The following is a 55,813-nucleotide window of genomic DNA, read 5'->3' on the forward strand; positions in this document are numbered from 1 at the left end:
TCGACTAGTAATGTCTGGTTCATGGTTCTTTTCTTGTCGTTCAGGCGGCGGCGTCAAGCGACGTCAGGGCCATCGGGAAGCCGAGCTTTTCGCGCGAGTCGTAATAGGCTTGCGCCACGAGGCGCGACAGGGTGCGCACGCGGCCGATATAGGCGGCGCGTTCGGTCACCGAGATGGCGCCGCGCGCGTCCAGCATATTGAAGCTGTGCGACGCCTTCATGATCTGCTCGTAGGCCGGCAGCGTCAGCTGCAGTTCGACCAGGCGTTTGGCTTCGGATTCGTGGTTGGCGAACTGCGCGAACAGCAGTTCGGTGTTCGCGTGCTCGAAGTTGTAGGTCGACTGTTCGACTTCATTCTGGTGGTAGACGTCGCCGTACGACAGCGTCTTTTTAGTGCCGTTCTCTTCCCACTCGGTCCACACCAGGTCGTACACGTTCTCGACGCCCTGCAGGTACATCGCGAGGCGCTCGATGCCGTAGGTGATCTCACCAAGCACCGGCTTGCAGTCAAGGCCGCCGACCTGCTGGAAGTAGGTGAACTGGGTGACTTCCATCCCGTTCAGCCAGACTTCCCAGCCCAGGCCCCAGGCGCCCAGGGTCGGGCTTTCCCAGTCGTCTTCGACGAAGCGCACGTCGTTCTGCTTCAGGTCCAGGCCCAGCGCTTCGAGCGATCCGAGGTACAGGTCGAGGATGTTTTCCGGGGCCGGCTTGAGCACGACCTGGTACTGGTAATAGTGCTGCAGGCGGTTCGGGTTCTCGCCGTAGCGGCCGTCCTTCGGGCGGCGCGACGGCTGCACATAGGCGGCGCGCCAAGGCTCCGGACCGATCGCGCGCAGGAAAGTACCGGTGTGGAAGGTGCCGGCGCCGACTTCCATGTCGTATGGCTGGAGCAGGGCGCAGCCCTGCTTGTCCCAGTAGGACTGCAGGGTCAGGATAATTTGTTGAAATGTGAGCATCGTGTGTGGCCGTCACGCCGCAGCGTGAACGATTGTTGGGTTTGCCAAAAGGCCAATTTTAGCGGGTTTTGCGCGGGGACTGGGGCCGTTGTGGCGACTATGTCACTTTTGCGCGGGTTGGGAAAGGGTTTGGCGGTATTTTCGGCCCATCAGCCAGGCCGCGCCAAGCGCCAATGCCGACAGCAGCAGGAACAGCGCGTTACCGAAGCGGATGTACGGCGTCGAGCCCTGCATGCCCTGCACGGTGGCGGACAGGCTGCCGCGCGTGTGCGACGGCAGTTTGGCGGTGACCCTGCCTTTGGCGTCAATGACGGCGGTGGCCCCGTTGTTCGTCGAGCGCAGCATCGGCCGCCCGGTTTCGAGCGAGCGCATTTGCGAAATCTGCAGGTGCTGCGGGATCGCGACAGACCTGCCGTACCACGCCAGGTTCGACACGTTCAGCAGCATCGTGGCCGGCGTCTTCGATGAACGCAGCTGCAGCGCGATCTCTTCGCCGAACGCGTCTTCGTAGCAGACGTTCGGCAGCACCAACTGGTCCTTCACCGCGAACGGCGCCTGTACTTTGGCCCCGCGCGTGAAATCGCCCAGCGGGATCGAGATCAGGTCGACGAACCAGCGGAAGCCCGACGGCACGAATTCGCCGAACGGCACCAGGTGCTGCTTGTCGTAGCGGAAGCCGCGCCCGTCCGGCGCAACGCCGGCCACGCTGTTGGCGTACTGGGTCGGGCTGTCGGCCAGCGGTATGCCGTACATCAGGTGGCTGCCGGTGTCGCGCGCGAAGCCTGCCAGGCCGTCCAGGTACCCGGGCGGCAGCTGCTGCGGGAACAGCACGATCGCCGTTTCGGGCGTGGCGATCAGGTCGGCCGGAGCGGCCTTGATCATGCCGGCGTACAGTTTGAGCGCGCGGTCGATATGCGCGATGTCGAATTTTTCGTTCTGCGGCACGTCGCCCTGCAGCAGGCGCACGGTGATCGGGGCGCCGGCCGGACGGGTCCAGTCGATGAAGGTCAGGCCGTAGCCGGCGGCCATGACGGCGGCCAGCATCCCGAGCGCCTGCATGCGTGCGCGCTGGGTCAGCATGACGAGGCAGGATGCGCACAGCGCGACCAGCGCGCCGATGCCGAACACGCCGATCAGCGGCGCGTAGCCGGCCAGGGGACTGATGTTATGGGCGTAGCCGGACGAGGCCCAGGGGAAGCCGGTAAACATCCAGCCGCGCACCCATTCCGAGAGGCCCCAGGCGGCTGGCAGTACCAGCAGCAGGAAGGCCGGCACCGGCAGCGACCAGCGCCGGCGCAGCCAGGTGGCGGCGCCGGTGGCCAGGCCGGAGAACACGCCCAGGTAGACGGCCAGCAGGGCGATGGCGATGGCGGCCAGCGGCGCCGGCATGCCGCCGTGGACGGTGATGGCGACATACAGCCAGTGCATGCCGGCGACCGACCAGCCGAAGCCGAAGCCCCAGCCGACCAGCAAGCTGCGCCTGGCCGAGGTGTCCATGCCGACCTGGTAGAACAGCCACGCCAGCGTGACGGCCTGGATTGGCCACCATGCGAACGGCTGGAACGAGAACAGGCTGGCAAAGCCCGCCAGCGCGGCCACCAGCATCGGCAGCGCAGTGGTGCGCGGCTTGCGGGAGGCATGGTCTGGCGGGGTGGCGCGGCGACGCAGCATCAGTCGCGGTCGTCTTCGGCCGAAGGCAGTTTTTCAACCAGGACCACATGGACCTGGCGCGCATCGGCGCGCAGCACTTCGAAGCGCAGGTGGTCGATGTCGACCACGTCGCCCTTGTGCGGCATGCGTCCGAGGTGGCTTGCCACCAGGCCGCCGATGGTGTCGGCGTCGTCCTCGGGCAGCGAGGTTCCCAGCTCTTCGTTGAACTGTTGGATCTCGGTCAGCGCCTTGACCCGCCAGCGCGGGCCAAGCTGGCCTTCCTTGATCGAGAGGATGTTGTCTTCTTCTTCGTCGAAGTCGTATTCGTCCTCGATGTCGCCGACGATCTGTTCGAGCACGTCCTCGATGGTGATCAGGCCGGCCACGCCGCTGTATTCGTCGACCACGATCGCCATGTGATTGTGGTTGGCGCGGAAGTCGCGCAGCAGCACGTTGAGGCGCTTGGACTCGGGGATGAACACGGCCGGGCGCAGCATGTCGCGCACGTCGAACGATTCTTCGGCGTAGTAGCGCAGCAGGTCCTTGGCCAGCAGGATGCCGACCACGCGGTCGCGGTCGCCCTCGACGGCAGGAAAGCGCGAGTGCGCCGTTTCCAGCACGTTGGGCATCCAGTCTTCGATAGGCTTGGAGATATCGATGACGTCCATCTGCGAGCGCGGCACCATGATGTCGCGGGCGGACAGGTCGGAGACCTGGAACACGCCTTCGATCATCGACAGCGCGTCGGCGTCGATCAGGTTGCGTCCGTGGGCGTCGTGCAGCACTTCGAGCAGCTCGACGCGGTTCTCGGGCTCAGGGGAAATCAGTGCGGTCAGGCGTTCAAACAGTGACCGGTGGGGTTTGGCGTCCGTTCGGACGTCACTAGGGTGCTCTGGCATAGTTGGCATGAAGCCGTTGTTACGATGGGGCGTAGGATACACCAAAAGCCCGGCTGCCCGTTTTTTAAGCACGCCTTGGCGTGCCGCGGAGCGGGCGCCGGCGGCTTACTCGGGGTAAGGGTCGGGGTAGCCCAGCACCTCCATGATGTCGCGCTCAAGCTGCTCCATCTCGTCGGCTTCCTCGTCGTGTTCGTGGCCGTAGCCCTGTGCGTGCAGCACGCCGTGCACCACCAGGTGGGCCGCATGCTCCTCGACTGTTTTCTCCTGTTCGGCCGCTTCGCGTTCGAGCACGTCGGTGCACAGGATGATGTCGGCGCGGGTCGGCTGGTCGTCGGCGATGATCTCGCCTTCGTTGTAGGCGAAGGTCAGCACGTTGGTGGCGTAGTCCTTTTCGCGGTAGTCGCGGTTCAGGGTGCGGCCTTCTTCTTCGGCGACGAAACGCACCGTCAGCTCGGCCGGCGCGAACAGCGCGCCCTGCACCCAGCGTTCCACCATCTCGGGCGTGATGGTTTTTTCGAGGCGTTCGTCGGGGTACTGGACCTCGAGGTCGAGTTTATTTTTTTCGGACATTTTTAGCGGCTGCAGGACGTTTCGGGAGGGCGGCCAGGTCGTCGATCGACGCGGCCGATTCATACGCGTCGACGATGCGCGCCACCAGCGGATGGCGCACCACGTCGGCGCTGGAGAAGTGGGTGAAGGCGATGCCGCGCACGTCCCTCAGGACATGGGCCGCGTCGACCAGGCCGCTGCGCTGGGTCTTGTGCAGGTCGACCTGGGTGACGTCGCCGGTGACCACGGCCTTGCTGCCGAAGCCGATCCGGGTCAGGAACATCTTCATCTGTTCGACCGTCGTGTTCTGCGCTTCGTCGAGGATCACGAAGGCGTGGTTCAGGGTGCGGCCGCGCATGTAGGCCAGCGGCGCGATTTCGATCACCTGTTTCTCGAACATCTTCTGGGTGCGGTCGAAGCCGAGCAGGTCGTACAGCGCATCGTAAAGCGGGCGCAGGTAAGGGTCGACCTTCTGGGCCAGGTCGCCCGGCAGGAAGCCGAGGCGCTCGCCCGCTTCGACCGCGGGGCGGGTCAGCACGATGCGCTTGACGGCATCGCGTTCGAGCGCATCGACCGCGCAGGCCACCGCGAGATAGGTCTTGCCGGTGCCGGCCGGGCCGACGCCGAAGCTGATGTCATGTTCGAGGATCGCGCGCAGGTACTGGATCTGGTGCGGGGTGCGCCCGCGCAGGTCGGTGCGGCGCGTTTTCAGCACCGGGCTGTTGATCTCGATCTCGGGCAGTTCCTCGGTCGGCTCGGATTCGGGCGCCGAAGCGCGCAGGCCGCTGCGCTGCTCGACCAGGGCCAGCTGCACTTCCTCGATCGGCACCACCTTGTTGGCGACCGCGTAGAACCGTTCGAGGATATCCACAGCGCGCGAGGCATTGGTGCCGCTGACGATGAATTTTTCACCGCGCCGGAAGATGGTGACGTCGAGGGCCGCCGAGATCTGGCGCAGGTTTTCGTCGAGCGGTCCACACAGGTGGGCCAGCCGGGTGTTGTCGAGCGGCTCGGGAACGAAGTATTCGGGCTGGATGGGGGTCTTGGTTTTCAACGGTGCCTGGCGGATGGTGTTCTCTGCGTAAATAGCTGTTTTGACAATGCGCGGGGGCCAGTTTACCGCAAATCCTTTTTCGCGGCCAAAACGACAATCAACCCGCGTGCGCTATTCCGCGTATTTTCCATCGTGCAATATTTATTTCTTATCAGCTTCAGTTATGCCTTTCCGAATCAAAAGATTAACAAGCATTTGATTGTGTGCGAATTATTTCATTTTGAAAATCAATGAGTTCCGGCAGTATCGTAACGTTGGGAAGCAAAGTAGTTTATTTCTTGCGTGCGACACAAATCTGATTCATGTGTTGAAATAATTATGTGACAAGCTTTCCGTGCGTTAGCTTGATTTCAAACAATGACGCTTGTGCGCTGGTCGGATGTACTGTCGGCGTATGAGTCTGATAATTTGTGTGAAATACAAGTGGTCGGTGGAAGGCGCGTAGCGCAGGGAGCCTACGAACCGGTCACGTGCTTGGACTGATGATCGACTTGTTCTGTTAATCAAGGTGAAGGGCGTTTTCGGGAACTTCTTTGGGCAAATCATGGTCTTTAGCAAAGTTCGTAACTGAATCATTTCAACCACTCTCACGAGGTAAATCATGGCACACCATGCTTTGGCATCACAAGAAAGTTACAACCCCAACCACCTGCTCGATATTCTGCTGGGTAAGATGCAGCTGAAGAACGATGCGGCCTTGTCGCGCATGCTGGAAGTCGCGCCTCCGGTCATCAGCAAGATTCGCCACCACCGCCTGCCGGTCGGCGCCTCGCTGCTGATCCGTATGCACGAAGTCACCGGCATGAGCATCCGCGACCTGCGCGACCTGATGGGCGACCGCAGGACCAAGTATCGCCTGTCCGACGCCCAGGGACGTCCAAAGCCAGAAGACAAAGCGGCAGCAGAAGCAGCACAGCAGCAGACACCTGGTAATTATGCGCACTGACACCGCTGGCGTTACCGCAACAGCAGTCAAGCCTTCGGTGCAAGATGGCAACGGCCCGCCGCACTGTGCGACGGGCCCCGCCACCGCCTGATACAAGCGCAGCGCCGGCAGGTCCCGCGAAGACCTTAGCCCATCAGGACGGAAGAAATCTCTTCAAACTGCAGTTCCGTCTCGCGGAATACATGCAGGTAGGACTCTTCGTTCAGCCCCAGCGCGGTCCATGCGACCGATGAGACTGCGGGTACGAGCTCATCCTCATCGCGCGCGATATCCAGCGCATGGACGATTGCGTTCGCCACGTGAACGATCGTGGCCAGGAAGCCCGCGCCGGGCGCCTCGGGATCATGGTGGTGGGCAATGGCCAGCCGCATGGTGTCGGAAAAGTTCCAGTGTTCGGCCAGGGCAATCCCCGCCGCCACATGATCGACCCCCAATACTTGCTGCTCGGCCTCGAGCAATTCGCAATCGGTTTCTTTGCGCAATGCGGTCGCCTGCGCGTACAGCTCCGGGAAGCTGGTGACCAGCACCAGCCGTCCGATATCGTGCAGCAGACCGGCGGTGAAGGCGTAATCCTGGTTGAACTTCATGCGCCGCGCCAGCACGCGGGCGCAGGCCGCGGTCGCGATCGAATGGCGCCAGAACGCCTTGTAGTCGAAGCCCGCGCATTTGCCCTCGGCGAAGCAGCCGGTCACGGCGGCCGCGATGATCAGGTTGCGGGTGGCCTGGAAACCGAGGAAGGTGATCGCCTGGTTGAGCGTGGTGACCTTGACCTGCAGGCCGTACACCGGCGAGTTGGCCAGGCGCAGCGTCTTCGCCATCAGCGCCTGGTCGTGCGAAACTTTTTTCGCCAGCACCGAAATGTCGACATCCTCGGCGTCGATGCTGCTCAGCAGCTCCATGACGACGGCGGGCAATGAGGGAAGGTCGAGCAGGTTCCTGACGACGTCATCGATGACCAGTGCCGTCATTCCGCGATTCCCCGCTGCATGCGGTAATCCTCGACATAGCGGCGCAGGATGCCGGTCGCCCAGTCGTTCTGGTTGTCGATGTCGTTCTTGCGGAACAGGTGCGCAAGGCGCTGCTGCACGGCGGCCGGATCCGCTACCGGAGCCTGGACCACCGCGCCCGTCGCCAGCACGGCGACCGCCGCGATGCCATGGCGCGGCATCAGGGCGATGGTGGCTGCGGTCAGCACGGCGCCGCGCGGCAGCAGCACATGGCCCTGGTCGTCCAGCAGCTCGTCCGAAAGGATCATTCCCGGCCGGATCTCGGCCAGGGCAAGGTGCTGGTAGGCAGCGCTCATCAATTTCTCCAGGTGAATAATTCGATCTTACCATCGACCGGTGCGGCAACTTGAGGGGGCGTAAATACCACAACTCCTTTTGTTGTATTCTCGGCATTTTGCCCGCCCAACCTCCTCTGCAAAGGACCATCATGAAACTGTACTTCAGCCCCGGCGCCTGCTCGCTCTCGCCACACATCGTGCTGCGCGAAGCGGGCCTCGATTTCACCACCGAGCAGGTCGACCTGCGCGCCAGGCAAGTTGCCGGCGGCGCCGACTTCCGCCAGGTCAACCCGAAGGGTTCGGTGCCCGCGCTGATGCTGAAGGATGGCGCCGTGCTGACCGAAGGCCCGGCCATCGTGCAGTTCCTGGCCGACCTGGTTCCCGAAAAGCAGCTGGTGCCGCTGGCGGGATCGTTCGAACGCTACCGCCTGATGGAATGGCTGAACTACATCGCGACCGAAATGCACAAGGGCTTCGGGCCGCTGTTCAACCGCGGCGCCAGTGCGGAAGCGCGCGACCACGCCATCTCCGGCCTGGCCGCGCGTTTCGGCCATGTGGCGCGTTCGCTGGAAGGGCGCGACTACCTGATGGGCGAGCGCTTCACCGTGGCCGATGCCTACCTGTTCACGGTGCTGAACTGGTGCGGCTTCACCGGCATCGACCTGGCGCCGTGGCCGGCCCTGCAGGCATTCCAGGCCCGCGTCGCGGCCCGTCCGGCGGTCCGGCAGGCGCTGCGCGCCGAAGGCCTCGCCAAAGATTGATAAAACTCCCGCGGCTGCGGGATCTTGTTGGCTGCTATTCGAATTTTTCGCCGCTGTGCCGGCTGGCTCGCCAGCCGATCAGCACCAGGCCGACCAGCATCATGGCAAACACTTCCGGCTCCGGCATTTCCGCCAGGTCGCCAGGCTGGGCGACTGCGCCGCGCGCCACCATCAGGTCGGCGCGCGAGGTCAAGCCGGCAATTGGCGCGGCGTGCACTGTGGCGCGCTCAAATTCAACAAGGGTGGCCTGGGCCGTGCCGGCCAGGCCGGCGGCCAGTACGATGCAAAGGACGAATTGTTTCACGATAATCCCCTCTCCTTATTGATCCCGGCCTGGCGCGCCGATACACTGGTGCAGTGCAGCGAAAAATCGATCCATCGTGTGCTTTTTGTTCATCGTATTAAACCATGGCGTTCCGGGTTTTTCTACGCTGATTCGATTGCGGCGGATGATATGTCGTGAGGCATTGCGAGCGGAATTTATCGCTGTGCGGTGCGGAAAAATTCGTTTTGGTTTATTCTGTTTCCTGCGTCAATAATCCAAGGCAATAGGCAGCGTCCGACAGGTCAATCGGCCCGCCCAGATGGTCTTCCGTCGCGGAAATTGAGGCGCCAAACAGGCGTTGGAAAAACGAAAAGAAGTAGGTCATGGCAGATCGTCCATTAACAGTTCGGACGATGATGTATCGACATTGCAAACTCATCAATCGTTGAAACGAACTGTTACGCATTTCGCCATTTTTAACGCTTCGCCAACGAAGTTTGCCAGCTTCATAACGCATTCGATTGCTGCCTTGACTACAGATGTTGCGACGCAAAATTTTTTTGTGAAAACTGTTTGCGTGCGCCTTTTTAATGAAGGTATAGTCTCCATATCCCTCTTGCCTTCAAGAATTAAATTGATGGCAAATAATCACGTCCGGGCCAGACTTTCCCGGCAAAACGTGACATGTATAGCGACGTTGATGAACCCATATCGAGCGTTGCTGTCGCGACCGCGCCCTGAATGCGTGCGGTGAACAGAACTTTTTACGATGTTGCGGTACCTGCGTCCACTATTCACAAAGTAAATCATGCCTAACCTCGCCAAACTCCAGATCGTCTTTAAGAATTTCTACGTGCGCATCGGCGCCGGACTCCTGCTCGCCACGGTCATTGGCCTTGCCATCTACAAGAACGACGTGCCACAAGACACCAGCCCGGTCGTGTACTCGCAGAACATTTCCGAAATCACGGGCCTGGCTGCGCAGAAAGGTAATCTCGAGTACCTGATGGTGGCCAAGCCGCTGTCGGAAGCGCCGCGCTACATCTACAAGTTCAAGGACGCGCCGCAACTGCACGTGGTCAAGGTGCCCAGCACCTCGCACCTGAGCCTGGAGCGCGAAGTGCTGCTCAAAAACGCGATTCCATACGCGATCGCCAGGGATGACTACCTCGCGTCGCACAAGGCCGTGCTGCTGGACGAAGGCCAGAATGCCGCGACCGAGGAAGCGCTGGCCTTCCTGAAGCGCCACGCGCTCGACATCGCCATCATCCTGCTGCTGATCTACGTGCTGAAGTTCGGCATCCCCGGCATGGGCATGAGCGCCAATGTGCTGACCCCGGACAAGCTCAAGGGCAGCATGGACGACCTGATCGGCATGGACGACATCAAGCAGGAAGTGCTGCACCTGGAAGACATGATCCGCAACCGCGCGGAATACAAGTCGCACAACATCGACAAGCCGTTCAACGTGATGCTGACCGGGCCTGCGGGCACCGGCAAGACCAAGCTGGTCGGCTACCTGGCCAAGCGCCTGAACGTGCCGCTGATCCAGGCATCCGGTTCGGCGCTGGAATCGGGCTATGTCGGCGGCGGCTCCAAGGCGCTCAATGCGCTCTACCGCAAGGCCTGCAAGCAGGGCAGCTGCATCATCTTCCTTGATGAAGCGCAAACGCTGTTCACGCCACGCGGCCGTGGTGAAAAGAAATGGGAGGACGACACCGCCAACACGCTGCTCGGCCTGCTCGACGGCGTCAAGAGCGACAAGGGTGCCGGCGTGATCTGGGTCGTGGCCTCGAACTTCGACGACGCCTCGTCCGACATGGACGAAGCGATGCTGCGCCGCTTCTCGGTCAAGATCAACTTCCGCCTGCCGAACAAGGGTGAGCGCATCGAGCTGCTGCGCAGCTTCCTGAAACGCAAGAAGGACGGCCTGGTCGACTGGAGCAACCTCGACCTGGACCAGGTTGCCGAAATGACCGCCAACCTCAGCCCTGCGCTGCTGGAAACCGTGGTCGAGCGCGCCAGCATGATCTCGATCCAGGAAAAGGCGATCATCGACACCGACCTGATGTTCCGCGCCTTCGAGCGCTCGACGCTTGGGCTGACCGACCGCGCCACCACCGCGGAAAAAGACAAGCAGCGCGAACGCGTGGCGCTGCACGAACTGGGCCACTTCTTCATGCAGATCGACCCGTACCTGCGCGCCGGCATGACGCTGGCCGAAGTAAAGGAAAAATCGCACCTGCTCAAGATCAGCACCGAGTCGGTATCGAAACTGGGCGCGCTCGGCTATGTGCTGCAGTCGGGCGATGACGTTTCGCTGCGCACGCTGGAAGAACTGGAGCGCGACGTGATCCAGCTGTACGGCGGCGTGGCCGCTGAAGAACTGTTCTACGGCGCCCGCGGCATCTCGGTCGGCAGCCAGAACGACATCGAAAAGGCCACCAGGATGCTGAACCTGATGGTCAACCGCCTGTCGATGTACTCGCGTTCGAAGATCGACTACTCGCAGTTGAAGCAGGAAGGCAGCGACAACCCGACGATCCGCCAGGTTGAAGAAAAATCGGACGAGCTCTACAGCTACACGCTGGGTGCGATCCGTGACTACAAGGCGGTGATTGAATCGCTGAAAGACACGCTGCTGGAACAATACGTGCTGTCGAAGGATGTCGTGTTCGCCCTGCTGGAAGAGCGCCGCGAGCTGCTGATGGCGCACATCCACGCCCCGCGCACCGCCGGCCTGAAGCTCTGCACCGAAGGCAGCGCCGCTTAAACCGCATCAACTAAGTTGCTTGCTTCAAAATCGGGGTCTGTCCCCGGGGACGGACCCCGATTTTATTGCACGATGCTTTCCGCCAAATCCGGTAGCGATCAGTGCTCGACTGACGCCGTCCTCAAGCCTTCAAGCACATGGCGCGCCATGCTTGCCGCAAGCTCGTTCTCGCCCAGGAACACCTTGCCCAGGGTTTCTTCGCGCAGCAGCTGCGCTTCTTCTTCGTTATGCGTCCGGATTACGATGCTGATGTCAGGATTGAGCGCGCGCGCCGTCTCGCACATCGCCCGCACGTGGAAAGTATCAGGCGTTGCAATGACCAGCGTGCCGGCACGCGCGATGTGCGCCTGGATCAGCACCGCAGGCTCACCCGCGTTCCCCGCCACCGCCGGAATATTCCGTTTGCGCAGCTGGTCGACCAGCTCTCGGTTCTGCTCGGCCACCACATAGTGCACGCCATGCGCATCGAGCTGCTCGGCAATCTTGCGGCCGACCCGGCCGTAGCCGACCAGCACCACCTGCCCGCTCAGCTTGTGCTGCTCGACCGTCATCGGCAGCTCGGCCAGCGGATCGGTCGAGCGTTCCAGTTTCCGTGCAAGGTGCGACTTGCTGCGCAGCCAGCTTTGCATCGGCGCAATCGCCTTGAACAGCAGCGGATTGAGCGCGATCGAGATGATGGCGCCGGCCAGGATCAGGCTCTGTCCTTCCACCGGCAGCAGCCCGAGCGACAGGCCCAACGCCGCCAGGATGAACGAGAATTCGCCGATCTGCGCGAGGCTGGCGGATACCGTCAGCGCCGTATTGAGCGGATAGCGCAGCGCGAGCACCAGCAGGAACGCGGCCACCGATTTGCCGAACATGATGACGGCCACGACCAGCGCGACCCGGCCCGGACTTTCGACCAGCACCATCGGATCGAACAGCATGCCCACCGACACGAAGAACAGCACGGCGAACGCGTCGCGCAGCGGCAGCGATTCGTGCGCGGCCCGGTGGCTCAACTCGGATTCGCGCAGCACCATGCCGGCGAAGAACGCGCCCAGCGCAAACGAGACGCCGAACAGTTCCGACGACCCGTAAGCAATCCCGACCGCGGTGGCAACCACCGCCAGCGTGAACAGTTCGCGCGAGCCGGTGGCGGCAACGCGCCACAGGAACCACGGAAACAGCTTGCGCCCGATCAGCATCATGAACGCGATGAACGCGGCCACCTGGCCCAGCGTGAGGGCGAGCGCTTTCCAGAAATTGTCGTCGCCGCCTGGCGCCGCAGTCCCGCCGAGCGAGCCGGCGATCGCCGGCAGCAGCACCAGCATCAGCACGGTGACGAGGTCCTCGACCACCAGCCAGCCGACCGCGATGCGCCCGTTGATGGAGTCGAGTATCCCTTTGTCTTCGAGCGCCCTCAACAACACGACTGTGCTGGCCACCGACAACGCCAGCCCGAACACGAGCCCGGCGCCGATGCTCCAGCCCCACAGGTACGCCAGCCCCATGCCCATCCCGGTCGCCGCGGCGATCTGCAGGATCGCCCCCGGCAGCGCGATCTTTTTTACCTCCAGCAGGTCCTTCAGCGAGAAGTGCAGCCCGACCCCGAACATCAGCAGCATCACGCCAATTTCAGCCAGTTGGCCCGCCAGCGCCACGTCGGCAACGATGCCGGGTGTGGCCGGCCCGATCGCAATGCCGGCCGCCAGGTAGCCCACCAGGGCGGGCAATTTGAAGCGCACGGCGATCATGCCGAAGATGAGTCCGAAGCCGAGCGCGGCCGCGATGGTGGTGATCAGGCTGATGTTGTGGTGCATGCAGTCATTCCCTTGTGCGCGTTGCTTGAAGGCCAAGTATAAGCGCCGCCGGGCTGACCGATATTTTTTTGCTACGGAACGGTCGCCAGCGCGGCCAGCGACTTGCGCACCGAGGCCCGCACGAGGTGGAATTCGTCGGCGCGCGCCTGGCGGTCGAGGCGGAACAGCATCAGCCCCTCGACCTGCGCGACGATCAGGATCGCGCGCTGCATGGTCTCGTCGTCGCCAATGCCGGGCGCCAGTCCGCGGATCAGGTGGAAGATGGTCTTGCGTTCGCGCGCCATCATCTTGTCCATCAGCCGCGACGCAAATTCGTTGCGCGAGGCCAGCGCCCAGATTTCGAAGAAGATGGCGTGCGTCACCGGGTCGGTGATCTCGTCGAGGAACATGTCGACCGTCGACAAAAAACGGTCGATGCGCGATTCGCTCTGCATCGCCGCCGAAATCTCGTCGATCTTGGCCTGGAACACGTCCATCGTGTACAGCAGCACCGCTTCGAGCAGCGCATCCTTGCTCTGGTAATAGTGCTGTACATTCGACAGGCTGATGCCGACTTCGCCGGCGACGCGCCGCATCGACATCCCGGCATAGCCCTCGGCGGCCAGCACGATGCGCGCAGCCTGCAGGATTTCGTGCGCGCGCCCCAGCCCCTTGCCTGTCGTGTTCGACGGCTTGTGCTTGAGTGCGGTGGCGAGCGAGGCGGGCATGGGCCGGATTATCTCATGCTGCTTGGAAAAATAGTACGACTGACCTATAATCGTCGCGATAGGTCGCGCGACCTAATCCACTATTCAGGAGACTTCGATGAGCCGCAACGTTTATGTAACCGGTGTGGGCATGATCCCGTTCGCCAAGCCGGGCGCCAGCGCCCCCTACGACGAGATGGGCGCGCTCGCCGCCCGCCAGGCGCTTGAAGACGCCGGCCTGGCCTACGACGACATCGAGCAGGCTTACGCCGGCTACGTCTACGGCGACTCGACCAGCGGCCAGAAGGCCCTGTACAAGGTCGGCATGACCGGCATCCCGGTCGTCAACGTGAACAACAACTGCTCGACTGGATCGACCGCGCTGTTCCTGGCGCGCCAGGCGATCGCCAGCGGCGCGGCCGACTGCGTGCTGGTGCTCGGCTTTGAGCAGATGAGCCCCGGCGCATTGGGCTCGGTGTTCAACGACCGCCCAAGCCCGTTCGATCCGTTCGATGCGGTCACCGATGAACTGGTCGGCATGCCGGACATCCCGCTGGCGCTGCGCTACTTCGGCGGCGCCGGCCTGTCGCACATGAAAAAGTACGGCACCCCGTTCGATGCGTTTGCGAAGATCCGCGCCAAGGCCAGCCGACACGCCGCCAACAATCCGCTGGCGCTGTTTAAGAAAATCGTGACGCCGGAAGAAGTGCTGGAGTCGCCCGCCATCTGGCCGGGAGTGATGACGCGCCTGATGGCATGCCCGCCTACCTGCGGCGCCGCCGCAGCCGTGCTGGTGTCGGAAGACTTCGCGAAAAAGCGCGGCCTGAAAACCGACGTCTACATCGCTGGCCAGGCCATGACCACCGACCGCCCAAGCACCTTCGACTCGCACGACATGATGCGCGTGGTCGGCTACGACATGAGCCGCGAGGCCGCGCAGAAGGTGTACGCGCAAGCCGGCATCGGTCCCGCCGACCTCGACGTCGTCGAACTGCACGACTGCTTCGCCCACAACGAGCTGATTACCTACGAGGCGCTGGGCCTCTGTCCTGAAGGCGGCGCCGACAAGTTCATCACTGAAGGCGACAACACCTACGGCGGCAAGGTCGTCACCAATCCGTCGGGCGGCCTGCTGTCGAAAGGCCATCCGCTCGGCGCAACCGGCCTGGCGCAGTGCTACGAACTGACCCACCAGCTGCGCGGCAGCGCGGGCGCGCGCCAGGTTGACGGTGCGCGCGTCGCGCTCCAGCACAACCTGGGCCTCGGCGGCGCCTGCGTCGTCACCATGTACCGCGCGGCGTGAGCACCATGGAATACACCTCGCCATGGATGAACGCGGAGCTGGAAGGCTTCCGCGATGCCGTACGCCGTTTCGTCGAGACCGAGATCGTGCCGAACCAGGAGCATTGGCGCAAGCAGCAGCACGTCGATCGCGCCGTCTGGCACAAGGGCGGCGAGATGGGCATCCTGCTGGCCGACATCCCGGAACAGTACGGCGGCTCGGGCGGCAGCTTCGCGCACCAGTCGGTGGTGTTCGAGGAACTCGGCTACGCGGGCGACATGGCCTTTGGCATCCACGTGCATGCGATCGTCGCGCACTACATCCTCAACCAGGGCACTGAAGAACAGAAGCTCAGGTACCTGCCGAAGCTGGCCAGCGGCGAGATGGTCGCGGCCATCGCAATGTCCGAACCGGGCGCCGGCTCTGACCTGAAAGGCATCCGTACGACAGCCATCGCGGGCGACAGCGGCTACAAGGTCAATGGATCGAAGACCTTCATCTCGAATGGCTACCTGGCCGACCTGATCCTGGTCGTGGTCAAGACCGATCCGGCAGCGGGCTCCAAGGGCGTGTCGCTGCTGCTGCTCGAGACGAAAAACAATCCGGGCTTCCGCGTCGGCCGCATCCTCGAAAAAGTAGGGCAGAAGGGCCAGGACACCTGCGAGTTGTTCTTCGACGATGCCCATGTGCCGCTCGGGAACGTGCTGGGCGGCGTCGAAGGCAAGGGCTTTGCCCAGCTGATGACGGAGCTGCCGTACGAGCGCACCATCCTTGGCGTGGCCGGCGTGGCCGCCATCGAACGCGCGCTGAAGCTGACGCTCGAACACACCAAAGAGCGCAAGGCCTTCGGCCAGGCGCTGTTCGACATGCAGAACACCCGCTTCGTGCTGGCCGAGATCAAGACCGAGGCGACCATCGCGCGCATCTTCATCGACCGCTGCATCGACGACATGATCACGGGCCGCATGGACACGGTACAGGCGTCGATGGCGAAGTACTGGATCTCCGACCTGCAATGCAAGGTCATCGACCAGTGCGTCCAGCTGTTCGGCGGCTACGGCTACATGCTCGAGTATCCGATCGCGCAGATGTACGTGGACGCGCGCGTCCAGCGCATCTACGGCGGCGCCAATGAGATCATGAAAGAAATCATCGCACGTTCACTGTAGGGAGCACACCGCATGGCTGGACCGCTGGCTGGGGTAAGGGTCGTCGAAATGGTGGGACTGGGGCCGTGCCCCTTTGCCGCCATGATGTTGGCCGACATGGGCGCCGAAGTGATACGCATCGACCGCAAGGCCGCGCCGGCCGCCGCCAACCCGTTCCCCATGCTGGGCACGAAGTACGACGTGATGGCGCGCGGACGGCGTTCGCTCGCACTCGACCTGAAAAATCCGGAAGGCATCGAGGTGCTGCTTGGGCTGATCGACAAGGCCGACGTGCTGCTGGAAGGATTCCGCCCCGGGGTGATGGAGCGACTCGGCGCCGGACCTGAGGTGTGCCACGCGCGCAACCCGAAACTGGTGTATGGGCGTGTCACCGGCTGGGGCCAGGACGGCCCGCTGTCGCAGGCCGCCGGCCATGACCTGAACTACATCGCCCTGACCGGCATGCTGCGTGCGATGGGCCGCGAAGGCGAACCTCCGTCGCCGCCCCTGAACCTGGTAGGCGACTTCGGCGGCGGCGCGATGATGCTGGCCTTCGGTGTTGTCTGCGCGGTGCTTGAATCGCGCAAGTCCGGAAAAGGGCAGGTGGTCGACGCCGCGATGACCGACGGCGCGGCGCTGCTCGGCGCGATGATGTACGGCTTCCGCGCGCATGGTTCGTGGGGGCTGAAGCGCGAAGCCAACCTGCTCGATGGCGGCGCGCCGTTCTACGATACCTATGGCTGCGCCGATGGGAAGTTCATCTCCATCGGATCGATCGAGCCGCAGTTCTACGCGTTGCTGCTGCGTCTTACCGGCGTGACCGACCGCGCATTCAACACGCAGATGAAGCGCTCGGAATGGCCGTCGCTGAAGAAAAAATTCGCCGCCATGTTCGGGACGCGCACGCGAGACGCGTGGTGCGAGCTGATGGAGGGAACCGACGTGTGTTTCGCGCCGGTGCTCGACATGGACGAGGCGCCGCGGCATCCGCACAACCGCGCGCGGCGCACCTTTGTTGAAGTCGATGGCGTGACGCAGCCAGCACCGGCGCCACGTTTCAGCCGCACCGCGCCTGAACTGGACGTGCCGCCGGCGGCCCCCGGCCAGCATGGGGCCGACATCCTGGCAGACTGGGGATGGCCGCAGGAAGCGATCGCCGGTTTGCGGGAACGCGGCGCGATCGGCTAACCAGCGCATCCAAGCGCGTGGCGGCCAGCGGGCAGTTGTGATAAATACTATGTATTACTCAACCAAACCGCGGGGGCTATATGGACGGATTGTTGCGTGCGGGCCCGCTGGGCGCATACGGTGCAGAACAGTTGCTCGACGCCGGGGCGATCCCCGGGCGCGACCTGTTCGTCGTCGCCAAATGCCTGGTGCCGACCGACGCCTATGTGTTGCAGGGCTGCCTGGTCGCCTCCGGCATTCCCGCCGTGGTGGCGGATGCCAACCATGTGCAGGCCGACCTCCTGATGGCGCCCGCGCTGGGCGGCGTGCGCATCCTGGTGCCGGCCGCCCACCTGGAGGATGCCACCCAGGTCCTCGACGCCTTCGAGCGCGGCGTCTATGCGCTGGAGGATGACGCCGACGTCGGCCAGCCCGAATGACCAAGGAAATCGAACTGCGCAGGGCGAAGCAGCTGGCGCTGGCCTTCCTGGCCGGCGCCGTGGCGCTGTTCGTCGTCACGCTGTTCCTGCCGCGCGTGTGGTGGGCCGAGCTGCTGGCCGCGTTTTCCGAGGCGGCGATGGTTGGCGCGCTGGCCGACTGGTTCGCGGTGGTCGCGCTGTTCCGGCGCGTGCCGATCCCGGTGGTCTCGCGCCACACCGCGATCATCCCGAAGAACAAGGAGAAGATCGCCGACAACCTCGCGCTGTTCGTGCGCGAGAAATTCCTCGATACCGAGTCGATCGTCGGGCTGGTGCGGCGCCACGATCCTGCTGCGAAAGTAGCGACCTGGCTGGCGCTGCCCGAGCATACGGAGCAGCTGGGCAGCTACCTGGTCAAGCTGGCGTCCGGCCTGCTCGACTTCATCGACGACGCGCCGGTGCGCAGCTTTATCAGCCGCGCGATCCGCTCGGCGATCGGCACGGTCGACCTGTCGCGCACCGCCGGCGTGGTGCTGGAAGCGCTGACGCGTGACGGCCGCCACCAGGCGCTGCTCGACGCCGGCATCGGCCAGCTCGCCACGGTGATGAGCAGCGAGGAGACCCAGGGCTACATTGCCGACGGCATCGTCAACTGGCTCAAGGATGCGTATCCGTTCACCGAAAAAGTGCTGCCGTCGGAGTGGTTGGGCCGCAAAGGCGCCGAGGTCGCGGTGGCCACCGCCAACCGCATCATCAACGACATCCACAACGACCCGCAGCACCCGGTGCGCGTCAACTTCAACCGCTTCACCGCCGAATTCATCGAACGCCTGCAGGCCGATCCCGAGTTTGTCGCGAAGGGCGAGGAAATCAAGCGCCACCTGCTCGACGACGAGAGCATGAACGCGTATATCGGCGCGCTGTGGGACGACCTGCGCGAATGGATCCGCAAGGACCTGCACAGCGAAGACTCGGTGCTGCATCGCCGCGTGGTGGGCGCCGCCGCCTGGGTCGGCAAGGTGCTGCAGGACGATCCGCGCCTGCGCCAGTCGCTCAACGACCACCTCGAAAACGCGGCGCGCGGGGCCGGCCCGGAGTTCGCCGAATTCCTCACGCGCCATATCGCCGACACCGTCAAGAACTGGGACACCCGCGAGATGTCGGAGCAGGTCGAGCTCAATATCGGCAAGGACCTGCAATTCATCCGCATCAACGGCACCATCGTGGGCGGGATGATCGGCGTGCTGCTCTACCTGGTGTCGCACCTTGCCGCGCTGGCAGGCGCTGCGTCGTGATGCGGCACGCCTGTACCAGGTAGGCGAAAGGGACTACGCCGTCGAGTCCGCTGATATACTCCTGCCATTGAATCTCCGGCAGGCCAACATCGCATCCATGATTTCCGAACAATCCGACACCGACCACCTGCCGCGCCGGCGCCAGGCCATGCGCGCCGCGCTGGCTGCCGCGCTGCCGCTGGCCTTGCCGTCGCTGGCGCATGGGCGCGCGCCGGCGCCACTGGTGGTCGGCGGCCTGCCGGTGACCTGCAACCTGACCTTGCCGGTCACCTGTATGGCGAAGGCCGCTTCGCTCAGGCAGGGCGGCGGCCAGCCGGTCGGCTTCGAGTATTCAAAATACAGCGGCTGGGCGGAGATCAAGGAATCGCTGATGACCGGCCGGATCCAGGCCGCGTACATGCTGGCGCCGCTGGTCATGGACCTGGTCGACCACCGTATTCCGCTCAAGGTCGTCTCGCTCGGCCATCGCTCCGGCGCGGTGATCATGGTGCATACAAATTCGGCCTACCGCAAATTCAGCGACCTGCGCGGCAAGCTGATCGCGATCCCGAGCCGCTTCGCGGTCGACTACCTGTTCCTGCGCAAAATGCTGGCGAGCGCGGGGATGACGGCGAAGGACGTCGAGATCATCGAAATGCCGCCGCCCGACATGCCGGCGGCGCTGTACACCCGCACCATCGACGCGTACTGCACCGGCGAGCCGTTCGGCGCCGCGGCCCAGCGCGCCGGCTACGCGCGGCCGCTGGCGATGACGCGCGACCAGTGGCGCAACTACATCTGCTGCGTGCTGACCGTGCGCGAGGACCTGATCCGCGACCACCGGCCGCTGGTGCAGGACCTGGTGAACCACGTGCAGGCGGCCGGCAGATGGCTCGACGCCGGCGCCGCCAACCGCGAGAAGGCGGTGCAGATCGCCGCCGGGCGCAGTTTCTTCAACCAGAATCCGAAGATTTTGCGTTTCGTGATGGACAATCCGGAAGACCGCGTCACCTACGGCGACCTGCGCATGCTGCGCGCCGAGTTCGACGACCTGATGAAGCTGTCGCTCGAAGCGCGTACGCTGAAGCGCCCGATCGCCTTTGAGCGCTACGTCGACGAGAGCTTCGTGAAAAACCTGAAACCTGTCGCCATTCCGCTCTGAGTCCTGACCATGTTCAAATCCATCCTTGTCCTCGCTGCCTGCCTGCTGTGCGCCGCCGCCGGCGCCGCGCCGATTGCCGGCCTCAAGTCCGGCCTGTTCGAACCGCCCCGCGTGGCACCGGTGATCGGCCTGCAGGGCAGCGACGGCAGCGCGTTCGACCTTGCCAAATACCGCGGCAAGGTGGTCGTGCTGGAGTTTGGCTACACCCACTGCACCGAGGTCTGCCCGGTCTCGCTGTACGCGCTGGCGCAGGCGCGCAAGCTGCTTGGCGCCGACGCGGCCAACTTGCAGGTGGTGTTCATCACGGTCGATACGGAGCGCGACAGCGTCGCCCGCCTGCATGATTACCTGGCCCAGTTCGACCCTGGATTCGTCGGCGTCACTGGCAGCGCCGGCCAGGTCGATGCGGTACTCAAGGCCTACGGTATCGTGGCTGCCAAACGGATGATGGGAGGGAGCAAAACCGACTATATGATGTCCCACTCGTCCTACCTGTATTTCGTCGACACGCGCGGCATGCTGCGCGCGATGATGCCGTTCGGCCGCCCGGCCGCCGAGATCGCGCATGACGTCCAACTGCTGTTGCGTAACTAGATGGCGATGATGCGCAGCTTGCGGCGCCATCCAGCCGCATGGTCATTGGCCGCGTGCCTGGCGCTGGCGCTGGCGTGGGCCGCGCTGGCGCCGCCGCATGCCGCCACGCGCGACCGGCTGTTCGAGATTCCGAAGGGTACCTGGGAGCGCCGCATGGCCGGCGACAAGGTCGAGATCCTGCCGTCGGTGGTGAAGCTGACGCTGGGTGTGCAGGACGTACTATTGCTGCGCAACAGCGACACGGTGCCGCAGCAGTTCGGCCCGGTGCTGATCATGCCCGGCCAGGATTTCCGGCTGCCGTTCGACCAGGTGTCCGAGAACCAGTTCGCCTGCACCGCGCATTCCAGCGGGCAGATGACGGTGTCGGTGTTGGCCTTGCCCGATCGCGGCTGGGATCGGCTGAAGTGGCGGCTTGCCACGCTGCGCCATTTTTTAATAGAGCAGTCACCCGGATAGGCCGCTAGTGGAAAAACTGAAACAGATATTACCCCCGGTCGCGCTGATCGCCACCGTGCTCGCCGCGTGGTGGATCATCGTGGTGCAAAGCGAAAGCGTGATTTTCCCGACGCCGCTGCAAGTGCTCGCCGGCACCATGGAACTGGTTGACGACGGCACGCTGTGGACGCACATCGGCAACTCGCTGTTCCGGGTTGGCTGCGGCTTCCTGGTGGCGGTGATGGTGGCCGTGCCGATGGGTCTGTGGATGGGGCGTATCGACGGCGTGTTCCGCACATTCAACCCGATTTTCCAGATCCTGCGGCCGATCTCGCCGATCGCGTGGATCCCGCTGTCGATCCTGTGGTTCGGCGTCGGCAACGTGTCGCCGATTTTCCTGATCTTCATCGCCTCGGTATTTCCGCTGATCGTGCAGACCGCCGCCGGCGTGCACACGATCGAGCGGCGCTACCTCGATGCGGCCGAGAACTTCGGCGTCTCGCGCGCCATGCTGTTTCGCCGTGTCGTCATGCCGGCGGTGCTGCCGGAGGTGGTGACGGGCATGCGCATCACGCTCGGCGTCGCCTGGCTGGTGGTGGTGGCCGCCGAAATGATCGCGCCGCGCTCCGGCCTCGGTTACCTGATCATCGACTCGCGCAATGCCGGCAACCGCTACGACCTGGTGATCGCCGGCATGATCATCATCGGCCTGATCGGCCTTCTGCTGGACGGCGCCATGCGGCTGCTCGAAGGACTCAACTCGGTAAGGTGGCGTTATGGCCGATAAGATCGCCGTCAACGGCGTCAAGAAAAGTTTCGTATCCGGCAAGCAGTCGCTGCCGGTGGTCGGCGGCGTCTCGTTAAGCGTGGCGGACGGCGAGTTCGTCGCCATCGTCGGGCCGTCCGGCTGCGGCAAGTCGACCTTGATGAAGATTGTGTCGGGCTTCGAGCGGGCCGACCAGGGTGAGGTGCTGATCGACGGCGTGCCGCTGCTGCGGCCGAACGCGAAAGGCATCGTCATCTCGCAGCATGGATCGGTGTTCCCGTGGCTGACCGTGCAGGAAAACCTGATGTTCGGCCTGAACGGCGACGGCCACGGCGACAAGGCGGCGCTGGCCGATCACTACGCCGCGATGGTGGGGTTGAAAGGGTTTGAGAACAGCTATCCGCGCGAACTGTCCGGCGGCATGCTCAAGCGCGTCGAGATCGCCCGCGCGCTGGTGGTCAAGCCCGAGATCCTGTACATGGATGAGCCGTTCTCGGCGCTCGACGCGCTGATGAACCTGCGCATGCGCACCGAGCTGCTGCGCATCCTGCAGGAAGAGCGCCACACCGTGCTGCTGATTACCCACGATGTCGAGGAAGCGCTGTACCTGGCCGACCGCATCATCGTGCTGTCGCCGCGCCCGACCGTTATCCAGGCCAGCTTCGCGGTGCCGCAGCCGCACCCGCGCAAATTGTCCAGCCCGGAGTTGCAGGTGCTCAAGGATGCGATCCTGGCTGAGCTGGGACTGTAACGGTTTCCGGCCTAGAAACAATAAAGGCCCGAGGCGGCCTTTATTGCGTGTTGTTATGCACGGCGAACAGGTCTAACGGCCGGCAGTGCGCTCGCCCGACAAGATCGTCCTTTCGCGATGACTCGACCATGCGCTTTCAAAGCGCAGCAAATCGTGATCGAAATAGCGATTAGGACGATCCAGGAAAGCCGTATGCGCAATTTCGCATTACCGCTGCTCAGGACCTCGCCAACGCTCTCGAGTGTGCAGCACAAGTCAATGCTCGGAATCTCTGACTAGCCCCCGTCGGGCAGCAAATTCGCTAGGAGCAATGAACTCCTATGCGCGCAGCATATGAGTGCCTTAGGCATACAAAATTCACAAAACTATATATTTCCCACGTAATATGTGAAAAACTATTGCGCATGGGCATCGATCGTTATGAAGAAAATTTTAGAAAAACTTGGCGGACGACTAACTGAAGGCAGCTTATGAATCTGGATGATTTTCTTACGGTCAATGAAAAACATTACCGTGAGTGTGTAGACGTTGTGGAAAAAGACTTTGTCGCCAAAAACTTGAACGGCAAGGTCCGTTATCATCATTTGAAGTTCAATGGTAATGGCGTTCCAATGGTTGAGGCACTTGCGGAAGTACTTTATGACTACATAATAGATTATTGTTTGTCCGCGAAAAGTAGAACCTCTCCCCTCACCACCGTTCAGTCAACGCGCTTAACGAAGGAAGCCCGAAAACTATTTAGGCGGCCAATCGTTACCGAAGACGATCCAGATGAAACAGGCGAGGCTGGTGAAGCGTTACTGTTTTTTTTAATTGAATCAGTCTTGAAAGCGCCGCAAATGGTCGCAAAGATGGAATTGAAAACCAATCATAAAGATGAAGTGAAAGGGTCCGACGGCATACATGCTGGATGGAGCGAAAGCGAAAAAATAGTAGACTTCTATTTCGGAGAATCAAAATTATACAAAGATGTAAATTCTGCAATTTCTGCTGTCATAAAAAGTGTAAATAGTTTTCATGATAACGAAATGTACAAGCACGAATTAATTATGGTGACGAAGTATTTTAAATACGCAAATGAGAAAATTCAAGAAGAAATTTCTGAATTGATCCAACGTGGGGAGCCCGGTCCAAACGCCAGACTTAACCATGCTTGTCTCGTGGGATACGACTGGAAAAAATACGGCGACCTCAGCAAAGAAAAGCTACATGAGGACTTCATCTCGTGCTTGATGTTGGACGCTGAGAAGATTGTCTCAAGCTTGGACAGCAAATTTGAGAAATTCGAAAAGAAACATCTCCGCTTTGAATTCTTCTTTCTGCCCTTCCCCTCAGTTACTGATTTCCGAAATTCTTTCAACGCGGCTCTAAGTTAAAATGGAAAATTTGTCACATGGGTTTGCAGCCGCTTATGAGAAGCTTTTACGGGCAAGCGCAACTATCTACTTGCGTACCGATCAGTATGATTCTTGCAGACTTTCAAAGTCTGAACTCTCAACTCTAATCAGTTCTGCTTCTATCGCATCATTATCTAGCGCGCCAAAGCTACAATCTTTATCGTATGAGATATGTAGTCGGATTATCGAGCTTCATGGGGAAAATGATCCTGCGATAGTTATGAGCGCCGATATGATCTTGTCGAGAATTGGAAATTTTCCAGGGCGACAGCTGCTTCGTGAAAAATTCCACGCATCAAGCGATTCGATTATTCCGATTCCTTTAGCCATGGAGCGATTGGTCCGTGAAATAGAGAACAGTATCAGTGTAAACGTAACACTTACAGATTTTCAATATAAGCTTTACGAAGATCTAAAAACTAATAAGTCGCTAAGTGTCTCTGCGCCGACCTCAGCAGGGAAATCGTTTGTCTTGAATCTCGATTTAACGCGGCGACTCCGATCTGCGGCCGGACAATGCATTATATATGTGGTGCCGACGCGTGCCTTGGTTGCTGAGGTCACTGGACGTATTCGTGCCACGTTGCGTAGCGAGAACATGCTTGATGTAATTGTGCGAACTGCGCCTTTTCCTGTTGTGAATATCGAGAAATTCAACGGTGTTGTATTTGTGCTTACACAGGAGAGACTGCTGAGTCTGTTATCTGCATCAAAAGCGAAAACGCCAATTTCGCTTTTGATTGTTGATGAGGCGCATGAGTTGCAAAAAGGGAAACGGGGGATTTTACTGCAAAACTCTATCGATTTGGCACTTGCTCAATCACCACAAGCTGACGTGTTCTTCGCTAGCCCCCTAATTAAAAATCCTGAATATTTTCTTCACGTTTTTGCAAGGGCAAATAGCGGCAATTCGTTTACCGAAGAAATATCTCCAGTTTCTCAGAATATTATATTAGTCTCGCCGGTATCGGGAAAGCCGAAGCAAGTAGAAATTTCGATTTCAGTCCAAGACACGAATGTTCGTGTGGGTAGGGCAGAACTTGAATTTAGGTTTCGCGATTCGGTTTCCCAACAAAAAGCGAAATTTGCGGCGTCGATCTGTAGAGATGGGGAATCTGTAATTATCTTCGCGAGTAGTGCTTCGGATGCCGAAAAATCCGCCGTGTGTCTTGCTGCGAATTTAAATAATTTTGAAGCATCTGACGAAATACTAGATTTTGTGAAATTTTTGAGATCAGAAATTCACCCAGATTATGTTTTGATAGAATCGTTATTGAAAGGTGTTGGATTTCATTACGGAAATATGCCGTCCATTGTTCGAACAGGCGTCGAGAGATTCTTTAAAAACGGTCAGATAAGATACCTTTGCTGTACAAGCACCTTGCTCCAAGGGGTAAATCTACCAGCAAAGCATATTGTTATTCACGACCCGCATCTTGGTCAAGACCCAATGATGCGCCCAGACTTTAGAAATCTCGCAGGGCGTGCCGGTCGCTTGCTGAAAGAATTTCATGGCAACATTTGGTGTATTCGACCGCAGGAGTGGGATGTTAAATCTTTTGCGGGCGAAAATTTACAGGAAATTACAAGCGCTATGAGTAGCGTTATGACCGACGGTGGCACGATCATTCAAGCGATAACAAATGCGGCGACGGAAGATATAGATAAAGATTTAGCGGATGCGGCATATAGTAGGTTGTATCATGAGTTACGCGAAAACAGTGATTCTCATGCAAAGATTATTGAGCTTTATTCAACCCCAGAAAATATTAAGGTTCTTGAAGAAAACATCAAGAGTCTAAAAGCTCTGCCCATTACAATACCGGGTGTTATCTTGGACTCGCATCGATCTTTGCGGCCTGATCTTTTGCAGATTTTATACGAAAAAATCCAAGCTGTGCCTAGAATGGATGAATTGATATTAATAAATCCTCACGAATCCGGTGGAAAGTTGCGTATGACAAAAGCGATTTCTATGATTCATGATGCATTTAATATAAATATGACGGAATTGCAAAATAGGTGGATTTGTAATCTGGCTCATGACTGGGTCTGGGGTAAACCGATCGGCGAAATTATAAAGTTCAGAGTGGACTTTGTTCAATCGCGGGATCGTGACGTCTCAGTTTCACAAGTTATCAGGGATTTACTCCAGGCAATCGAGAAAGAAATTCGCTATAGCTTGGTAAAATATTTTGGTGCATATGAAGATCTATTGAAGCTTGCTTTAGAGAATTTAGGTGACAAGCAAAAGGCTTCTTCCGTTTCACCCTATCACGTCTACTTGGAATTCGGATCTTCAAATTCAGTTACTTTAGGTTTGATGGCACTCGGACTTTCTAGATTTACGGCCATTAAGCTCACGTCCGTGATCAACTGGGGTGAGGCGAAGGAGCCGGAGGAACTTCTCGCCAAAATTCGGCGTTTGCGAACTAGTTCCCTTGGGCTGCCGAAGGTATGTCAATTAGAAGTCAATGAGATACTTGGTATCGATTGAATTTTGTTTGTGCATGCAGAACTATAAAATTATGACAAGAGCAATAGAGTTAAATAATGGCCGTTTCTGGAGAACCTTTGGTGAGGTCGCTAAACACTTCAGTGACATGCTCAGTCGCTACTCGCCTGGTGATGAGGTAACGGATTCCAAAGATCACGAGGACCTTTGTGCGCTTTTGAGCAGATATGATTCGATTTTAGACCGTGATCGGCCGTCAAAAATCGGATGCGGAATAAAATATTTCACAAAAGAACATAATACTGACTTCAGCTGGTCATCAACCGGGTTTTGGGTACATCGGAATGATGGGTCGAGTTGTGACTTCAGTCTCAAAAAAGCATTAGGACCTCTTCCGGAAAAATAGCGCTCGTGTTGCGCCCGTGGAAATTTTTGTGACGCTGGCAGAATCTGTTATTTGAAGTTGTGGAATTCCACCTTATCTAGATAGTCGGCATACTCTTGAATTATGATCATTCGCTTTTGCAAAAACGCTGCGCTGTTGTAGACATCCCGGTAGGTTCTTAGAGCGCCACACCGTGTTGTTGATTACCCACAATGTCGAGTAAGCGCTGTACTTGGCCGACCGCATCATCGTGCTGTCGCCGCGCCCGACTGTCATCCAGGCGAGCTTCGCGGTGCCGCAGCCGCACCCGCGCAAATTGTCCAGTCGGGAGATGCAGGTGCTGTAGGATGCCATTCTGGATGAGCTTGGGCTGTAACGCGAAAAGACTGGCTCAGCATGGATTGACACGGGGCCGCCTGAACTTGCGCGGGAAGTCGTTTCCGACACTGCCGGGAAGGGCGAATCAAGCCTTACGCCAGTGCTCAAGATTTTCTGCTGAGGAAGGGGCCGAATCGCCTTTTCTCTGTTGCCTCGCGTCAAGAACTGGCAGGTTGCATCGTAAAAACTTCGTCGGCGAGGCCAGCCTTGCGCTGCGATTGCACGCAGTATTACAAATGCTTTCGAATGAAACGTTTATCACCTTTCGCGTGCGCGCCTCAGCAAGTAGTCTAATGGACTCGGCACTAGCCAGGACAGCTTGGCGGCGTCCGCGGACCCGTTGCGTCCCTCGCTATCGCTCCGCCCTATTTGTAGGCGTTGAGGCAACTTGCGGGACGGCTCGCCTGGACGAGCACAATTCCATCAAAAGGAGTCTCCCTTGTTCGACCTGAAAAATACCCAACCCGAGACGGTAATCAAAGTAATCGGCGTCGGTGGTGCCGGCGGCAACGCCGTCAACCATATGGCGACCTCCGGACTGGCCGACATCGAATTTATCTGCGCTAATACGGACGCGCAGGCGCTGTCGAATACCCGTACCGACAAGCGAATCCAGCTCGGTGAGAGCGGCCTGGGCGCCGGCAGCGACCCGGTTGTGGGCCGCGAAAGCGCGATTCGCGAACGCAGCGTCATTGCCGACGCGCTCAAGGGCGCGCACATGGTGTTCCTTACCGCGGGCATGGGCGGCGGCACCGGCACCGGCGCCGCTCCCGTGGTCGCCGAAGTGGCGCGCGAGATGGGCATCCTGACGGTCGGCGTAGTGTCGAAGCCCTTCGAATTCGAAGGCGCGCGGCGCATGCGCGTGGCCGAAGAGGGCATCGCGATGCTGGCGAAAAGCGTCGACTCGCTCGTCATCGTCCTCAATAGCCGCCTCGAGGAAGTGCTGGGCGACGATATCACGCAAAAGCAAGCGTTCGCCGCTGCCGACGAGGTGTTGAGCAAGGCGGTTTCCGGCATCGCGGAGATCATCGCCGTGCCCGGTATGATCAACGTCGACTTCGAGGACGTCCGCACGGTGATGCGCCAGACCGGCACGGCGATGATGGGCTCGGCCCAACACTCCGGCGACGACCGCGCCGTCAGGGCGGCCGAAGAGGCAATCTCCTGTCCGCTGCTCGATGGCTCAAACCTGCATGCCGCGCGAGGACTGCTGGTCAACATCGCGGCATCGGAGGAAACGCTGAAACTGCGCGAAACCAAGCTGGTGATGAACGTGATCTGCGCGCAGACCAGCGACGAGGCCATCATCAAATTCGGCGCGGTCTTCGACGATACGCTGGGCGACGCCATGCGTGTGACCGTTGTCGCCACCGGCTTGAACCGGCCCGGCACCGTCTCAACCGGCTCGGCGCAATCGCCGATGTCGCGCTCGGCGCCAGCTGGCTCGCCAAACCAGCTTCGCGGCGGCGGGCTGCGGGAGACGCAAGCGCAGTCCGTCCGGCGCCAGACCGCTTTCCAGGCGGCCGTCCAGGCGGCATCGGCCCAGCAGGCGCTGCGGGCGGGGATGACACCGCGCCAGCCTGCCTCGAACGCCAGCGAGGATGCCCACCGGGTGCTGACGGCGGACACGAGAGGGCAGGGGGCGTGAGGGCTTGTGCCGACGCGCGGAAACGCTCGGCCTGCCAACTGGCAGGCCTGAGTGCCGTGAGCGGCGAATCTGGCGCTGGCGATCGTTAATAGCTAACGAAAGAATCGCCAAACAAAAAAGGCCTGACTCTTGCGAGACAGGCCTTGATTGCGTGTTCTTGGTGGTGATAGGTGGACTTGAACCACCGACCCCAGCATTATGAATGCTGTGCTCTAACCAACTGAGCTATATCACCCGACAGCCGAGCATTATCCAGACTTTCGTCCGGCCTGTCAAGGTTATGCCAAAAATCTGCATTGCGACCTGACTGCTGCGTTCCTGACGAGTGTTCCGTCCGGTCCGTTGGCCAGGTCGTTATTCTAGCAGATTATTACTTGCTCTTGCGGCGGCGTGCGGCGCCCATGCCCAGCATCGCGAGGCCGAGCAGGGCCAGCGAACCCGGTTCCGGTATTGCATTGATGCTCAGGTTATCGACGGTGAGGACCTGGCCTTTGAGGTTGGCGGTACGGAAACCGATCGAGTCGAACGAGTACAGGCCGGACGCGCCTTTGGACAGCAGGTCAGGCGTGGTGAGCGAGTTCATTTCGTAGGCGGTCGGGTTGAGCCAGACGGCGAAGCGGTCATAGCTGCTGCCTTCCTGCGACTTATACAGGTGGCCGTACATGCGATAGCTCTGGCCGGCGACGAGGTCGCTGTCGGTGACGAACGGGCCGCTGGAGCCGGCCGTGCGGGCGAACATATCGTTGGTGCAGGCGCCGCTGGCGTTGTCGCAATTCGACTTCAAGCCCATGTTCGGGCCGCCGATGGACGAACCGAACCACAAGCCGAGGAACACGTTGGTGCCGAGGGTGCCGGTGTACTGGAAAGTGAAGTCGACAATAACATCCGAAGACATTGCTTTATTCAGTTTGCGGGTCGCCGCGACGTTGGCGTCTTTGCGGAACTCAAGCTTGCCATTGTTCACGACCGGCGCGTTGGCGCCAGTGAGACCGGATTGCCATGCGCCGTTCCATCCCTGGCCGCCAGCTTGATTGATGATCGTGCCATTCGTGCCGAACGAATCGGCTGCGGTAACGACAGTGGCGGAAGCGAAGCCGCAGGTGGCGATCAGGGATGCCGCGAGGGCCATTGAAAGAGATTTCATTGGAACTATTTTCCTAAATTAAATAAAATTTATCAATAAGCAATAAGCGTGCCAAAAAGAAAATAGTGTTGATATTCAGGCAGTTGACAATATAGACCCGTGGCGGAGCAGCGCCACTGTAAAGTTTTTCGACATCTGGATGGGAGGCGGACGCGAGCGTGTCCGCCGGGAGAAAACGAAATCAGGCCCGCGGACGGGTTGCCAGGACCGCGTGCAGGATGTCGGTGGCGACGTTCGGGCTGAGGCAATCGATGACGACACGAGCCGGCATCGAACGCAACCAGGTCAGCTGGCGCTTGGCGAGCTGCCGAGTCGCGATAATGCCGGTTTCGCGCAGTTCTGGGCGGCTGATGCGGCCGTCGAGATAATCCCAGGCCTGGCGGTAGCCGACGCAACGCATCGAGGGCAGCGTGGGATCCAGGTCGCCGCGCGCGCGCAGGTGCGCCACTTCGGCCACCAGGCCCTCGTCATCGCGCTGGCCCAGCATCTGGTCGAAACGGGTGGCGATACGCGCGTGCAGGACCGCGCGGTCGGACGGCTCCAGCGCAAACGACAGCAGGTCGAACGGCAGCTCCGTCTTTTCGCGTTTGGCCAGCAGCTCGGACATCGGCCTGCCGCTCAGTTCAATGATCTCCAGCGCGCGGTTGATGCGCTGGGCGTCGTTGGGCGCGAGCCGGTCCGCGGTCGGCGGGTCGAGCGCGCGCAGCTTGTCGTGCATCGCGGGCCAGCCGATGCGGGCCGCTTCCAGCTCGATCCTCGCGCGGACCTCGGCATCGGCAGTCGGAAGGTCGTCGAGGCCGTCGGTGAGGCCTTTAAAGTACATCATCGTGCCGCCAACCAGCAGCGGAAGCTTGCCGCGCGCGCTGATGTCGGCCACCAGCCGGATCGTATCGTCGCGGAACTGGGCGACCGAATAGGCCTCGGTCGGGTCGATGATGTCGATCAGGTGGTGCGGCACGCTCGCCAGTTCGTCGGCCGTTGGCTTGGCGGTGCCGACATCCATCCCGCGATAGACCAGTGCGGAATCGACCGAGATGATCTCGGCTGGTATCTCACGCGCGATCGCCAGCGCCGCCGCCGTCTTGCCGGATGCGGTGGGGCCCATGATGGCGACTGCCAGCGGCTTCATGGCGCCTCCTTGTGCTCGACCAGCCGCACCGACGCGAAGATGCAGACGCCGAGTGCGCACGCGGTTGCGGCCAGCGGGAACAGGGTGCCGTCGAAGGTCGCACCGACGATGGTGCCGACGCCGAACGCGGCCAGCATGACGATCGCTCCCATCAGGCCAGCTGCGGTGCCGGCCTGCTGCGGGAATGGTGTCACGGAGCCCGATTGCGACACAGGGAAGTTAAGTCCGTGCGCGCCCATCGTCAGGAACATCGCAACGACCACCACCGACCAGTGCGCGAACCCGAGCGCGACTGCGCCGAGGAACAGCGCGCCGGCCGCCAGCGACATCGTGCTGCCGATGCGCAGCGTGGCCGATGGGCCGAAGCGCGGCAGCAGGCGGCGGCACACGATGGTGCCGCACAGGTAGCCGGACACGCCGAACGCGAAGCAGTAGCCGAACAACTGGGTCGGCACGCCCAGTACGCGGATCAGCACCAGCGACGAGCCGGAGATGAAGGCGAAGATCGAGCCATACGACAGCGCGCCAGGCAGCACGTGCGCCCAGAATGCGCGCGAGCCGAGCACGTGGCGGTAGTTCGCCATCAGGCCGCGCAGTTCGGTCGCGCGCGGATTCTTGTGCACGTTCGTTTCTGGCAGCCGCATGATGACGGCGCCGAGCACGATGGCCGACAGGATCGACAGTGCGACGAATGCCGCGCGCCAGCCGAACGCCACTTGCAGGTAGGAGCCGAGGATAGGGCCGGTCAGCGGCGCCAGCGACAGCCAGCTGCTGGCGCGCGCGATGACCCTTGCGCTGTCGGCGGGAGCATAGGCGTCGCGCACGATCGCGCGGGCGATGATGATGGCGGAGCAGCAGCCGAGCGCCTGCATGAAGCGCGCTGCCACCAGCACCTGGATGGTCTGCGCAGAAGCGCACAGCAGGCTGGCCGCGACGTAGAGCGCGAGACCCCACATCAGCACCGGACGGCGCCCGTAGCGGTCCGACAGCGGGCCGATGATCAGCTGCGCGCCGCCGAAGCCGATGACGAATACCGACAGCGTCAGCTGCACCGTGGAGGCAGGCACGCCGAAGACGGTGGCCAGGTTTGGCAGCGAGGCGAGGTACAGGTCCGTCGACAGCGGCTGCAGCATCATGAAGCCGATGATCAGCAGCAGGATCGGGGCGTGGCCGTACTCGGCGAGGGGGCGCGGTGCCGCGCTATGGTCCGACATCATTGGCCGCGCAGGAAAAGCTTGTCGAGCGCGGAGATTTCGAGCTGTACCCAGGTCGGACGGCCGTGGTTGCACTGGTCGGCGCGTTCGGTGCTTTCCATCTGGCGCAGCAGCGCGTTCATCTCGGGCACGGTAAGGATGCGGTTGGCGCGCACCGCCGTGTGGCAGGCGAGGGTGCCGAGCAGTTCATTGCGGCGTTCGATCAGCACGCGCGAGCCGCCAAATTCGCGGACGTCGCGCAGCACGTCGCGCGCCAGCGTCTGGGCGTCGGCATTCTTCAGCAGCACAGGCACCGAGCGCACGGCCAGCGTGGTTGGCGACAGCGCGCCGATGTCGAAGCCAAGCTTGCGCAGCGTGTCCTGGTTCTCCTGCGCGGTTCCCACTTCGACCGCATCGGCGAAGAAGGTGACCGGAATCAGCAGCGCCTGCACCTGCATCTCCTGGCCGTCAACCTGTGCGTCGAGCGCGGTCTTGAGTTGTTCGTACAGGATGCGTTCGTGGGCAGCGTGCATATCGATCAGCACGAGGCCTTTGGTGTTCTGCGCCAGGATGTAGATGCCGTGCAGCTGGGCCAGTGCGAAGCCGAGCGGGTATTCGTCGTTCGACATCGCCTGCGCCGACACCACCGGTTGCGGCATCTGGGTGATGGTTTGCGGCGCGGACGATGCGAACAGGGCGCCGTAGCTGTCGGCGGTTTGGGCGACGCCTGGCGTATCCCAGCGGCTGCCGGCGGGGTAGGGCGACGGCGAGAAGGTCGACATCTGCGCGCCGAACGAGGTCTGTTCGTGCTCGCGCCGCCATGTCGACGTGCCGCCGCCGATATCGCCGGCAGTCAGCGGGGCAGGGACGCTGCCGAACGAGGTGGCGGAAGTTTGCGCCAGTGCGCGCTGCACCGCATGGAACACGAACTGGTGCACCGCGCGGCTGTCGCGGAAGCGCACTTCGATCTTGGACGGGTGGACGTTGACATCGACCAGAGCCGGGTCGAGGTCGAGCGCCAGCACGTACGACGGGAAGCGGTCGCCGTGCAGCACGTCCTGGTAGGCCGCGCGTACCGCGTGCACCAGCAGCTTGTCGCGCACGTAGCGGCCGTTCACATAGAAGAACTGGCCGTCGGCGCGCGCTTTCGAGGCGGTCGGCAGGCCCGCGTAGCCGTGAATGCGCAAGGGGCCGGCGGATTCGTCGATCGGCAAGCGCGCTGCGGCGAAGTCGTTGCCGAGGATATGGGCGCTGCGCCTGGCCATCTCGCACACGTTCCACTGGTCGATCGTGCGGCCGTTGTGCGACAGGGTGAACGACACGTCGGGCCGTGCCAGCGCGATGCGGCGCACGACTTCGGCGCAGTGGCCGTACTCGGTCTGCTCCGACTTCAGGAACTTGCGCCGTGCGGGCGTGTTGAAGTACAGGTCCTGCACGTCGATGGTGGTGCCGAGCGCGCCGGACGATGGGGCGACGGCGCCGAGGTGCGAGCCGACGATCTCCCACGCATGCGCGGCGTCGGCCGTGCGCGACGTGACGCTGACGGCGGCGACGGCGGCGATCGACGCCAGCGCCTCGCCGCGGAAGCCCAGCGTGTTGACGTTTTCGAGGTCGTGCAGCGACGAGATCTTGGACGTGGCGTGGCGCGCCAGCGCGAGCGGCAGCTGCTCGGGCGGTATGCCGCGGCCGTTGTCGGTGATGGCGATGCGTTTGACGCCGCCTTCCTCCAGGCGCACGGTGATCTGGGTCGAGCCGGCGTCGAGTGCGTTCTCGAGCAGCTCCTTGACCACCGCGGACGGTCGCTCAACCACCTCGCCGGCGGCGATTTGGGAGATCAACTGGTCGGGGAGGGCCTGGATGGGGCGGTGTGCGGGAATCGGGGCGTTCATCGGGAAGATTATAGCTTGCGCGTGGGGGTCTGCGCGTGGGGGTCAGGTCTGGCATTCGGACACGGGCTGGGCTGTAGCGCACGCGCTACAGCCCAGCCCGTGTCCGAATGCCAGACCTGACCCCCACGCGGACCCCCACGCGATTTACTTCACCTCGCGCACCGGGATCGGCACGTTGCACAGCTCGACGTGGCCGGCTGCGACCTTGGTCCACGGGCCGCCGCGGTTGCGCTGGGCTTCTACCACTGCCTTATAAGTAGCGGTTTCAGTACGCATCACTTCAAACTTGCTGCGCTCCGCCTCCGGCACGTCGGCGGCGACCTTGAACGCGCCGATCGGCACGTTCAGTTCCGGCTTGTCGTAAAACCCCATCGCGCCGGCGCCGCGCGGGAGCGAGGCCAGCAGCGGCATGCCCGACACCACGCGGCCGACCACCGTGATATTCCGGTCGAGGTGGCGCGGCGCGTGCCCGGTGACGGCGTATAGCGACGAGCCGCCGCCGCTGTCGGCATCGGTGTCGCGCCCGACCCCGACCATGCCGTAGCAGTGCGCCAGCCAGGCCTGCCCGGTCTTCGGATCGCGCGCCGAAGGGAAGCCGTTCGAGTGACCGACCTGCGGCGCATAGCCGTCGACGTCCGGCAGGCGCGTGAAGTGTTTGACGTTCTTCATCGGCGCCGTGAATTCGGCCTTCAGGGTCGCCTTGGCGGTCTTGAACGGACGCGGGTTCTTCTCGTCCGGGTCGCCCCACTGCGCCACCCAGTTGTCCTGCGAGCGGATCACGGCCAGGCCGTCGAAGTAATTGTCGCGCGCCAGCGCCTTGATGTTGGCGACGTGGTTGGGCGCGAAATCGGGCGCCAGTTCGATCACGACGCGGCCGCCCGGCAGGTCCATGTAGACCGTGTTGTCCGGTTCGAGCTGGCGCCAGTCCGATGGCTTCGATGCCTTGACCAGGTCGCCAACGGTCGGCTTTTCGGCCAGCGGCTTGGCGGCGTGGGCCGCCGGCAGTGTCAAAAAGGCCACGGCCGCGGCGCCGGCCAGCAGCCGTGCCTTGTTGTTCGGGTCAATCACGTGCATCCCTTGTCTCCTGTCGGATGTTATTTTTTTCGCCGCCCCTTGAGGCCAGCGCGTGCCGATTGTAATCTGGAATATGGACGACTAGGAAACTTCTGAGCCAGCTCAAGATTCTCCCGCAGTTGTTGGCATTTGGCCGGATTACGGGAAGCCGAGTGATGGTATGATGCGGCGCTACCTTTTAGGAAATTTATGGACCTGATGCAGTTTCTCGACATGATCCTCCATGTCGATAAAACCCTCGGCATGCTGCTCGCCGAGTACGGAATTTATGTTTACGCCGTCCTGTTCGCCATCGTCTTTTGCGAAACCGGGCTGGTTGTCCTGTTCTTCTTTCCTGGCGATACCCTGTTGTTCATTGCCGGCGCGTTCTGCGCCACCGGCGAGATGAACTACTGGCTGCTGATGGCGTTGCTGATCACCGCCGCCGTCACGGGCAACACGCTGAACTACTGGATAGGCGAGAAGGTGGGCCAGCGCGTGTTCACCCACGATTACCGGTGGATCAACAAGGATGCGCTGCACAAGACGCACGACTTCTTCGAAAAGCACGGCGGCAAGACGATCATCCTGGCGCGCTTCGTGCCGGTGGTGCGTACCTTCGCGCCTTTCGTCGCCGGAGTGTCGGACATGACGCACACGCGCTTCCAGTTCTACAACTTCACCGGCGCCACGCTGTGGGTGGTCAGCCTGGTCACCGCCGGTTATCTGTTCGGTAACATCCCTGTCATCCGCGACAACCTGACCGCCATCGTGCTGGTCGGCGTCGGTGCTGCCATTGTCCCGCTCGCCCTCGGCGGCCTGTACAAGTTCGGCCGCAAAATGATGAGCCGTTGAGGTATCGAAACGACACCGCGCGATTTTAATCGCGTGGTTGTTGCCCCTCGGACTCAAGTTTCCTGCGGTATGCGCCGATAAACCAGAATGTAAGCCTACTTTCTGGATTCTCATGCGTAACCTGATCATCCTCTCCGCCTGCTGCTTCGTCATTGCGACAGCCGGCGCGAAGGATCCCCCAGCCAGTCCTGCCGGAGCGTCGGCCGCAGCAACGCCTGCGGCGACCAAGCCGGCGGCGGCTGCACCTGCGCCCGCGCCGGCGGCTTCGAAGGCCGTCGCCCCGGCGCCTGCCAAGCCCGCCGCGCGTCCGCTGAGCGCCGCCGAGCAGCGCGTCATCGAAGAGCAGGCCGAGCTCGACCTGCAGGCCCGCATTGCCGCCCGCATCGCCGAGATGCGCGCCAACCAGCAGCAGCGCGCCGCCGCAGCCGCCAAGGCGCGCAAGGTCACCGAAACGAAAAAGAAGAAGGACGTCGTGGCCGTCAAACCGCCGCCTCCTGCCAACAGCACCCATTGGGCGTACGACGGCGAGTTCGGCCCGGCCAACTGGAGCAAGATCAATTCCAAATGGAGCCAGTGCGGCACCGGCGGCCGCCAGTCGCCGATCGACATCCGCGACGGCATGAAGGTCGAGCTGGAAAAGCTCGCCTTCGATTACAAGCCTTCCTCGTTCAGCGTGATCGACAACGGCCACACGATCCAGGTGAACGTCGCCGGCGGTAATTACCTGACCGTGCAGAACCGCTCGTACGAACTGGTGCAGTTCCACTTCCACCGTCCGTCGGAAGAGCGCATCAACGGCAAGAGCTTCGAGATGGTGGTGCACCTGGTGCACCGCGATGTCGAGGGCAAGCTGGCGGTGCTGGCGGTGCTGCTCGAACGCGGCGCGGCGCACAGCATGATCCAGACCGTGTGGAATAACCTTCCGCTGGAAAAGCACGACACCGTGCAGCCGTCGGTGGTGCTCGATGTGGCCGAGGTGCTGCCGGAGCGGGGCGACTACTACACGTATATGGGATCGATGACCACGCCGCCGTGCACCGAAGGCGTGCTGTGGCTGGTGATGAAGCAGCCGATGCAGGCGTCGCCGCAGCAGATGGCCGTCTTCAGCCGCCTGTACCCGTTCAATGCACGTCCGGTGCAGGCGAATTCGGGGCGGGTGATCAAGGAATCGAACTAAGCACGTCGTTCACGCGGGGCCGCCGAGGCCTGCGCGGGAATGACGTTAGCCGGCGATTACTTTGATTTGATGGCGGCCGGTCCAGGCACCGCTGGCTTCCAGGCCCACAGGCTCGATCAACGCAGGCTCGATGCACACGAAGTGCTGGTATTCGTCGCCTTCCATATCCGCCAGCGCCGCCGAGTCGGCAGCGCCCGGGTTCCATACCACGGCATCCCGAAATCCCTGCTGCTCCAGCCGCAGCGCACCCATCCCCGACCTCAGCACGACCGCGTTGGCAATGCCAAAGTGGATATGGTCGTATTTGTCGGAGACCAGCATTTCGCCGTCCTGCACGCCATCGATGCCGACATTCGCCAGCCGGTCGACCATAAAGTAGGTGTGCAGCGCGCTCGCGAAGGGGAATGCTTCGGCGCCGCTGTTACGGACCTCGAGCGAGAACCGCAGTTCATCCGCTAACACTTCCACCCGCAAGGTCAGCGCGAACGCGTACGGCCACTCCGCGGCGTGGGCCGGCGCGAGGTCCGCTTCAGCAAGCCTGAATTCCGCAAAGCCGTCGCCGCTGTCGCCAAGCCGCCACGTGCTGACGCGCGCAAAGCCGTGCCGCATGCCGTTGCCGCGCGCCGCAAACTGGGGGAAGATCACCGGCACGCCGCCGCGGATCGGGCGGCTGCCGTCCAGCGACGACTTCGCGCTGCAGAAGATGCGCTCCTGCCCATCCGCCGTTATCCATGACACAAGGTGCGCGCCGTACAGCGTGACGATCGCCGCCGCGCCGCCGGGGCCTTCGATCCGCACTGCCGGCAGTGCGCCATATTCGATCATCGAAATTGCCGTCATGCGTGCGCTCCCTTTAGGTGATCCGGCTCTTTGCCATCGGCGGATTTTTCGCGAAGTAGTTCTTGATGCCCTTCATGATCGCCGACGCGATCTGGTCCTGGTAGCCGTTGTCGCGCAGCTTGGCTTCTTCTTCAGGATTCGAGATGAATGCGGTTTCGATCAGGATCGATGGAATGTCCGGCGCCTTCAGCACCGCAAAACCGGCCTGTTCGACCGAGGCCTTATGGAGGCGCGCGAAGCCGCCGATTTCGCTCAGCACCGCCTTGGCAAGCTTCATGCTGTCATTGATCTGCGCCGTCGTCGACAGGTCCAGCAGCACGCTCGCCAGCTGGCGGTCGTGGGTCTTCATGTTGATGCCGCCGATCGAGTCGGCCAGGTTTTCCTTGTTGGCCAGCCAGCGCGCGGCGCTCGACGTCGCGCCTTTTTCAGACAGCACGAACACCGACGAGCCGCGCGCGCTCGGCTTCATGAACGCGTCCGCGTGGATCGAGACGAACAGGTCGGCCTGCACCTTGCGCGCCTTTTCCACGCGGGTGCCGAGCGGGACGAAGTAGTCGCCGTCGCGCGTCAGCATCACGCGCATGTTCGGCTGTTCTTCGATTTTGAATTTGAGCCGCTTGGCGATCGCCAGCACGATGTCTTTCTCGCGCGTGCCGGCCGCGCCGATGGCGCCCGGGTCTTCGCCGCCATGTCCCGGGTCGAGTGCGACGGTGACCATGCGCACCACCTGCGGCTTCTCCACTTTGGGCTGTACCGGTTTGACGGGCGCGACGACTTCCGGCGTCACCACCGCCATCGCGGGCATTTCGGATTTCTGTTTCGCCAGTGGATCGGGCGCGGGGCCCGCCAGTTCAGGCCTGCCGGCGGGCGCGAGGTCGTCGCGCATCCATTCGCCTTTTTCGATCATCTGCGCGATCGGGTCGACCGGCGCCACCGGGTACAGGTCGAAGATCAGGCGGTGCTTGTAGGCGCCTACCGGCTCCAGCGTGAATACCTGCGGCTTGACCTGTTCCTTGAGGTCGAACACCAGCCGCACCACGTTGGGCCGGTTCTGGCCAACGCGCACCTGCCGTATGTATGGGTCTTCCGATTCGATTTTCGCGACCAGGCTTTTCAGGGTCGGGTTCAGGTCCAGCCCCTCGATGTCGACCACCAGGCGCTCCGGATCGGGGACGATGAAGTGGGTCGCCTTCAGGTTGCTGTCGTTTTCCAGCGTGACGCGGGTGTAGTCGGCGGCGGGCCATACCCGCACCGCCAGGATCTGCGCGGCCGCGGCGGGAAGCGGCGACAGCACCGACAGCAGCAGGGTGCCGCCGGCCTTGAGGATCGTACGTCGGTTGATCGGTTTGGCGGTCACGGGGAGCGGGGGAGTTCGAGGCGGTCGAGGCATAGCAGGCCCAAGGGGGACAACGCTTGCAATTCTACATCACGACCTTGCCCAGAAACACTAAGTGATACATTCAGGTCGGGCGGCGGCAACACCGGCTCGGCCTTCTCCGGCCACTCGACGATACAGATGTTTTGACCATTGAACTCTTCGCGAAATCCGGCGTCGAGGAATTCTTCCGGACTCGACATGCGGTACAGGTCGAAATGGATCACGTTGACGGTGGCGTCGCCCAGCATGATGCGGTACGGTTCCGACAGCGTGTAGGTCGGGCTGCGCACCGGGCCGACGTGGCCGGCCGCATGCAGCAGGGCGCGCGTCAGTGCGGTCTTGCCGGCGCCGAGGTCGCCATGCAGGTGGATCACCAGGCCGGGCTCGATGGCGCGCGCGAGCGCGGCGCCCAGCGCGGCAGTGGCTGATTCGTCGGGGAGATGGGTCGTCAAATGCTGCATCGAATAGAATGTGAGGTTAAGTCCTGCCTGATTCCGGCAGGCGCTATTTTAATCCTGCCGAGCATGCAACACTCAGAACCCGACCTGCAGCAACTTGCGCGCGCCATCAAAGAGTGGGGCGCGGAACTTGGATTTGCCGATGTACGTATCGCCGACGTCGACCTGTCGCACGCGGAAGCGGGCTTGCAGGCCTGGCTCGACGAGGGCCGCCATGGCGAGATGGATTATATGGCAAGCCATGGCATGAAGCGCGCACGGCCGGCTGAGCTGGTGCCCGGCACGGTGCGGGCGATCTGCGCGCGCATGGATTACCTGCCGCAAGCGACCCCTGATAACTGGCGCGAAGCCGAAACCGCGCGCCTGCGCGACCCGCACACTGCCGTCATCTCGATGTATGCACGGGGACGCGACTATCACAAGGTAATCCGCAGCCGCCTGCAGCAGCTGGCCGACCGGGTCACCGCGGCGATCGGCGACTACGGCTACCGCGTGTTTGCCGACTCGGCGCCGGTGATGGAACTGCCGCTGGCCGAAAAGGCCGGCCTCGGCTGGCGCGGCAAGCACACCCTGATGCTGAACCGCGAGGCCGGGTCGATGTACTTCCTCGGCGAGATACTGGTCGACCTGCCGCTGCCGGTCGATGCGCCCGCCAGCGCCCATTGCGGCCAGTGCCAGGCCTGCATCGACGTGTGCCCGACCGGCGCCATCCTCGCGCCCGGCCGGCTCGATGCGCGGCGCTGCATTTCCTACCTGACCATCGAACTCAAGAGCAGCATTCCGGAAGAGCTCAGGCCGCTGATCGGCAACCGCGTCTACGGCTGCGACGACTGCCAGACGGTGTGCCCGTGGAACAAGTTCGCCCAACGCGCCTCCGTGCCGGACTTCGATGAGCGCAACGGCCTCGGCAGTGCCAGCATGGTCGAGCTGTTCGCCTGGACCGAAGAGGAATTCAAGCGCCGCCTCGAAGGCAGCCCGATCCGGCGCATCGGCCATGAGCGCTGGCTGCGCAACCTCGCGGTCGGGCTGGGCAACGCCGCCGCCGCCGCGCGCGGCGACGCCGCCATCGTGGCCGCCTTGCGGGCACGCGCGGATCATCCGTCGGAAATGGTGCGCGAACATGTGGCGTGGGCGCTGGCGCGCCACGCCTGAGGTCAGATGCGCTTCAGGCGCAGGGCGGACCAGTCGCTGTCCATCGAAATCATCGCGACACCGGTGACGCCGTTTTCGCCGGCGTACGCGTTAATGCTGTCGCGGTTGATGTCGGTGGCTTTCGACGCCGTCTGCTTCAGATAGGCAATCCACAGCGAACCTTTTTCGCCGAGGCGGGCGAGCGCATCGGGCAGGAATTTCTCCAGCTGCTCACGGTTAAGTGCGAACAGCAGCACGACGTCGGCCGGGGCGTCGCCTTCCACAACGAGGGACTGCGGCAGCTGCTCGACGACCCTTGGATGGGCGGCGCCGTTAAGGATCGCCAGCGACTTGGCGTTCTTTAAATACATCTTGTCCGCAATAGTTTTTTCACTCATCTGAATAGCCATTTCTGGTTGTCATGTATCGCGGACACATGGTCCCGAGTCCGCTTCAACGATGGTATCAGCAAACCGGCAGCGCACGATTCGGGGCGTTCTCACGCTGGCTGCAGCAGGTTGGATGGGCCGCCTTTGCGTGCGCGCACCCGCTCCCATGCATGGTCGTGGTAGGGCAGCACAAGGACGTTGATGACGGGCTCGAGCAGTGCGGCCAGGCCGCCCAGTGCGAGCGAGCCGGATGCGGCATACATCACGCCGAATGCGACGCCGGTGTGCAGGGCGGTCTGGCTCAGCTTTTCCGCGAGCCGGGCGAGCATGGCATTGCTTTTGAGCCTGGCGATGCTGCCGCGCAGGCGCTTCCAGGCGCGCTCGTGCAGCGGGAGCAGGGCGACGTTGACTAGCGGTTCGAGCAGCGCCGCAACGCCACCGAGCGCCGCCGAGCCGGTCATTGCCCAGGTGACGCCAAAAGCAATGCTCATGTGCGTGACGACCTGGCTTAACGTTTTCGCTGCTGTGACCATGATGAACCTTCCTCAACCGTTGTTAAGGAAGATGATAATCGTTCGCATTTGCCTCGACCAGTTGAATCATTCTCTTGATGTGATAGCGCTGGACTATTCCTACAGGAAAAAGCAGGTGAACGCAGGCGCGTCATCGGCGCTCTTCACCGACTGATGCCCCGAATCGATCGAGGCGGCTTCGAAGCCGCGCAGCTCGTTCATGGCGGGGTCAGCACCTTCAGAGTCCGGTTGTTTTCAAGCAGACATCCGGGTAGGCCGGGTAACCCTCTACTTCAGTCAGGAAGCCGCGTTGTACATAGTCTGGAATTTTGGAGAATTCACCGACGACGCGGGCGCGAAAGTCGTCATGCTCGTTCCAGCGCGCCGTTGGCATCCCAAAGTAGTTGACCGGGGAAGCGTATACCTTCACCTCGGGCCAGTGCCGTTTCATCGTCATTAAGTAACGCCGGGTCGAGCACACCTTGCCGATGACCAGGACTGTCTTTATCGACGCCAGGTCCATGACCTCGGCGATTCTCTTGCGCCCGAGGATCACGTTTTCGCCAGTATTGGTCGCAACTGTCTCGAGTATCAGGCTGGAGGCGGGCATGCCCATCGCTATCAGCCGTTCAGCGATGACTTCCGCCTCCGACCTTTGTTCGCCAGGCGTTGTTCCGCCGGAGATCAGCAGTTTGCCGAACATTCGCGCTTGCCACAGCGAATAGGCGGTCGAACAGAATTCGTCGACGCCATGCCGGGTGCCAAACATAAATCCAATATCCGATGGCGCCGGCACGACGTCCGGCATCATGTATTCCGAGATCAGGCGCAGCGTATCTAGTGACATAGTGTGAGGTGGGAAAGACAGGGTTTGTCGGTACTACTTGAGCAAGCCCGCCAGCTCTACCGCTGTCTTGACCTGCATCTTCTCGAAGATATTTGCCCGGTGCACTTCGACAGTGCGCATGCTGATGCCGAGCTCGTCAGCGACGACTTTGTTCATTTTTCCAGCGAGAATTTTTTCCAGCACTTCGCGTTCGCGTGCCGACAGCGCCGCCAGCCGCGCCTGTACCTGCGCCGCCGCGCCCGCGTTGCGCGACGCTCCCAGCGCCTCCTGCACGCGGTCCATCAGCTGGTTGTCGTTGAACGGTTTCTCGACGAAATCGAAGGCGCCGCGCTTCAGGCTGTCGACCGCCATCGGCACGTCGCCGTGCCCGGTCAGGAAAATCACCGGCATGCGCGCCGTCAGTCCGCGCGCCCCAAGCTGGTCGAACACCGCCACGCCGTTCATGTCGGGCATGCGCACATCGAGCAGCACGCAGTCGCCTTCCGGCGCAAAGCGCGCGCCCGCGTTGTCGAGAAAGGCCTGCGCCGTCGCATAGCCGCATGCCTCGATGCCGCGCGAGCGGGCAAGCCAGGCGAGCGAGTCGCGGATCACGTCTTCGTCGTCGACGATGTGCAGCATGGAGGTCTCCGTATAGTTTAGTGTGCCACTGGCAGCATCTTAGGCCACGCCCGGCTCGGCCGGCAACGAGAACGTAAATACCGTGCCGCCGCCCGGGTTGGGGCGGTGGTTCAGCGTCCCGCCATGGAATTCGATCGCGCTGCGGCAGATTGACAGTCCCATGCCCATGCCTTCGGCCTTGGTCGAGAAGAACGGCGAGAACAGGCACGCATCGACGTCGTCGTCGATGCCGTGGCCATTGTCGATCACCGATACTTCGACCCGCCCGTTTGCAGCATGAGCTTCGATGCGCAGGATGCGCAGTTCAGGCGCGATGTCCTGCATCGCCTCGACGCCGTTGCGGGTGAGGTTCAGCAGCACCTGCTCGAGCATCATGCGGTCCGCGCGCACCGGCGGCAGCGATGCCTCTGCCTGCACCTGGATCGCCACGTAGAACCGGCGCGCCTGCAGTTCCATCAGGCCGCGCACGCCGTCGATCACGGAGGGTATCTCGATCAGCTGCCGGTCCGGATCGCGCTTCTTGACGAATTGGTGCACGCTGCGGATGATCTGCCCGGCGCGCTGCGCCTGCAGGCCGGCCTGTTCCAGCGCGGGGCGCAGCGTGTCGGCGTCGACCGGCTTGCCGCCTTCGCCGGAGAGCATGTTCAGCGCGCCCGAGGTGTAGCTGGAAATCGCCGCCAGCGGCTGGTTAAGCTCGTGCGCCAGCATCGACGAGATCTCGCCCATGGTTGCCAGGCGCGAGCTGGCCTGCAGCTTTTCCTGCTGCTGGCGATTCAGTTCTTCGGCGTGCTTGCGCTCCGAGATGTCGAGGATCGATCCCATCCAGCCGGTGTGCTGGCCGTCGGTGCCGATCAGCGGCGCTTCGAAAATCAGCACTGGAATGCGCTGCCCGTCAGAACGCTGGAACACCGTTTCGAACTGCGGCGTCACGTGCCCCGACATTACTTCTGCAAGGCGCTGCTGGTACTCGCCCATCGCTTCAGGCGCCCAGTACTGCATCGGCGGTGCACGCCCGATCAGCTCCTCTTCGGGCAGGCCAACCATGCGGCAGAACGCCGGATTCACGTAGGTGATGCGGCCTTCCAGGTCGCGCGCGCGCAGGCCTGTGATCATCGAGTTCTCCATCGCGGTGCGGAACGCCATCTGCTGGCGCAGCGCGCCTTCGGCGGCCATCCTGCGCGTCACGTCGCGCCACAGCGCCGCAAGGCTGGCCAGCAGGCCAAGCGCCAGCACGACCACCGAGCCGACCAGAAGGTTGGGCAGCAGGCGCGGGGCCGCCTTGACGCTGTTCGTGGCCAGCAGCAGTTCGGCGCCGTTCAGGTCGAGCGGGCGGTTGTGGGTGTACACGCCGCGGCCAGGACCGGCCGACTCGCGCCGCGCCACCACCTTGTCGTCGGCGTCGAGCAGCGCGACCGCGTTGTCCTGGGCGAACCACCACGGCACCGTCTCGTCGAGCAGCGCGTCGAGGTCGTAGCTGACCACCAGGCTGCCGGCGTTGAAGCCGTCGCGCATCAGGGGCAAGTGGTAATCCATCTGGGCGCCGCGCCCGCCGATACTTGCGGGCCGGCTGTAACGGCCGTTGCCGGTCTGGCGCGCCAGCAGGGCCGCCTCGCGCGAGTCTTCGGTGGTGGCGCTTGGCGTGCCAGACGATGCGCGCACCTGGCCGGCGTCGTCCAGCCAGACGATCCGTGTCAGTTCGCGCGCCACTTTGCGCATCTGGTCGATGCGCGCCTGGACCGCCGCCGGCTCGATGCTGCCGGCCGCGATTTCCACGGCCAGGTTTTCCGCGCTCTCGGCATTCCGGTCAAGTTCGAAACGGACCGCCTGTTCGACCCACAGCGTGTCGGCAATCAGCTGCTCCTGCCGCTCGTTGCTCTCCATCTGGCGCGCCTGCAACGGAAGCCACAGCAGGACGGCGAGGAACAGCAGCACCAGCGTGACCGGTAGTATCCAGCGCAGCGGACCGGCGAGCTGGATCGGGCGGGGACGGGTATGCGGTGTATTCATGCCGGATGTATGGGGGCGTCAGGTTGCGGGCTATTGTGGTTTTTCATAATAGCAGTGCAGAATGGGGGAAGGGCGGCAGACCCAGGTTAAAAATAGCGGATTTCACATCCTCGAGGAGACAAGATGCAGCTTAAAGCCATTCTGGCGGTGCTGGCCACGGTGGCCAGCTTTGGCGCCTGGGCCCAGGCGCCTATCGTCATCAAGTTCAGCCACGTCGTCGCGCCCGATACGCCGAAAGGGCAGGCCGCCGAACGCTTCCAGGCGCTGGCGGCAAAATACAGCAAGGGCCGCGTGAAGGTCGAGGTGTACCCGGAAAGCCAGCTGTACAAGGACAAGGAAGAACTCGAGGCGCTGCAGCTTGGCGCGGTGCAGATGCTGGCGCCGTCGCTGGCCAAATTCGGCCCGCTCGGCGTCAAGGAGTTCGAAGCGTTCGACCTGCCGTACCTCTTCCCGTCCAAGGCGGCGCTGTACCGGGTGACCGAGGGGCCGATCGGCAAGTCGCTGCTCAAGAAGCTCGAACCGAAAGGGATCACCGGGCTGGCTTACTGGGACAATGGCTTCAAGGTCATGTCGGCCAATAAGCCGCTGCGCGTGCCGGCCGATTTCCGCGGCCTGAAGATGCGCATCCAGTCGTCCAAGGTGCTCGATGCGCAGATGCGCGCGCTGGGCGCCTACCCGCAGGTGCTGGCGTTCTCCGAGGTGTATCAGGCTTTGAAAATCGGCGTGGCGGACGGCACCGAGAACCCGCCGTCCAACATGTTCACCCAGAAGATGCACGAGGTGCAGAAGCACGTGACGCTGTCGAACCACGGCTACCTTGGCTATGCGGTCATCGTGAACAAGAAGTTCTGGGAGGGGCTGCCGGCCGACGTGCGGCGCTCGCTGGAGCTGGCGATGCGCGAAGCGACCGTCTATGAAAAGCAGATCTCGCAGCGCGATAACGACCTGGCGATGGAAGCGATCCGGCGCGCGGGAACGACGGTCGTCTATAGCCTGACCCCGCAGGAACAAGCCGCGTGGCGCAAGGCGCTGTTGCCGGTGCATAAGCAAATGGAAAACCGGATCGGTAAAGAGCTGATCGAGGCCATCACAAAGGCGGCGAAATAGCTTCGTTTACGTCTAAAATAAAGTTTCCGAAAGTGTACAAAAAGCCACAACCTGAAAATCCAGATAGGCTATGATTGCCTCCGACGTTGCCCGTCAGTGGATTGCACGGCACACAAGGATTCGGTTTGGGGAGTAGTAGATAAAAGCACGGTAGTTCATACCGGAGATATATCGAGGAGACGCGCGTTTTACAGAATGCCGTTGGCATGACCGACAGCCGGAAACGTGACCAAATTTGAAACGCACCCTGCGGGGTGCGTTTTTTTTCGCCTGTGCCCTGGCGCTGCGGTAAACTGCGGGCATGAAACCACAGCAAGGCAGTGAAATCTTCAGCGCCATCGTTGCCGCTCCGTTTGGCGCGATCGGCATCCGCACCGACGCGGGCGTGATCCGCGAACTGGTCTACTTGCCGCCGCACTTCCACGAGAAGGACGCGACCGACGCGCTGGCCGACCAGGCCACCGCGCAGGTGCAGCGCTACCTGGCCGATCCCGATTACCAGTTCAGCCTGCCCCTGATCGCGGCCGGCAGCGTGTTCCAGCAAAAGGTATGGGGCGCCATCTCTCAGATTCCGCGCGGCACGGTGCGCACCTACGGGTACATTGCCAAGCACATCGGTTCGGCCCCGCGCGCAGTCGGCCAGGCCTGCGGCGCCAACTGGTTCCCGCTGATTATCCCTTGCCACCGCGTCACCGCGGCTGGCGGCCTGGGCGGCTTCTCCAACCACGACGACGAAAACGGCTTCCACCTGAGCGTCAAGCGCTGGCTGCTCCGCCACGAAGGCGTTACTGATTCTCCATGGCAACAGCAAGCAATCTGGCCCTGATCGACGAGTTCTGCGACAACCTCTGGCTGGAACAGGGGCTGGCGAAGAATTCGCTCGATGCTTACCGGCGCGACATGCGCCTGTTCGCGCGCTGGCTTGAAGTGAAGCGTCCGGGCAACGACTCGCTGTACACAGTCGAGCCGCACGACCTCGCCGCCTACTTCGCCGACCGCCACGCCGAGTCGAAGCCCAGTTCTGCCAACCGGCGCTTGTCCGTGCTCAAACGTTTTTACCAGCTGGCGCTGCGCAACAAGCAGGTGAGCAGCGATCCCTGCCTGCACATGGCCTCGGCGAAGCAGCCGAGCCGCTTCGTCCACACGCTCAGCGAAGCGCAAGTGGAAGCCTTGCTGGCCGCGCCCGATGTCAACACGCCGCTCGGACTGCGCGAGCGCACCATGCTGGAGCTGATGTACGCCAGCGGGCTGCGGGTGTCGGAACTGGTGGCGCTCAGGATGGTCGAACTGAGCCTGAACGACGGCGTGCTGCGTGTCACCGGCAAGGGCAGCAAGACGCGGCTGGTGCCGTTCGGGCAGGAAGCGCGCCGCTGGGTCGAGCGCTATGTCAGCGAGGCGCGCGGCGTGATCCTCGACGGCCAGGTCGACGACGCGCTGTTCGTGACCGCGCGCGGCGGGCCGATGACGCGCCAGATGTTCTGGATACTGATCAAGAAACATGCGGCCCGGGCCGGCATCACGGCGCCGCTGTCGCCGCACACCTTGCGCCACGCCTTCGCCACCCACCTGCTCAATCACGGCGCCGACCTGCGCGTGGTGCAGCTGCTGCTTGGCCACTCGGATATTTCCACAACGCAAATCTATACCCATGTCGCACGGGAACGCCTGAAACACCTTCACGCACAGCATCATCCACGTGGTTAATTCAAATGCCTTTCGCATAACTGCGTCATAATGGTAACGGGGGGCAGGTTTTCTATCCCATTAACCTGAGAGGTGACGCATGGCTAAGACCAATTTCTCGTATGAGAAACGGCAGCGAGAGTTAGAGAAGAAGAAAAAGGCCGAAGAAAAGGCCCGGAAAAAAGCAGAAGCAAAGCTCAGGGGGGAGCCTGAGGTCGCCGAGGAAGGCGACGCGCCCGAGGAAACGCAGGAAGAGCAGGGCCAGGCTTAACAGATTTACGCCGTTCCCGCCAATGGCGGCAACGGCGTTGCGGATCATGCAGCTTCAGCGAGAGCGGTTTCTTCCGCCGCGCGATCCGGCGCACCCTTGAACCAGCGCGCCGCTTTCTTGCCGAGGTTATCCAGGTAGGTGTACGCCACCGGCACCACCACCAGGGTCAACAGCGTCGACGTAATCACCCCGCCAATCACCGCACGCCCCATCGGCGCTTGCGATTCGCCGCCGTCGCCCATGCCGATCGCCATCGGCAGCATCCCGAAAATCATCGCCAGCGTGGTCATCAGGATCGGGCGCAGCCGCACCTGGCCTGCGTCGAGGATCGCGTCATGCTGGCTCTTGCCGTTGCGCTGGCCGTGGTTGGTGAAGTCGACCAGCAAAATCGCGTTCTTCGTCACCAGCCCCATCAGCATCACGATACCGATCACCGAGAAGATGTTCAGCGTGCTGCCCGTGACCAGCAGCGCAATCAGCACGCCGATCATCGACAGCGGCAGCGACGACATGATCGCGATCGGCTGCAGGAAGCTGCCGAACTGCGAGGCCAGCACCAGGTAGATGAAGATGATCGCGATGCCAAGCGCCTTGGCTGCGCCGCCCAGCGTCTCGGCCATCTGCTCGGCTTCGCCGCCGACGTCGAAGCGCACCCCTTCCGGCAGCTCGATGCCGTCCATCGCCTTCTTCACTTCGCTGTTGACGTCGCCGTTAGGGCGGCCTTCAATCGCGGCGTACACCGCCACCCGGCGCTCCAGCGCCTGGCGCTTGAGAACCTGCGGGCTGGTCGAAGGAACGAACTCCACCACCTGGCGCAGCGGCACCATGATCGGGTTGCCGTCCGCGTCCTTCTTGCTCGATGCGAGCGACAGGTCGGCCAGGTCGGAGACCTTCTGGCGGCCCGATTTCGGCAGCTGCACGTTGACGTCGTAGTTCTGGCCGTCCGGCGCGAGCCAGCGGCTGATCTGGTCGCCCGCGACGAACGGACGCAGCGCCGCACCGATCTGCTGGGTCGACAGGCCAAGGTCGCTGGCCAGCTCGTTGTTGATCTTGATGATGGTGGCCGGGTTCGCGCCTTCCTGGCTGTATTCGATATCGACCACGCCTTTAATCTTGCGCATCTTGTCCATCAGGCGCTGGGCCGCCGCATCGAGCTTGGCTTCGTCCTGGCCCAGGATCGCGATGAAGATCGGCTTCTGGCCGACCGACATCGTGATGCCGGCAATCGGCTGCAGGCGGGCGCGGATCAGCTGCTCGAGTTCCTTCTGCGAGCGCCGTTCGGTTTTCTTCACGTCGGTCAGTTTCAGGTTGACCTGGGCGGTGTTGCGGCCGTCCCAGGTGCCGACGGTGGTGATCACCTTGTCGATTTCCTTGAACTCGCCCAGTGCGGTTTCGACCTGCTGGACCTTGGCGTTGGTGTAGTCGAGGCTGGAGCCGACCGGGGTCTTGAAGCGCAGCTGGATGTAGCCGTTGTCGGTTTCCGGGAACATCTCGCCGCCGACCATCGGCATCAGGGCCAGGCTGCCGATGAACAGGGCCAGCGCCAGGGCCAGCGTCGCTTTGCGCCAGCGCAGCGCCAGCTCCAGCACGCGGCCGTACCAGACGTGCACGCGGGTGATGCCTTGTTCGACTTTCTCCATCAGGTGGCCAAGCCACGGCACATACCTGAAGCGGTTCTTGACCGGGTCGCGCCAGACCGACGACAGCATCGGGTCGAGCGTGAACGAGACGAACAGCGACACCAGCACCGCCACCGCGACGGTAATGCCGAACTGGAGGAAGAAGCGGCCGATGATGCCGTCCATGAAGGCGACCGGCACGAATACGGCGACAATCGCGAACGTCGTGGCCATCACGGCCAGGCCGATCTCGTTGGTGCCGTCGTTGGCGGCGTCGACATGGTTTTTGCCCATGTCGTGGTGGCGCACGATGTTTTCGCGCACCACGATGGCGTCGTCGATCAGCAGCCCGATGCACAGCGACAGCGCCATCAGCGTCAGGAAGTTGAGCGTGAAGCCGAAGTATTTCATCGCGATGAAACTGGCCATCACCGAGATCGGCAGGGTCAGGCCGGTGATGACGGTGCTGCGCCACGAGTGCAGGAACAGGAACACGATCAGCATCGTCAGGATCGCGCCTTCCATGATGGTGCGCTTGACGTTATCGAGCTGGCTCTGGACCCGCTGCGACTGGTCTTCGAGGATGCCCAGCTTGATATCGGCCGGCAGGGTCTTCTGCATCTTCTCGACCGCGAGCTTGATGCCGGTGCCGACTTCGACCACGTTGGCATCCTGGATCTTGGTCACTTCGAGCGTGATGGCGCGTACGCCGTTGATGCGCGAGATCGACATCTCTTCCTGCTCGCCGTCGACCACCCCGGCCACCTGTTCGAGGTAGACCGGGCCGCTGGCGCGGCGCGCCACGATGATCTTGTTGAAGCCGCGCGCATCCTTGATCTTGCCTTCGACCCGCACCAGCCGCTCGGCCGCGCCGTAGCTGATGTTACCGGCCGGCAGGTTGGTGTTGGTGGCCTGGATCGCGCGCAGCACCTCGTCGACGCCGACGTTCTGCGCCGCCAGCGCATCCGGCTTGAGGTTGACCAGCACCTGGCGGTTGGTCCGGCCGTTGACGCGTACCTGGCCGACGCCGGCCACGCCCTGCAGGCGCTTGGTGATGACCTGCTCGGTCAGGGTCGACAGGTCGCGCACGCTGCGGGTGTCCGACATCAGGCTGAGCTCGACGACCGCCTGCTCGTTGTCGCCTTCGGCACGCACGATGAACGGCTCCTTGGCCTCCTTCGGGAAGGCGGGGCGCACGCGGCCGATCTTGTCGCGCATGTCGATCATCGCCTTGTCCATGTTGGTGGACAGGTTGAACTCGATCGAGACGCCGGCGCGGCCTTCCCATGAATTGCTGCGGATGGTCTTGACGCCGCTGACGGTGTTGATGGTGTCTTCGAGCTGGCGCGTGATGTCGTTCTCGACCTGCTCGGGCGACGCGCCCGGATAGGCCACTTCGACCCACGCGAACGGCAGCGCCACGTTCGGCATCGCTTCGACGCCGAGGCTGCGGTACGAGAACAGGCCGAGCACGACCAGCGCCACCATCACCATGGTGGCGAAGACAGGATTCCTGATACTGGTTTTAGTGATCCACATGGCTTAGCCCTTCGCGCCGGCAGCGGCGACCAGCGCGGCCTTGGCGGCGGGGGCGTCGACCTTCACTTTGCTGCCCGGCTTGACGCCATCGAGCTTCGCCACCAGCACGCGGGCGCCGGCTGACAGGCCTCCTGTGACTTCGGCCATGCCGTCGTCTTCATTGCGCAGGCCCAGCGTGACAGGCTTCGACACGACCGTGCCGCTTTCAACGACGTAGACGACGTCGCGGTTGTTCTCCTTGCGCAGCGCCGCCAGCGGCAGCAGCGGCGAAGGCGCCGACTTGGTGGTGGTCAGGCTGCCCTTGGCGAACATGCCGCCGCGCAGGGCGGCGTCCGCGTTGGCCACGCTGATATACACCATCATCGAGCGCGACCCTGCCTCGGTGGTCGGGTTGATGCGCGCGACCTTGCCGATGAAGCTGCGGCCTTCGTAGCCGTCGACCTTGAAGGCGACGTCCTGGCCAACCTTGACGCGCGGGATGTCGGACGCGGGCACCTGCGCTTCCAGGGTCAGCTGGCGCAGGTCGACGATCGAGAACACCGGCATGTCGGGCGAAAGCTTCTCGCCCGGCTGCACATGGCGCTTGCTGATCACGCCGGACATCGGGGCGACGATCACGGTGTCGTTGAGCGCGTTGCGGGCGAGGTCAAGCTGGGCCTGGGCCGCCTTGACGCTGGCGCGCGCCAGCGCCACCGCGTTGGAGGTCGAATCGTAGGAGTTCTGCGAGATGAAGCTCTGCTTGAGCAGCGCCTGGCTGTTGGTGCTGTTCTTGGCCGCGAGGTCGAGGCGTGCGCTGGCTTCGTCCAGCATCGCCTGCTGCTGCGCGACGCGGGCGCGCTGGTCGGCCTGGTCGAGCCGCGCCAGCACCTGGCCCTTGGCCACGCTGGTTCCTTCCTCGATGGTGGCGCCGGTCACCACGCCCGACACCTTGGACTTGACGGTCGCCTGCGCCAGCGGCGTCAGCGAGCCTGACAGCGGCAGGTTGATGCGCAGCTCGCCCTGGGCGATGCTGGCCACGTCGCGCGGCGACAGCTCGTAGACGTCCACTTTCGGCTCGCCGTTTCCCTCGGCCTTGGCCGCAGGCGGCGCGGCGGCCGGCTTGGGCGGCTGCATCGCATACCAGCCGGCGCCGCCAATGGCGAGCGCGGCAATGGCGATCGCAGGTGCGCGCCAGCGCTTCCGGCTGACAGTTTTAATCGAGGGGGCGGCCGGAGGCAGGTTTTCGAGTTTCATGTTCGTTCTTCTTGTATGTTCGGTTGAACGGCAGCGGGTCGCGCATGTGCTCCGTCATGGAAACCAGGATGGAGCTCCACGCGCATGTTGACACTCTAGGAAAGCCGGCCCCGTCGCGCCAACGAAATGCGACAGGAAGCGGTTTCGGTCCGCTGAAATGCAAAAAGGCGGGACGAAACGCTGGCGCCCGCCGCTTTAATGGGAACTGGAAAGTGCAAGGGCGGACCCTTTGCGTGTGCGCAAGCGGATGGCGATTACCGTGGCCCAAAATGGCCTTCGACCTGCGCGTCGAGCGCGCTCACCGCTCAATAAAGGATGCACCGTGACTGTCAGCCTGAAGGCATCGTTTCAGCGGTTCGCGCTCACTGGCGAAGCGATGGTACTGCTGGAAAACAATGTCGTCGTGGATGCCAATCCGGCAGCGCTGCAGCTGTTCCATTGCAGGGTGAAGGAACAGCTGGTCGGACGCAGCTTGCCCGACGTCGCACCACCGGCGCTGGCCGGCGTTGCCGGCCATTACGAGTGGCACTGCAAGCTTCCCGACGGCAGCGGATTCTGGGGCGAAGTGCAGCTGACGCCGCTGCTGCTCGACCATGCGCAGATGGCCTACGCCACGATCCGGGATATCACCCGGCGCAAGGCTTCCGAGCGCAACCTGGCGATGGCCGCGCAAGTGTTCGAGAACTGCCGCGACGCCATCGTGGTGCTGGACCGCACTTACAAGGTCATTTCCGTCAACCAGGCGTTTTCCGACCTGTTGGGCTACGAACCCGGGGCCGTGGTGGGGCGCGAGGCGCCAAGCCTGCGTTCCGGGGTGCACGACGAGGAGTTCTACGAAGAAATATGGGAGTATGTGTCGAAGCACGGCCATTGGGAAGGTGAAATCTGGAGCCGCCGCAGCGATGGCCAGGAATTCCCCTGCTGGGTGGCGCTGACGGCGATCCGCAGCGGCGATGACGCGCTGGCGGACTATATGGCGATCCTGTCCGACATTACCGACCGCAAGCGGGTGGAGGAGCAGAACCGCCACCTTGCCGAGCATGACTTCCTGACCGACCTGCCCAACCGGGTGCTGCTGCTGGACCGGCTGCGGCAGGCGCTGGCCGCGGCGCGGCGCCAGCACACCAGGGTGGCGGTCATGTTCATTGACCTCAACCGCTTCAAGGCCATCAACGACGGCTTCGGCCACCAGGCCGGCGACCACGTGCTCAAGGAGATGGCGGCGCGGCTGATGCGCTGCGTGCGCGGCGTCGACACGGTCAGCCGCCACGGCGGCGACGAGTTCGTGGTCATCCTGGCCGACATCGGCGGCGTCGACCAGGCCGCCCACGTGGCCCAGACCGTGATGCATTCGATTGTCCAGCCGCTTACCGTGGCCGGGCACGAGCTGAACGTCAGCGTATCGATCGGCATCAGCATCTATCCGGGCGATGGCGGCGACATCGACACGCTGATGCAGCACGCCGACGTGGCCATGTACCACGCCAAGCAGGACGGACGCAACGCGTTCCGTTTCTTCAGCCCGGAAATGAACGCCCACGTGGTGCAGCGCGTGCAGATGGAGAACAACCTGCGCCAGGCGCTCGCCAACAATGAGTTCGTCATTGAATACCAGCCCGAAGTCAGCGTCCAAACGGGACTGGTGGTCGGCGCGGAAGCGCTGCTGCGCTGGCGCCACCCCGACCGCGGGCTGCTCGGCCCCGGCGAGTTCCTGCCGGTCGCCGAAGGCAGCGGGCTGATCGTGCCGATCGGCGAATGGGTGCTGCAAAAGGCCTGCGAACAGGCCAGGCGCTGGCGCGACGCGGGCCGCCCGGTATTCGTCGCGGTCAACCTGTCGAGCGCCCAGTTCTTCCACGACAACCTGGTGGCCTGTGTCGACGAGTCGCTGGCGCGCACCGGGCTCGACGCGCGCTACCTCGACCTCGAGATCACCGAAGACGTCATCATGAGCGCCGACGACGCCACGATGGACGCCGTCATCGCGCTGGGCCAGCGCGGCGTGCAGCTGACCATCGACGATTTCGGCACCGGCTGCTCCAACCTGTCATTCCTGCGCCGGGTGCCGCTGTCGAAACTGAAGATCGACGGGACCCTGGTCGGCGAGATCCTGCGCGACCCGCACGATGGCGGCATCATCCCGGCCATCATCGCGGTGGCGCGCGGGCTGAAGCTGCGCGTGATCGCCGAAGGAGTCGAGAGCGCGGAACAGCTGCGCTTTTTGCGCGAGCATGGATGCGACGACTACCAGGGCTACTACGCCGGCGCGGCCTCAACCGATCCGGACCTCACACGCCAGCATCGATAAGCCCGTGGGTCTCGTCGAACAGGCGAATCCGCGCCAGCACCTGGCCATGGTCGGAGGCTTCGGGCAAGGCCAGCACCAGGTGGTCGTTCAGGTAGTTCACTTCGAGCACTTCGCCGATCGCATTGGGCAGCGCGCCGTTGAAGTCTTCCGACAGCAGGATGTGGTCGATGGTGCTGTAGTGGCCTTCATGCATGCAGCTGAAACCGACATGGCGCATGCGGTCCTGGCTGCGCTGCAGGTCGTAGGCGTCGAACATGCGGTCGCCCAGCGGGCCGCCGATGCCCTGCACAATCCCGGTGGTGACCGAATCGGTCACATCGTTGAAGTCGCCGAGCACGATGCGCGGGCGCTTGTTGGCTTTCGCCAGGTTACTCAGCATGACGCGCAGGCCGACCGCCTCGGTGCCGCGCCGCACCAGCGAGCGCAGGCAGGCCATGGCATACACCTGGGCGTCCTCGCCGGTGTCGCCGTTGCGGTAGTCCGGCCGGCGCGACTTGAGATGGACCACGACGACATCCACGATGCAGTCCGGCGACACGGCGACCGGGAC

Annotated in this window: 53 protein-coding genes and 1 tRNA gene (2 of these 54 only partly in view); 25 read left to right on the forward strand and 29 right to left on the reverse strand. The window is 62.4% G+C overall.

What is annotated here, in order from left to right; genetic code table 11:
* From glyS to HHL21_RS08285, 6 genes are all read right to left on the reverse strand, one after another.
* Positions 1 to 23: the 5' portion of a glycine--tRNA ligase subunit beta gene (gene glyS, locus HHL21_RS08260; RefSeq protein WP_169464784.1), read on the reverse strand. The gene continues 2,065 nt to the left of window position 1, outside the view; the window shows 23 of its 2,088 coding nt (coding positions 1-23); the start codon lies at positions 21 to 23; its stop codon lies beyond the left edge, outside the window.
* A gap of 17 nt (positions 24 to 40) precedes the next feature.
* Positions 41 to 955 (reverse strand): glycine--tRNA ligase subunit alpha, encoded by a 915-nt coding sequence (glyQ, locus tag HHL21_RS08265; RefSeq protein ID WP_169464785.1) that lies wholly within the window; start codon positions 953 to 955, stop codon positions 41 to 43.
* A gap of 102 nt (positions 956 to 1,057) precedes the next feature.
* On the reverse strand, positions 1,058 to 2,626 hold the full coding sequence (gene lnt / locus HHL21_RS08270) for an apolipoprotein N-acyltransferase (RefSeq protein ID WP_169464786.1): 1,569 nt from the start codon (positions 2,624 to 2,626) through the stop codon (positions 1,058 to 1,060).
* Positions 2,626 to 3,504, reverse strand: coding sequence for a CorC family transporter (locus HHL21_RS08275; RefSeq protein ID WP_169465149.1), 879 nt, complete (start codon positions 3,502 to 3,504; stop codon positions 2,626 to 2,628). Before HHL21_RS08275 ends, lnt begins: the two co-directional genes overlap by 1 nt.
* A 105-nt stretch (positions 3,505 to 3,609) precedes the next feature.
* Positions 3,610 to 4,074 carry an rRNA maturation RNase YbeY gene (gene ybeY / locus HHL21_RS08280; protein WP_169464787.1) on the reverse strand — a complete coding sequence of 155 codons (465 nt, stop codon included), beginning with the start codon at positions 4,072 to 4,074 and terminating at the stop codon, positions 3,610 to 3,612.
* Positions 4,058 to 5,107 (reverse strand): PhoH family protein, encoded by a 1,050-nt coding sequence (locus HHL21_RS08285; protein WP_169464788.1) that lies wholly within the window; start codon positions 5,105 to 5,107, stop codon positions 4,058 to 4,060. The genes ybeY and HHL21_RS08285 overlap by 17 nt, the downstream gene beginning before the upstream one ends.
* A gap of 601 nt (positions 5,108 to 5,708) precedes the next feature.
* Here HHL21_RS08285 and HHL21_RS08290 point away from each other — a divergent pair.
* The gene (locus HHL21_RS08290; protein WP_169464789.1) at positions 5,709 to 6,053 is read left to right on the forward strand and encodes a hypothetical protein; all 345 of its coding nucleotides are present in this window, start codon (positions 5,709 to 5,711) and stop codon (positions 6,051 to 6,053) included.
* A 125-nt stretch (positions 6,054 to 6,178) separates the two neighbouring features.
* Here HHL21_RS08290 and HHL21_RS08295 read toward each other — a convergent pair whose 3' ends face one another.
* Both HHL21_RS08295 and HHL21_RS08300 read right to left on the reverse strand, forming a co-directional pair.
* Positions 6,179 to 7,021, reverse strand: coding sequence for an HDOD domain-containing protein (locus tag HHL21_RS08295; protein ID WP_169464790.1), 843 nt, complete (start codon positions 7,019 to 7,021; stop codon positions 6,179 to 6,181).
* Positions 7,018 to 7,356 (reverse strand): hypothetical protein, encoded by a 339-nt coding sequence (locus HHL21_RS08300; RefSeq protein WP_169464791.1) that lies wholly within the window; start codon positions 7,354 to 7,356, stop codon positions 7,018 to 7,020. Before HHL21_RS08300 ends, HHL21_RS08295 begins: the two co-directional genes overlap by 4 nt.
* 131 nt (positions 7,357 to 7,487) lie before the next feature.
* Between HHL21_RS08300 and gstA the strand changes: the two genes are divergently transcribed.
* Positions 7,488 to 8,099, forward strand: a complete 612-nt coding sequence (gstA, locus tag HHL21_RS08305) for a glutathione transferase GstA (RefSeq protein ID WP_169464792.1) — start codon at positions 7,488 to 7,490, stop codon at positions 8,097 to 8,099.
* Positions 8,100 to 8,133: 34 nt separating this feature from the next.
* On the opposite strand, the gene HHL21_RS08310 is transcribed toward gstA, so the two are convergent.
* Both HHL21_RS08310 and HHL21_RS21915 read right to left on the reverse strand, forming a co-directional pair.
* Positions 8,134 to 8,403 carry a hypothetical protein gene (locus HHL21_RS08310; RefSeq protein ID WP_169464793.1) on the reverse strand — a complete coding sequence of 90 codons (270 nt, stop codon included), beginning with the start codon at positions 8,401 to 8,403 and terminating at the stop codon, positions 8,134 to 8,136.
* A 211-nt stretch (positions 8,404 to 8,614) separates the two neighbouring features.
* On the reverse strand, positions 8,615 to 8,749 hold the full coding sequence (locus HHL21_RS21915) for a hypothetical protein (RefSeq protein ID WP_267874062.1): 135 nt from the start codon (positions 8,747 to 8,749) through the stop codon (positions 8,615 to 8,617).
* A 423-nt stretch (positions 8,750 to 9,172) separates the two neighbouring features.
* On the opposite strand from HHL21_RS21915, the gene HHL21_RS08315 reads away from it, so the two are divergent.
* Positions 9,173 to 11,137 (forward strand): AAA family ATPase, encoded by a 1,965-nt coding sequence (locus HHL21_RS08315; protein ID WP_169464794.1) that lies wholly within the window; start codon positions 9,173 to 9,175, stop codon positions 11,135 to 11,137.
* Between the two features lie 98 nt (positions 11,138 to 11,235).
* Here the strand turns inward: HHL21_RS08315 and HHL21_RS08320 are convergent, their stop codons facing one another.
* Both HHL21_RS08320 and HHL21_RS08325 read right to left on the reverse strand, forming a co-directional pair.
* Positions 11,236 to 12,939 carry a cation:proton antiporter domain-containing protein gene (locus HHL21_RS08320; RefSeq protein ID WP_169464795.1) on the reverse strand — a complete coding sequence of 568 codons (1,704 nt, stop codon included), beginning with the start codon at positions 12,937 to 12,939 and terminating at the stop codon, positions 11,236 to 11,238.
* Between the two features lie 71 nt (positions 12,940 to 13,010).
* Positions 13,011 to 13,646 (reverse strand): TetR/AcrR family transcriptional regulator, encoded by a 636-nt coding sequence (locus HHL21_RS08325; protein ID WP_169464796.1) that lies wholly within the window; start codon positions 13,644 to 13,646, stop codon positions 13,011 to 13,013.
* 97 nt (positions 13,647 to 13,743) lie between these two features.
* Between HHL21_RS08325 and HHL21_RS08330 the strand changes: the two genes are divergently transcribed.
* The 14 genes from HHL21_RS08330 to ftsZ all read left to right on the forward strand — a co-directional run bounded on the left by HHL21_RS08330 (position 13,744) and on the right by ftsZ (position 28,886).
* Entirely contained in the window at positions 13,744 to 14,928 is a 1,185-nt protein-coding gene (locus tag HHL21_RS08330; RefSeq protein ID WP_169464797.1) for a lipid-transfer protein, read from the forward strand.
* A 5-nt stretch (positions 14,929 to 14,933) separates the two neighbouring features.
* Complete coding sequence (locus tag HHL21_RS08335; RefSeq protein ID WP_229496223.1) at positions 14,934 to 16,076, forward strand: acyl-CoA dehydrogenase family protein; 1,143 nt, start codon at positions 14,934 to 14,936, stop codon at positions 16,074 to 16,076.
* Between the two features lie 12 nt (positions 16,077 to 16,088).
* The gene (locus HHL21_RS08340; protein WP_169464798.1) at positions 16,089 to 17,243 is read left to right on the forward strand and encodes a CaiB/BaiF CoA transferase family protein; all 1,155 of its coding nucleotides are present in this window, start codon (positions 16,089 to 16,091) and stop codon (positions 17,241 to 17,243) included.
* A gap of 80 nt (positions 17,244 to 17,323) precedes the next feature.
* The gene (locus HHL21_RS08345) at positions 17,324 to 17,662 is read left to right on the forward strand and encodes a putative signal transducing protein (protein WP_169464799.1); all 339 of its coding nucleotides are present in this window, start codon (positions 17,324 to 17,326) and stop codon (positions 17,660 to 17,662) included.
* Positions 17,659 to 18,936, forward strand: a complete 1,278-nt coding sequence (locus HHL21_RS08350; RefSeq protein WP_169464800.1) for a DUF445 domain-containing protein — start codon at positions 17,659 to 17,661, stop codon at positions 18,934 to 18,936. Before HHL21_RS08345 ends, HHL21_RS08350 begins: the two co-directional genes overlap by 4 nt.
* Before the next feature lie 97 nt (positions 18,937 to 19,033).
* Positions 19,034 to 20,077, forward strand: coding sequence for an ABC transporter substrate-binding protein (locus HHL21_RS08355; protein ID WP_169464801.1), 1,044 nt, complete (start codon positions 19,034 to 19,036; stop codon positions 20,075 to 20,077).
* A gap of 9 nt (positions 20,078 to 20,086) precedes the next feature.
* Positions 20,087 to 20,671, forward strand: a complete 585-nt coding sequence (locus HHL21_RS08360) for an SCO family protein (protein ID WP_169464802.1) — start codon at positions 20,087 to 20,089, stop codon at positions 20,669 to 20,671.
* Between the two features lie 6 nt (positions 20,672 to 20,677).
* Positions 20,678 to 21,127, forward strand: coding sequence for a hypothetical protein (locus HHL21_RS08365; protein ID WP_229496225.1), 450 nt, complete (start codon positions 20,678 to 20,680; stop codon positions 21,125 to 21,127).
* 7 nt (positions 21,128 to 21,134) lie between these two features.
* Entirely contained in the window at positions 21,135 to 21,893 is a 759-nt protein-coding gene (locus HHL21_RS08370; RefSeq protein ID WP_169464803.1) for an ABC transporter permease, read from the forward strand.
* Entirely contained in the window at positions 21,883 to 22,623 is a 741-nt protein-coding gene (locus HHL21_RS08375) for an ABC transporter ATP-binding protein (protein ID WP_169464804.1), read from the forward strand. Before HHL21_RS08370 ends, HHL21_RS08375 begins: the two co-directional genes overlap by 11 nt.
* Before the next feature lie 470 nt (positions 22,624 to 23,093).
* Positions 23,094 to 23,999 carry a HamA C-terminal domain-containing protein gene (locus HHL21_RS08380; protein WP_169464805.1) on the forward strand — a complete coding sequence of 302 codons (906 nt, stop codon included), beginning with the start codon at positions 23,094 to 23,096 and terminating at the stop codon, positions 23,997 to 23,999.
* A gap of 241 nt (positions 24,000 to 24,240) precedes the next feature.
* On the forward strand, positions 24,241 to 26,517 hold the full coding sequence (locus tag HHL21_RS08385) for a DEAD/DEAH box helicase (protein WP_206085683.1): 2,277 nt from the start codon (positions 24,241 to 24,243) through the stop codon (positions 26,515 to 26,517).
* A gap of 106 nt (positions 26,518 to 26,623) precedes the next feature.
* Complete coding sequence (locus HHL21_RS22125) at positions 26,624 to 26,881, forward strand: DUF3223 domain-containing protein (protein WP_370659693.1); 258 nt, start codon at positions 26,624 to 26,626, stop codon at positions 26,879 to 26,881.
* 796 nt (positions 26,882 to 27,677) lie between these two features.
* Positions 27,678 to 28,886, forward strand: coding sequence for a cell division protein FtsZ (gene ftsZ, locus HHL21_RS08400; RefSeq protein WP_169464808.1), 1,209 nt, complete (start codon positions 27,678 to 27,680; stop codon positions 28,884 to 28,886).
* 158 nt (positions 28,887 to 29,044) lie between these two features.
* On the opposite strand, the gene HHL21_RS08405 is transcribed toward ftsZ, so the two are convergent.
* The 6 genes from HHL21_RS08405 to HHL21_RS08430 all read right to left on the reverse strand — a co-directional run bounded on the left by HHL21_RS08405 (position 29,045) and on the right by HHL21_RS08430 (position 35,315).
* Positions 29,045 to 29,121, reverse strand: a tRNA-Met gene (locus HHL21_RS08405).
* A 135-nt stretch (positions 29,122 to 29,256) separates the two neighbouring features.
* Positions 29,257 to 30,030 carry a PEP-CTERM sorting domain-containing protein gene (locus HHL21_RS21390; protein ID WP_206085686.1) on the reverse strand — a complete coding sequence of 258 codons (774 nt, stop codon included), beginning with the start codon at positions 30,028 to 30,030 and terminating at the stop codon, positions 29,257 to 29,259.
* 181 nt (positions 30,031 to 30,211) lie between these two features.
* Positions 30,212 to 31,159: a tRNA (adenosine(37)-N6)-dimethylallyltransferase MiaA gene (gene miaA / locus HHL21_RS08415; protein ID WP_169464809.1), complete on the reverse strand. Its 948-nt coding sequence runs from the start codon at positions 31,157 to 31,159 to the stop codon at positions 30,212 to 30,214.
* Positions 31,156 to 32,376 (reverse strand): multidrug effflux MFS transporter, encoded by a 1,221-nt coding sequence (locus HHL21_RS08420; protein WP_169464810.1) that lies wholly within the window; start codon positions 32,374 to 32,376, stop codon positions 31,156 to 31,158. Before HHL21_RS08420 ends, miaA begins: the two co-directional genes overlap by 4 nt.
* Positions 32,373 to 34,241 (reverse strand): DNA mismatch repair endonuclease MutL, encoded by a 1,869-nt coding sequence (gene mutL, locus HHL21_RS08425; protein ID WP_169464811.1) that lies wholly within the window; start codon positions 34,239 to 34,241, stop codon positions 32,373 to 32,375. The genes HHL21_RS08420 and mutL overlap by 4 nt, the downstream gene beginning before the upstream one ends.
* Before the next feature lie 144 nt (positions 34,242 to 34,385).
* Entirely contained in the window at positions 34,386 to 35,315 is a 930-nt protein-coding gene (locus HHL21_RS08430; protein WP_169464812.1) for a peptidylprolyl isomerase, read from the reverse strand.
* A 189-nt stretch (positions 35,316 to 35,504) separates the two neighbouring features.
* On the opposite strand from HHL21_RS08430, the gene HHL21_RS08435 reads away from it, so the two are divergent.
* Both HHL21_RS08435 and HHL21_RS08440 read left to right on the forward strand, forming a co-directional pair.
* Positions 35,505 to 36,149 carry a VTT domain-containing protein gene (locus tag HHL21_RS08435; protein WP_169464813.1) on the forward strand — a complete coding sequence of 215 codons (645 nt, stop codon included), beginning with the start codon at positions 35,505 to 35,507 and terminating at the stop codon, positions 36,147 to 36,149.
* Between the two features lie 112 nt (positions 36,150 to 36,261).
* Positions 36,262 to 37,326 (forward strand): carbonic anhydrase, encoded by a 1,065-nt coding sequence (locus tag HHL21_RS08440; RefSeq protein WP_169464814.1) that lies wholly within the window; start codon positions 36,262 to 36,264, stop codon positions 37,324 to 37,326.
* 45 nt (positions 37,327 to 37,371) lie between these two features.
* Here HHL21_RS08440 and HHL21_RS08445 read toward each other — a convergent pair whose 3' ends face one another.
* The 3 genes from HHL21_RS08445 to tsaE are packed head-to-tail and all read right to left on the reverse strand — an operon-like array spanning position 37,372 to position 40,005.
* Positions 37,372 to 38,166, reverse strand: coding sequence for a D-hexose-6-phosphate mutarotase (locus tag HHL21_RS08445; protein WP_169464815.1), 795 nt, complete (start codon positions 38,164 to 38,166; stop codon positions 37,372 to 37,374).
* 13 nt (positions 38,167 to 38,179) lie between these two features.
* Entirely contained in the window at positions 38,180 to 39,556 is a 1,377-nt protein-coding gene (locus HHL21_RS08450; RefSeq protein ID WP_169464816.1) for an N-acetylmuramoyl-L-alanine amidase, read from the reverse strand.
* The gene (tsaE, locus tag HHL21_RS08455; protein WP_169464817.1) at positions 39,520 to 40,005 is read right to left on the reverse strand and encodes a tRNA (adenosine(37)-N6)-threonylcarbamoyltransferase complex ATPase subunit type 1 TsaE; all 486 of its coding nucleotides are present in this window, start codon (positions 40,003 to 40,005) and stop codon (positions 39,520 to 39,522) included. The genes HHL21_RS08450 and tsaE overlap by 37 nt, the downstream gene beginning before the upstream one ends.
* A 63-nt stretch (positions 40,006 to 40,068) precedes the next feature.
* On the opposite strand from tsaE, the gene queG reads away from it, so the two are divergent.
* Complete coding sequence (gene queG / locus HHL21_RS08460; RefSeq protein ID WP_169464818.1) at positions 40,069 to 41,154, forward strand: tRNA epoxyqueuosine(34) reductase QueG; 1,086 nt, start codon at positions 40,069 to 40,071, stop codon at positions 41,152 to 41,154.
* Between the two features lie 2 nt (positions 41,155 to 41,156).
* Here queG and HHL21_RS08465 read toward each other — a convergent pair whose 3' ends face one another.
* The 5 genes from HHL21_RS08465 to HHL21_RS08485 all read right to left on the reverse strand — a co-directional run bounded on the left by HHL21_RS08465 (position 41,157) and on the right by HHL21_RS08485 (position 45,506).
* Positions 41,157 to 41,531, reverse strand: coding sequence for a DUF3052 family protein (locus HHL21_RS08465; RefSeq protein ID WP_169464819.1), 375 nt, complete (start codon positions 41,529 to 41,531; stop codon positions 41,157 to 41,159).
* 101 nt (positions 41,532 to 41,632) lie between these two features.
* Positions 41,633 to 42,055, reverse strand: a complete 423-nt coding sequence (locus HHL21_RS08470; protein WP_169464820.1) for a DUF2061 domain-containing protein — start codon at positions 42,053 to 42,055, stop codon at positions 41,633 to 41,635.
* A gap of 217 nt (positions 42,056 to 42,272) precedes the next feature.
* Positions 42,273 to 42,845 carry a YdcF family protein gene (locus tag HHL21_RS08475; protein ID WP_229496229.1) on the reverse strand — a complete coding sequence of 191 codons (573 nt, stop codon included), beginning with the start codon at positions 42,843 to 42,845 and terminating at the stop codon, positions 42,273 to 42,275.
* 69 nt (positions 42,846 to 42,914) lie between these two features.
* Positions 42,915 to 43,499, reverse strand: a complete 585-nt coding sequence (locus HHL21_RS08480; RefSeq protein ID WP_169464822.1) for a response regulator transcription factor — start codon at positions 43,497 to 43,499, stop codon at positions 42,915 to 42,917.
* Positions 43,500 to 43,538: 39 nt separating this feature from the next.
* A complete protein-coding gene (locus HHL21_RS08485) occupies positions 43,539 to 45,506 on the reverse strand; it encodes a two-component system sensor histidine kinase NtrB (RefSeq protein ID WP_169464823.1) in 1,968 nt (655 codons plus the stop codon).
* 123 nt (positions 45,507 to 45,629) lie between these two features.
* On the opposite strand from HHL21_RS08485, the gene HHL21_RS08490 reads away from it, so the two are divergent.
* The 4 genes from HHL21_RS08490 (at position 45,630) to HHL21_RS08505 (ending at position 48,567) form a co-directional block, all read left to right on the forward strand.
* Entirely contained in the window at positions 45,630 to 46,613 is a 984-nt protein-coding gene (locus HHL21_RS08490; protein WP_169464824.1) for a TRAP transporter substrate-binding protein, read from the forward strand.
* Positions 46,614 to 46,914: 301 nt separating this feature from the next.
* Entirely contained in the window at positions 46,915 to 47,439 is a 525-nt protein-coding gene (locus HHL21_RS08495) for a methylated-DNA--[protein]-cysteine S-methyltransferase (protein ID WP_169464825.1), read from the forward strand.
* On the forward strand, positions 47,412 to 48,317 hold the full coding sequence (xerD, locus tag HHL21_RS08500) for a site-specific tyrosine recombinase XerD (protein ID WP_169464826.1): 906 nt from the start codon (positions 47,412 to 47,414) through the stop codon (positions 48,315 to 48,317). The genes HHL21_RS08495 and xerD overlap by 28 nt, the downstream gene beginning before the upstream one ends.
* A gap of 79 nt (positions 48,318 to 48,396) precedes the next feature.
* On the forward strand, positions 48,397 to 48,567 hold the full coding sequence (locus tag HHL21_RS08505) for a hypothetical protein (protein ID WP_169464827.1): 171 nt from the start codon (positions 48,397 to 48,399) through the stop codon (positions 48,565 to 48,567).
* A gap of 44 nt (positions 48,568 to 48,611) precedes the next feature.
* Here HHL21_RS08505 and HHL21_RS08510 read toward each other — a convergent pair whose 3' ends face one another.
* Both HHL21_RS08510 and HHL21_RS08515 read right to left on the reverse strand, forming a co-directional pair.
* Positions 48,612 to 51,725: an efflux RND transporter permease subunit gene (locus tag HHL21_RS08510; RefSeq protein ID WP_169464828.1), complete on the reverse strand. Its 3,114-nt coding sequence runs from the start codon at positions 51,723 to 51,725 to the stop codon at positions 48,612 to 48,614.
* A gap of 3 nt (positions 51,726 to 51,728) precedes the next feature.
* Complete coding sequence (locus HHL21_RS08515) at positions 51,729 to 52,958, reverse strand: efflux RND transporter periplasmic adaptor subunit (RefSeq protein WP_169464829.1); 1,230 nt, start codon at positions 52,956 to 52,958, stop codon at positions 51,729 to 51,731.
* A 322-nt stretch (positions 52,959 to 53,280) separates the two neighbouring features.
* Between HHL21_RS08515 and HHL21_RS08520 the strand changes: the two genes are divergently transcribed.
* Complete coding sequence (locus tag HHL21_RS08520) at positions 53,281 to 55,263, forward strand: putative bifunctional diguanylate cyclase/phosphodiesterase (RefSeq protein WP_169464830.1); 1,983 nt, start codon at positions 53,281 to 53,283, stop codon at positions 55,261 to 55,263.
* Here the strand turns inward: HHL21_RS08520 and HHL21_RS08525 are convergent.
* Positions 55,244 to 55,813, reverse strand: partial view of an endonuclease/exonuclease/phosphatase family protein gene (locus tag HHL21_RS08525; protein WP_169464831.1) — the 3' portion only. It continues 405 nt past the right edge of the window; the window shows 570 of its 975 coding nt (coding positions 406-975); the start codon falls outside the window, past its right edge; the stop codon is at positions 55,244 to 55,246. The genes HHL21_RS08520 and HHL21_RS08525 overlap by 20 nt on opposite strands.

It is taken from the genome of Massilia polaris (assembly GCF_012927275.1).
Lineage (GTDB): Bacteria > Pseudomonadota > Gammaproteobacteria > Burkholderiales > Burkholderiaceae_D > Telluria_A > Telluria_A polaris.

Excerpts from the sequence above, each read along its gene's own strand:
- xerD (WP_169464826.1), top strand. The coding sequence starts at position 47,412 with ATGGCAACAGCAAGCAATCTGGCCCTGATCGACGAGTTCTGCGACAAC.
- gstA (WP_169464792.1), top strand. The coding sequence starts at position 7,488 with ATGAAACTGTACTTCAGCCCCGGCGCCTGCTCGCTCTCGCCACACATC.
- HHL21_RS21915 (WP_267874062.1), bottom strand. The coding sequence starts at position 8,749 with ATGACCTACTTCTTTTCGTTTTTCCAACGCCTGTTTGGCGCCTCAATT.
- HHL21_RS08465 (WP_169464819.1), bottom strand. The coding sequence starts at position 41,531 with ATGAGTGAAAAAACTATTGCGGACAAGATGTATTTAAAGAACGCCAAG.
- HHL21_RS08490 (WP_169464824.1), top strand. The coding sequence starts at position 45,630 with ATGCAGCTTAAAGCCATTCTGGCGGTGCTGGCCACGGTGGCCAGCTTT.
- HHL21_RS21390 (WP_206085686.1), bottom strand. The coding sequence starts at position 30,030 with ATGAAATCTCTTTCAATGGCCCTCGCGGCATCCCTGATCGCCACCTGC.
- HHL21_RS08365 (WP_229496225.1), top strand. The coding sequence starts at position 20,678 with ATGATGCGCAGCTTGCGGCGCCATCCAGCCGCATGGTCATTGGCCGCG.
- HHL21_RS08450 (WP_169464816.1), bottom strand. The coding sequence starts at position 39,556 with ATGCCTCGACCGCCTCGAACTCCCCCGCTCCCCGTGACCGCCAAACCG.
- HHL21_RS08330 (WP_169464797.1), top strand. The coding sequence starts at position 13,744 with ATGAGCCGCAACGTTTATGTAACCGGTGTGGGCATGATCCCGTTCGCC.
- HHL21_RS08290 (WP_169464789.1), top strand. The coding sequence starts at position 5,709 with ATGGCACACCATGCTTTGGCATCACAAGAAAGTTACAACCCCAACCAC.
- queG (WP_169464818.1), top strand. The coding sequence starts at position 40,069 with ATGCAACACTCAGAACCCGACCTGCAGCAACTTGCGCGCGCCATCAAA.
- HHL21_RS08380 (WP_169464805.1), top strand. The coding sequence starts at position 23,094 with ATGAATCTGGATGATTTTCTTACGGTCAATGAAAAACATTACCGTGAG.
- HHL21_RS08335 (WP_229496223.1), top strand. The coding sequence starts at position 14,934 with ATGGAATACACCTCGCCATGGATGAACGCGGAGCTGGAAGGCTTCCGC.
- HHL21_RS08510 (WP_169464828.1), bottom strand. The coding sequence starts at position 51,725 with ATGTGGATCACTAAAACCAGTATCAGGAATCCTGTCTTCGCCACCATG.
- HHL21_RS08430 (WP_169464812.1), bottom strand. The coding sequence starts at position 35,315 with ATGCACGTGATTGACCCGAACAACAAGGCACGGCTGCTGGCCGGCGCC.
- HHL21_RS08420 (WP_169464810.1), bottom strand. The coding sequence starts at position 32,376 with ATGATGTCGGACCATAGCGCGGCACCGCGCCCCCTCGCCGAGTACGGC.
- ybeY (WP_169464787.1), bottom strand. The coding sequence starts at position 4,074 with ATGTCCGAAAAAAATAAACTCGACCTCGAGGTCCAGTACCCCGACGAA.
- HHL21_RS08470 (WP_169464820.1), bottom strand. The coding sequence starts at position 42,055 with ATGGTCACAGCAGCGAAAACGTTAAGCCAGGTCGTCACGCACATGAGC.
- miaA (WP_169464809.1), bottom strand. The coding sequence starts at position 31,159 with ATGAAGCCGCTGGCAGTCGCCATCATGGGCCCCACCGCATCCGGCAAG.
- glyQ (WP_169464785.1), bottom strand. The coding sequence starts at position 955 with ATGCTCACATTTCAACAAATTATCCTGACCCTGCAGTCCTACTGGGAC.
- HHL21_RS08340 (WP_169464798.1), top strand. The coding sequence starts at position 16,089 with ATGGCTGGACCGCTGGCTGGGGTAAGGGTCGTCGAAATGGTGGGACTG.
- HHL21_RS08295 (WP_169464790.1), bottom strand. The coding sequence starts at position 7,021 with ATGACGGCACTGGTCATCGATGACGTCGTCAGGAACCTGCTCGACCTT.
- HHL21_RS08320 (WP_169464795.1), bottom strand. The coding sequence starts at position 12,939 with ATGCACCACAACATCAGCCTGATCACCACCATCGCGGCCGCGCTCGGC.
- HHL21_RS08355 (WP_169464801.1), top strand. The coding sequence starts at position 19,034 with ATGATTTCCGAACAATCCGACACCGACCACCTGCCGCGCCGGCGCCAG.
- HHL21_RS08375 (WP_169464804.1), top strand. The coding sequence starts at position 21,883 with ATGGCCGATAAGATCGCCGTCAACGGCGTCAAGAAAAGTTTCGTATCC.
- HHL21_RS08345 (WP_169464799.1), top strand. The coding sequence starts at position 17,324 with ATGGACGGATTGTTGCGTGCGGGCCCGCTGGGCGCATACGGTGCAGAA.
- HHL21_RS08495 (WP_169464825.1), top strand. The coding sequence starts at position 46,915 with ATGAAACCACAGCAAGGCAGTGAAATCTTCAGCGCCATCGTTGCCGCT.
- HHL21_RS08325 (WP_169464796.1), bottom strand. The coding sequence starts at position 13,646 with ATGCCCGCCTCGCTCGCCACCGCACTCAAGCACAAGCCGTCGAACACG.
- HHL21_RS08505 (WP_169464827.1), top strand. The coding sequence starts at position 48,397 with ATGGCTAAGACCAATTTCTCGTATGAGAAACGGCAGCGAGAGTTAGAG.
- HHL21_RS22125 (WP_370659693.1), top strand. The coding sequence starts at position 26,624 with ATGCTCAGTCGCTACTCGCCTGGTGATGAGGTAACGGATTCCAAAGAT.
- HHL21_RS08275 (WP_169465149.1), bottom strand. The coding sequence starts at position 3,504 with ATGCCAGAGCACCCTAGTGACGTCCGAACGGACGCCAAACCCCACCGG.
- HHL21_RS08300 (WP_169464791.1), bottom strand. The coding sequence starts at position 7,356 with ATGAGCGCTGCCTACCAGCACCTTGCCCTGGCCGAGATCCGGCCGGGA.
- tsaE (WP_169464817.1), bottom strand. The coding sequence starts at position 40,005 with ATGCAGCATTTGACGACCCATCTCCCCGACGAATCAGCCACTGCCGCG.
- HHL21_RS08475 (WP_229496229.1), bottom strand. The coding sequence starts at position 42,845 with ATGATGCCGGACGTCGTGCCGGCGCCATCGGATATTGGATTTATGTTT.
- mutL (WP_169464811.1), bottom strand. The coding sequence starts at position 34,241 with ATGAACGCCCCGATTCCCGCACACCGCCCCATCCAGGCCCTCCCCGAC.
- HHL21_RS08515 (WP_169464829.1), bottom strand. The coding sequence starts at position 52,958 with ATGAAACTCGAAAACCTGCCTCCGGCCGCCCCCTCGATTAAAACTGTC.
- HHL21_RS08435 (WP_169464813.1), top strand. The coding sequence starts at position 35,505 with ATGGACCTGATGCAGTTTCTCGACATGATCCTCCATGTCGATAAAACC.
- lnt (WP_169464786.1), bottom strand. The coding sequence starts at position 2,626 with ATGCTGCGTCGCCGCGCCACCCCGCCAGACCATGCCTCCCGCAAGCCG.
- HHL21_RS08315 (WP_169464794.1), top strand. The coding sequence starts at position 9,173 with ATGCCTAACCTCGCCAAACTCCAGATCGTCTTTAAGAATTTCTACGTG.
- HHL21_RS08485 (WP_169464823.1), bottom strand. The coding sequence starts at position 45,506 with ATGAATACACCGCATACCCGTCCCCGCCCGATCCAGCTCGCCGGTCCG.
- HHL21_RS08350 (WP_169464800.1), top strand. The coding sequence starts at position 17,659 with ATGACCAAGGAAATCGAACTGCGCAGGGCGAAGCAGCTGGCGCTGGCC.
- HHL21_RS08480 (WP_169464822.1), bottom strand. The coding sequence starts at position 43,499 with ATGCTGCACATCGTCGACGACGAAGACGTGATCCGCGACTCGCTCGCC.
- HHL21_RS08440 (WP_169464814.1), top strand. The coding sequence starts at position 36,262 with ATGCGTAACCTGATCATCCTCTCCGCCTGCTGCTTCGTCATTGCGACA.
- HHL21_RS08360 (WP_169464802.1), top strand. The coding sequence starts at position 20,087 with ATGTTCAAATCCATCCTTGTCCTCGCTGCCTGCCTGCTGTGCGCCGCC.
- HHL21_RS08385 (WP_206085683.1), top strand. The coding sequence starts at position 24,241 with ATGAGCGCCGATATGATCTTGTCGAGAATTGGAAATTTTCCAGGGCGA.
- HHL21_RS08445 (WP_169464815.1), bottom strand. The coding sequence starts at position 38,166 with ATGACGGCAATTTCGATGATCGAATATGGCGCACTGCCGGCAGTGCGG.